This window comes from Ancylothrix sp. D3o (assembly GCF_025370775.1).
Classification (GTDB): domain Bacteria; phylum Cyanobacteriota; class Cyanobacteriia; order Cyanobacteriales; family Oscillatoriaceae; genus Ancylothrix.
The window spans coordinates 1-41,955 of record NZ_JAMXEX010000023.1 but is presented as its reverse complement, the minus strand read 5'-3'; the positions used below and the strand labels follow the sequence as shown (position 1 = coordinate 41,955).

General features: G+C 43.2%; 25 protein-coding genes and 1 pseudogene. 11 read left to right on the top strand and 15 right to left on the bottom strand.

Annotated elements, in window-relative coordinates; translation table 11 throughout:
- From NG798_RS23245 to NG798_RS23225, 5 genes are all read left to right on the top strand, one after another.
- Positions 1–1,116 (top strand): calcium-binding protein (locus NG798_RS23245; protein ID WP_261226099.1); only part of this gene is annotated, 1,116 nt, incomplete at its 5' end.
- Between the two features lie 581 nt (positions 1,117–1,697).
- Complete coding sequence (locus NG798_RS23240) at positions 1,698–3,032, top strand: hypothetical protein (protein WP_261226098.1); 1,335 nt, start codon at positions 1,698–1,700, stop codon at positions 3,030–3,032.
- Positions 3,019–4,212 carry a DUF1822 family protein gene (locus NG798_RS23235; protein ID WP_261226097.1) on the top strand — a complete coding sequence of 398 codons (1,194 nt, stop codon included), beginning with the start codon at positions 3,019–3,021 and terminating at the stop codon, positions 4,210–4,212. The genes NG798_RS23240 and NG798_RS23235 overlap by 14 nt, the downstream gene beginning before the upstream one ends.
- 25 nt (positions 4,213–4,237) lie before the next feature.
- Positions 4,238–6,634: a CHASE2 domain-containing protein gene (locus tag NG798_RS23230; protein ID WP_261226096.1), complete on the top strand. Its 2,397-nt coding sequence runs from the start codon at positions 4,238–4,240 to the stop codon at positions 6,632–6,634.
- The gene (locus tag NG798_RS23225; protein ID WP_261226095.1) at positions 6,631–7,332 is read left to right on the top strand and encodes a DUF928 domain-containing protein; all 702 of its coding nucleotides are present in this window, start codon (positions 6,631–6,633) and stop codon (positions 7,330–7,332) included. Before NG798_RS23230 ends, NG798_RS23225 begins: the two co-directional genes overlap by 4 nt.
- A 30-nt stretch (positions 7,333–7,362) precedes the next feature.
- On the opposite strand, the gene NG798_RS23220 is transcribed toward NG798_RS23225, so the two are convergent.
- From NG798_RS23220 to NG798_RS23195, 6 genes are all read right to left on the bottom strand, one after another.
- On the bottom strand, positions 7,363–9,837 hold the full coding sequence (locus NG798_RS23220) for a CHAT domain-containing protein (protein ID WP_261226094.1): 2,475 nt from the start codon (positions 9,835–9,837) through the stop codon (positions 7,363–7,365).
- Between the two features lie 65 nt (positions 9,838–9,902).
- Entirely contained in the window at positions 9,903–11,657 is a 1,755-nt protein-coding gene (locus tag NG798_RS23215; RefSeq protein ID WP_261226093.1) for a ShlB/FhaC/HecB family hemolysin secretion/activation protein, read from the bottom strand.
- Entirely contained in the window at positions 11,647–14,181 is a 2,535-nt protein-coding gene (locus tag NG798_RS23210; RefSeq protein ID WP_261226092.1) for a filamentous hemagglutinin N-terminal domain-containing protein, read from the bottom strand. Before NG798_RS23210 ends, NG798_RS23215 begins: the two co-directional genes overlap by 11 nt.
- A gap of 36 nt (positions 14,182–14,217) precedes the next feature.
- Positions 14,218–15,039, bottom strand: a complete 822-nt coding sequence (locus NG798_RS23205; protein ID WP_261226091.1) for a peptidylprolyl isomerase — start codon at positions 15,037–15,039, stop codon at positions 14,218–14,220.
- A gap of 345 nt (positions 15,040–15,384) precedes the next feature.
- Entirely contained in the window at positions 15,385–23,700 is an 8,316-nt protein-coding gene (locus NG798_RS23200; RefSeq protein ID WP_261226090.1) for a Calx-beta domain-containing protein, read from the bottom strand.
- Between the two features lie 750 nt (positions 23,701–24,450).
- Complete coding sequence (locus NG798_RS23195) at positions 24,451–24,582, bottom strand: hypothetical protein (protein WP_261226089.1); 132 nt, start codon at positions 24,580–24,582, stop codon at positions 24,451–24,453.
- An 80-nt stretch (positions 24,583–24,662) separates the two neighbouring features.
- On the opposite strand from NG798_RS23195, the gene NG798_RS23190 reads away from it, so the two are divergent.
- A complete protein-coding gene (locus NG798_RS23190) occupies positions 24,663–24,848 on the top strand; it encodes a hypothetical protein (RefSeq protein ID WP_261226088.1) in 186 nt (61 codons plus the stop codon).
- 371 nt (positions 24,849–25,219) lie between these two features.
- Positions 25,220–25,528: a P-II family nitrogen regulator gene (locus tag NG798_RS23185; protein ID WP_261226087.1), complete on the top strand. Its 309-nt coding sequence runs from the start codon at positions 25,220–25,222 to the stop codon at positions 25,526–25,528.
- A 178-nt stretch (positions 25,529–25,706) separates the two neighbouring features.
- Here NG798_RS23185 and NG798_RS23180 read toward each other — a convergent pair whose 3' ends face one another.
- The gene (locus NG798_RS23180; protein ID WP_261226086.1) at positions 25,707–25,982 is read right to left on the bottom strand and encodes a hypothetical protein; all 276 of its coding nucleotides are present in this window, start codon (positions 25,980–25,982) and stop codon (positions 25,707–25,709) included.
- A 728-nt stretch (positions 25,983–26,710) separates the two neighbouring features.
- Positions 26,711–33,316 carry a non-ribosomal peptide synthetase gene (locus tag NG798_RS23175; RefSeq protein ID WP_261226101.1) on the bottom strand — a complete coding sequence of 2,202 codons (6,606 nt, stop codon included), beginning with the start codon at positions 33,314–33,316 and terminating at the stop codon, positions 26,711–26,713.
- A 303-nt stretch (positions 33,317–33,619) separates the two neighbouring features.
- Between NG798_RS23175 and NG798_RS23170 the strand changes: the two genes are divergently transcribed.
- A complete protein-coding gene (locus NG798_RS23170; RefSeq protein ID WP_261226085.1) occupies positions 33,620–33,829 on the top strand; it encodes a hypothetical protein in 210 nt (69 codons plus the stop codon).
- Positions 33,830–34,169: 340 nt separating this feature from the next.
- On the opposite strand, the pseudogene NG798_RS23165 reads toward NG798_RS23170, so the two are convergent.
- Both NG798_RS23165 and NG798_RS23155 read right to left on the bottom strand, forming a co-directional pair.
- Positions 34,170–34,775, bottom strand: a pseudogene (locus NG798_RS23165) (transposase); the annotation flags it as partial.
- A 145-nt stretch (positions 34,776–34,920) separates the two neighbouring features.
- Positions 34,921–35,247, bottom strand: a complete 327-nt coding sequence (locus tag NG798_RS23155; RefSeq protein WP_261226084.1) for a hypothetical protein — start codon at positions 35,245–35,247, stop codon at positions 34,921–34,923.
- A gap of 324 nt (positions 35,248–35,571) precedes the next feature.
- On the opposite strand from NG798_RS23155, the gene NG798_RS23150 reads away from it, so the two are divergent.
- Positions 35,572–36,861 (top strand): DEAD/DEAH box helicase, encoded by a 1,290-nt coding sequence (locus NG798_RS23150; RefSeq protein WP_261226083.1) that lies wholly within the window; start codon positions 35,572–35,574, stop codon positions 36,859–36,861.
- A gap of 238 nt (positions 36,862–37,099) precedes the next feature.
- Here NG798_RS23150 and NG798_RS23145 read toward each other — a convergent pair whose 3' ends face one another.
- The 5 genes from NG798_RS23145 to NG798_RS23125 form a co-directional block, all read right to left on the bottom strand.
- Positions 37,100–38,149: a sensor histidine kinase KdpD gene (locus NG798_RS23145; protein WP_261226082.1), complete on the bottom strand. Its 1,050-nt coding sequence runs from the start codon at positions 38,147–38,149 to the stop codon at positions 37,100–37,102.
- Between the two features lie 271 nt (positions 38,150–38,420).
- Entirely contained in the window at positions 38,421–39,086 is a 666-nt protein-coding gene (locus NG798_RS23140) for an SDR family oxidoreductase (protein ID WP_261226081.1), read from the bottom strand.
- A gap of 55 nt (positions 39,087–39,141) precedes the next feature.
- The gene (locus NG798_RS23135; protein ID WP_261226080.1) at positions 39,142–39,675 is read right to left on the bottom strand and encodes a YkgJ family cysteine cluster protein; all 534 of its coding nucleotides are present in this window, start codon (positions 39,673–39,675) and stop codon (positions 39,142–39,144) included.
- Positions 39,676–39,698: 23 nt separating this feature from the next.
- A complete protein-coding gene (locus NG798_RS23130; protein ID WP_261226079.1) occupies positions 39,699–39,941 on the bottom strand; it encodes a hypothetical protein in 243 nt (80 codons plus the stop codon).
- A gap of 239 nt (positions 39,942–40,180) precedes the next feature.
- Positions 40,181–40,792, bottom strand: a complete 612-nt coding sequence (locus NG798_RS23125; RefSeq protein WP_261226078.1) for a hypothetical protein — start codon at positions 40,790–40,792, stop codon at positions 40,181–40,183.
- A gap of 99 nt (positions 40,793–40,891) precedes the next feature.
- Here NG798_RS23125 and NG798_RS23120 point away from each other — a divergent pair, with 99 nt between their 5' ends.
- Both NG798_RS23120 and NG798_RS23115 read left to right on the top strand, forming a co-directional pair.
- On the top strand, positions 40,892–41,482 hold the full coding sequence (locus tag NG798_RS23120; RefSeq protein ID WP_261226077.1) for a TetR/AcrR family transcriptional regulator: 591 nt from the start codon (positions 40,892–40,894) through the stop codon (positions 41,480–41,482).
- Between the two features lie 11 nt (positions 41,483–41,493).
- On the top strand, positions 41,494–41,883 hold the full coding sequence (locus NG798_RS23115; protein ID WP_261226076.1) for a LysE family translocator: 390 nt from the start codon (positions 41,494–41,496) through the stop codon (positions 41,881–41,883).
- The last annotated feature ends 72 nt before the right edge of the window (positions 41,884–41,955 follow it).

The following is a 41,955-nucleotide window of genomic DNA, read 5'->3' as shown; positions in this document are numbered from 1 at the left end:
GATGGAGGCGATGGCAACGATACTCTCGATGGGGGTTTTGGTTTTGATGTTTTAATTGGTGGCAATGGCACAGATATGGCTACCTATAGCTTTTTTTCTGGGCCTATTATTGGGAATTTACAAACTGGTGTTGTCAGTTTTCCCGGAAATTCAACAATAACCGAGACATTATTTTCAATTGAAAATTTAACCGGAGGCAGCGGGAACGATCAGTTGATTGGGAATGCTGTCAATAATGTTCTGGATGGCGGGTTGGGAAATGACATTTTAATCAGCAGCAATGGCAACGATACTCTCAATGGTAACACCGGCACAGATCAAGCTAATTATAGTAGCTTAGGACGAGCTATAACACTGACGCCTTTTGGGGGAATAGATAAAAGTGGAGCGGGTTTTGATCAGCTAATTTCTGTAGAACAAATTGTTGGGGCTATAGGTCAAGCCAACACGATTAATGCTTCTTCGGCTACAGGTTCTGCTTCTATAAATGTCAACCTTGGCATCAATAACCTGACGGTTAATAACGTTCCTCAATTGACCAGTCCCTTCACCGTTCAAAACTTTGTCAATGTCACCGGCACGCTGAATGGTGATTCTATCACCGGCAATAGTAGTAACAACTCTTTGAATGGGAATTCTGGTAACGATATTGTCGTGGGAGGCGGTGGTTTTGATATCTTGCTCGGTGGGAGTGGCAATGATAATTTAACGGGCGCCGACAATCTTTCGCGGGGATCTGGGCAATTTGACACTCTGACTGGTGGAACCGGAATTGATCGCTTTATTTTAGGGGATTCCACTGGTTCTTACTACAAATCTGCTGGGGGAAGTGATAGCGCACTGATTACTGATTTTGCGTCTGATGATTTAATTCAATTAGGCTCCGGTGAAACCTACAATATTCAAACCAATCTTTCTGGGTTTCAAATCTTTGTTGCTAATGGTCTTAGCCGCGAGCTTGTGGCCACTATTCAAAACGGGTCTAGTTTAAGGAGTGATATAAGCGCTTTTCAAAGCAACATCTCAGGCGCTATAAGCACACCATCTATCGGCCTACCTTCCGGAAATTTTCAATTAGCCTCCGGTCAGGTTTTAGGCAGTTTTGTAGGTGCGTAAAATTAGTATATAACCGTCGGCGTTGCTGATTAATCTATGAACCGACTTTTCTTGGAAGTTACAAAACTCATCTTACTTGGCTTACAGTATTTCTGAAGTCTTCAATTCATACTTGTATTCAGCAACGCCACAATTTTTTTGATATCACTAGGCGATCCATACTTCGATACAACCTAAAACGATATGTAGAACCGCTTTTTTTAACAAAAATGTCTGCCAACAACCGACATCCCCCATTTTGCAACTATAAAGGAGGGTACGAGTTCTGCAATAGAGCAGGTCTCAGTGAAACTTAAAAGCTCAAACCCAAGCTCCGTAAGAGTTTTCAGCTTTTACAGAAAATTTTTCAAAAATTTTTTAGCAAAAGTGCATAAAGCCGGCCATTCCATCCCAAGAGGTTTATGACACCATGTAGGGAAGGAATTTTATGGCCATCACCGTGACGCAGAGCATCTTATCTGGATATTTGTCAATGCAAGTAGAGATCCAACAACGGGTTTCTGTGAGGAATTCACTTTAATCAAAGCCGGCAACCGCCTAAATAAAAGGTTTCGCATCATCACAAAAAAAAGGAAACAAGGATGACAGGACGTGAAACTATTGTTAGTAAATTTTCTACCTTTCTTTGTTTGGTAAATTCTCAGAGAAGAAAATGGGAATTTGACCGAAAGTTAGAAAGAAGTATGAAGCTTTTGGTTAAAGAATATCCAGAGGCTAAAGAGGATTTTTTAGCGCGTAAATTTCTCAATGTTTTGAGAGATGTATCTGCGAATCCAAAAGAAATGGAAAGCGGGCACTTGTCGGCTTACTTACAGGAACCCTGTTTGTGGGCCTCTCATAAAATCTACGATAAGTTACAATTCATCCGCAATAGATATCCCCTTGAAGAGTTTTTTCAGATCGCTAGTACAGCCGCCAGCAACCCAGCAAAAATTTTGAGAGGTTTTCAATTTGACCGGCCTGAAGCGACTATTAAAAGCTATGCACGGGTGACTTTACAAAGAATTATCACAAATACGCTTTATGAGCATGATATCGCACTGAAGGCTAGTAAATTATCTGATTACCGTTTGTTGCGGTGTCTTACTAAAAAAGAGCTAAAAGAAGCTTTAGGTTTAAAGAGAATTCAAGAAGCGATTTTAAGTAAGCATCTTTTAGCATGGCTGTGTTTTAGGGAAGTTTATCAGCCGGTGATCAGTAACGGTCGTTTGGAACCACCAAATGAGGCACAATTGCAAGAAATGGTTAAGGTTTTTAATTTGCGTTTATCTGCAACGGAATATGCGTGTGAATCGATAAATGTTGGAGAGTTTCAAAAGTATCTTTCTACTTGTATTCAGGCGGCTCGTGATTATCGTAAAGCGAGTATTTTACCGATTGAAGATTGCTCGGAAATAGAGATGGAAGGGGAGCCTTGGAAGTTGGTAGTTCAAGAGGATGAATGGAATTATCTACGACAGATGATTGCTGGGGCTTTAGAAAGTCTATGTGATGAGGGAAAAAGTTTGATTTATGTGTATTATGGGTTGGGTTTGACTCAAACTGAAGTTGCTGTGATAAGTGGGGAAAATCAGTATAAGATTTCTCGGCGTTTAGATAAGTATCGACGGGAACTTTTAAAGGTTTTTTTCAGACAATGGAATGAGAAAAATCCCGATGAGCGAATCAATGACACGATTATAGATTCGCTAGAGAAACCGATGAGTGAGTATCTGAAACAGCAGTGTGAAATCTGGCTGGATAAGCTTTTATACTATTGTTGGAATGGAGGTCAAAATCCTAATTTTAAAAATGATTCAAAACGAAAGATAGAAGCAGAGTTAAAACTCGCTGATGGTTCTCTTGACCGCCTAGAAGCAAAGATTTTTTGGATTTTGGATGAATGGTTGAAAAAAACTACAAATGGAGGCTGCTAATATGACTTTTGGTTTAACGCAATTAACGGCAATTTATCCCGCTCAAACATGGTTAGAGTTTTCGCCGGAACAACGCGAAAATGCGTGGCAACAAGCTCAAAATAATCCTCATTCAAATGGGGGCCGGTGGCGGGCTTTTTTAAATATTCTGTGCTTGAATATTTTCCAAAACTGGCTGAAGGATGACCCGGATTTTGAGGAAGTCGTTTTAATGCTTCCAAGTGCCGAAAATTTAGCGAGTATTTGGGAGGTGGTGAATGGTACGGCAATGAGGGTGGGTGAGACTCGACTGGTGATAATTCCGACTGATGAAAGCAATCTTAAAGAGTTTTTGATTCCGCAAGAATGGGTGGATATTCCATCTTGGGCGGGAGATTATTATTTGCCAGTTCAGGTTAATTTAGATGAGGGTTGGTTGCGGGTTTGGGGTTATACGAGTTATGAGCAGGTGCGTGGAGGAAGTTACGATTTGACAGATAGAACTTATGCTGTGGAAAGGGAGGATTTAATTGAAGATTTGGCTCTGATGTGGGTGGCGATGGATTTATCTGCAACTGCAAAACCGCAGGTTAAAAATCTGCCTGTTTTGTATGCAGCGCAGGCGCAAAGTTTGCTGAAAAATTTGGGTAAAGATACCCTTTATTTTACGCGATTAGCGATAGCTTTTGAGCAGTGGGGGGCGTTGTTAGAAAATGATGAGTACCGTAAGCAATTGTATGAGCGTAGGGTGCGAAATTTACCTGCTCTAAGTGAGTGGTTTGAGACTCAGGGAAAAGAGTTGATGGCTGCTTTGAAGGGGTGCGGTTGGCAGTTATATCAAGAAGTTTTTAACCGGCCTGAATTTGCTTTTCGGGCTGGCAAACGTCAGTTTTTTAAGTGCATTGAGTTGGAGAATGAATTTGATAAGATGTCTATGGATCTTGTGATTGAATTAGAGCGAGATAGTGACGAAACTATCTGGATTTTGCCAAAATTACAAACAACAAACAATGAAGGCTATTTGCCTGAAAATATGGAGTTAATAGTTTTTGATGAAGCAGGAAAGGCTTTAGTTAAAAGGGAGGCCGGTCAAGCTGAAAAGTGTCTTTCCCTTCCCGAATTTGGAGATTTTGCGGGAACAAAATTTGCAATTCAGGTGGTGTGGGGTGAAAGCTGCATCAGCGAATATTTTGTGATTTAATTGCCAGAAAAAAGGAGACAAAATCATGGCCAAATTGGTTAAGTTATCGTTGGAATGCCGGCCTGATATGAGCTATCAGGTGCAGTTGGTAGAAATTAAAGAAGAGGGGAAAAATGAGGCAACTTTAGTGGAGGGTATTACGGGAAGTTTGCCGGCAGTTACGCATCTTTATGAGCAATATAAAATATGGCGAGAACAATATCGGCAATTAGGTTCTGTTTTTCAGAAATTACCAGGGACGCAGAGTGAAAATTGCCCGGAGAAAAATCGAGAAGTAGATGTTTTTTACCGGGAGTTAAGGTTTCGTAAGGAGGTGATAAACGATAAGCCGGTTTCTTTGGAAAGTTGCCAAAAGTTAGCTTTGGAAATTAAAACGGCTATTAATGAATGGTTGGATGCGCCAACTTTTCGCAAGGTTGAAGAGGTAATGAGGACGAATTTAAGCCGAGTTGAGGAAATTCGGATTTTGGTTAAAACGGGGGATGTAAGTTTATGGAAATTGCCCTGGTGTGAGTGGGATTTTTTTGAGGATTATCCGTTTGCGGAGGTGGTTTTTAGTCCGGCGGAGTTTGGGGAATTTGAAAGGCCGGTGATTACAACTCCTCATAAAAATGTTAGGATTTTAGCGTTATGTGGCGACCGCACCGGCATTGATTACCGCAAAGATCAGGAAGATTTAAAGCGGTTATCTTTGGTGGGTGCAGAACCGGCAATTATTGAAGAACCAAGTTTGCAAAAAGTCCGTGAGCTTTTGTGGGATAAACAGTGGGATATTTTATTTTTTGCCGGTCACAGTTCGAGTAATGGTAGTTTAAAGACGGGTGATTTATATATTAATTCTACGGAAAAGTTGACTCCAGAGGAGTTTAAAAATAGTTTAAAGAATGCCAGAGATAAGGGTTTAAAGATTGTTTTGTTGAATTCTTGTGATGGGTTGGGATTGGCCGGCCAGCTTGTGAGTGAGTTAAAAATTCCGCTGGTAATTGCGATGCGGGAACGAGTCCCGAATATTGTTGCACAGAAGTTTTTGGAGTATTTTTTGTTGGAGTATGCGTATAGAAATAAGCCTTTGTATGTGGCGGTACGGAAGGCGCGGGAAAGAATTTCTGAGGAGTTTCAGAAGTTATTTCCCTGTGTTGATTGGTTGCCGGTGGTTTTTCAAAATGGGGGTATTCAAGCGCCGAAATGGAAAGATTTACATCGGAAGGTTTCGGGGAAGCAAGCAGTTTTGGGGGGGTTGGCCGGTGGTTTTTTGATTGTTTTGATGCGGCTTTTGGGGATGTTGCAGCCGGTGGAGTTAGGTGCTTTTGATCATTTTATGCGGGCGAGGCCGGAGGAGACTAAAGATGATAGAATTTTGGTGGTTACGGTGAGTGAAGCTGATATCCAGTATCAAAAAGATCTCTATCCAGATCGCCAAGATTCTCTGTCAGATCAAGCTCTAAGTGAAGTTTTAACGAAAGTTGCCGAATATGAACCTATCGCTGTTGGTTTAGATTTTTATCGGGATAGAAATTTGCCTCCTAATTTAATTAAAAGTATTAATAAACTTCCGAAATTTGTTGCGATTTGTAAATGGGGTCATAATTTAGAAAACCCCTCTATTTATCCTCCTTATAATCTTCAGAAAAATAGCACAGTAGGCTTTGCTAATATTCCTTTAGATGAAAATGGCTTTGTTCGTCGTCAACTTCTAAGAATGGCCGATGATGATATTTGTGACACTCCTATGTCTTTCAATATTCGTATGGCTATGCGCTATTTAGAAAACACAAAAGATAATCCGAGTATCAAACGGGAGTCTCCCAATGAAATAAGAATAGGTCAAACTTCCTTTCGCAAATTAGAAGCAGATACGGGGGGATATCAATTGCCGAATGGTCAAGCAGATGGATTTCAAATTATGCTCAATTATCGGAATGCGGATTTTGAAAAAATTTCTCTCAGGGAAATTTTACAAGGCAGAGGAGATGCAAAACTCCGTAAATTTAAAAATGCCATTATTTTAATTGGTTCGGAAATAGATAATGAAGATCAGCATTACACACCTTATAATAAAAAAATGGCGGGGGTTATTCTTCACGCACACATGACAAGTCAGATTATTAGTGCTGTTTTAGATAACCGTCCTCTCCTTAGTTCTTGGTCTGAATGGATAGAGCGTTTTTGGATTATAATTTGGGGTTTAGTGGGAGGTTTAATTGTTTGGAAAACTAGCTCTCCTACACAGTTAATAATAGCCACTGGCAGCGCTCTCACAAGCCTGTATGGAATTTGTTTTATTTTTTTCCTTCAGGCTGTATGGGTGCCGTTGGTTCCATCTGCACTCGCTTTGATATTCACCGGCACTGCTTTACTGATTTATGGCAATCCTGAAACTCAAAAACAAATCAACAATAAACTAGGAAAATTACTCAAATGAAACCATTTTTTCATCCTATCAAATTAACCTGCGCTCTGATTTTTGCTTTGGTTAGCTTTTCCAGTTCTCCTGTTCTTTCCGAAAAAGATAAGGATGATCCAGGCGGTGATGATGGCCGACCTACGCAGCAAGGAGGAGCAGGAAAACGTGGCACTTGTGTCATCGCTCAAAATAAACACAATGTGACGGTGACTGCATTAGTACCGACTCCAAAGATTTATGGCGGAACCGGGAAACAACATACAACCTTGTGGCTTTATGTTGACTATGATTCAAATCAACCTCATTCCAATCTGGAAGCTGAACTGACGATTGTAAATAATAGTAAAAATGACAGTATTTTTTTAGAACCTACTATCATAAAATTACCTGATACATCTGGTTTTACTTCTATTCCTCTACCCTCAGCTAAAACTTCTCTTCTTTTTGAAAAAAACATTTGGTATAACTGGACTCTTGACATTATTTGTGATTCCCAAGAACCAGCCAAAAATATAAAACTTCAGGGGTGGGTTAAATCAGTCGATAGCAGTTCCCGTCCTAATTACCAAGATGAAAAATATTGGTATGATACAATCGATGAACTGATAAAAAGCCGGTGTAATAATAGTAATCCAGCAAATAAACCAGAGTGGGACTCGTTATTAACTGCTAACAAGTTAGAATCTTTGATTGAAAAACCAATGACTTGCAAATAAAATATGACAATTTAGGAGTAACAAGCGTTTTCAACGCCAATTGCCTATCAAAACAAACGGCGCCCAGAATCGAGGAAAGCGGTAATTTATATTTTCAGGTTTGTGGATGAGTGATATTTGCGCTTGACGCAATGCTTCTGCTTTTGTCATTTTAGAGACAATTGAATTGTTAGAAGAGAGGGGATATTTATTATTGTAAAATTCTCGCATTAAAATTGAAGTTGAAAGATCATCTACCGACCACAGTGAGGCAATGGTAGTGCGAGCGCCTGCGCGAATTGCAACGCCTGCTAATCCCAAAGCTGCTTGCCTATCTCCTTTTGCAGTTTCACAGGCACTCATTACCAGTAATTCTATGCTTTCTGCCTGAATTTTATCCCTACTTTCCAACATTTTCCTTAAATCCTCGATATCAATAATCGCAACTCCATCCAAAAGAAATGTCAAGTTTCGTTTTGAACTGAAATGACCGTGAGTGGCTAAATGGATGATAGGGAAAAAGCCAAAATTAAGCTGATCTTGTATGCTGCTTTCGGTAAAATTTTTATCTATAAATTTTACCGAATCCAATAAAACTTTATTAATTTCATCGAGTTCTTCCGTGACGTAGCTCAGGTTACCGAACTCTATTCCCCGCTCCGGTCTTCCTTTTGTGAGACCGGCAGTTAAGGCTTTAGGAATACCTGTTTCGGAAGGATTCAAATCAAGTAACTGTAAACTAGAAATTAAAGCCACTGGATTTTCCTCAATCAAATATTTTTCCGTTTCTTTATTATATAAAGCTGCCATAGGAATATTCAGCAAAGGCAGATCCAGTACAAACAAAAGAGTTTTGTTTTCCAACTCTTGCTGAAATGGAGAAATAACCCACTGATCTACTTGACTAGACAAACCCTTAAATTGAGCAGTGTTGTTTCCTTGCAAAGCTATTCTTAATTCATCTATCGTTTCTTCCACTTCTTTTTTAGCTTTTACCGTTGCTACATGACGCAAATTGTCATCAGGCAAAACCCGAATCACTTCGAGCCGGTCTTCTAAAATAATGGGGTAAATAATAGCTGCTGTGGGATCAGCCTTAAAAACTTCCGCCAACTTTTCATCAACTTTTTGTTTCGCTTCCTCAATACTTCGCGCCGGCTGTATTTTCTGAACTTGCGATAAATCACACAGCAAAAAATTCTCTAACTCTGCTAATTGCAATAACTCAATTACCCCTAAAGCTTCCTTAATATTTTCTGGTGAATTTCCACCGGCTACAGGATCTAACAACAACCCCACCAACTCCCGGTAAACCGGATCAACTTCCTCCGTAAAATTCGCCTGGAAATTCGAGGTAACGCCTTCAAAACCGGCATCAATACCAACCAAATTTTGCCGCACTTTTTGAAGAGTATCTACCGCCGCTTCGTAAGCTTTAATAGCACTCTTAATATCTTTCTTATTGTAAATTCTTCCCAATTGCCACTGCCATTGATAAGCAATATCTTCGGCACCAATTGCTTGAGCTATTCGCACCGCTTCTTTTGTATTTTCCGTAGCTTTCTCTATATTATTTCGTTCTTTATAAAACCATCCTAAATTACCCGTTGTTTGAGATAACAAACGCTCATTTTTTAGAGCTTTTGACTCCGAAATTGCCCTATTTAAAAGAGCTTCTGCCTTAGTATCCCACGTCGGCTTTTCAAGAAGTGTTAAACTTCGAGCTAAATTAATTCTCGCCATAATTCCTGCCGGAGTTGGTGAGATTTTTTCAATTTCTCTTTCCAATTCTGGCCAATATTTACCAACGTAATTTTCAGCATCTTTAAGAGTTCCAGCTTCTACCAAAAAGCTTATAAAGTTTAGATGTAATGTCAGCCGTTGATTTGGAGAATTTTCTAAATCTAATACCTGCTCATAATAATTTTTTGCTTGCTGATCAAAGTCTTGATAATTTCCTGTAATAAGTTTATTATCTTTTTCGCAAGTTTGTATAAAGGCTTTACTTTGTTCGCTCGTCACTGCACCTTGTTCGGATTTTATTCTTTTAGCGAAAAATCGCGCCGTATTTCCTAAACTGAGTTGAATTTGAGTTTTAAGGTTTTGAGAAACCGATGAAGATTGATTTGTTTCAACTAATTTTAATCCATCTTTTAACATACACCAAGCGTTATCTAAATCGCCAATTTGTTGAAGGGTATTCCCCCAACTTAATTTTGCAGTCGCTTTGAGCAGCGGATCAGAAGCTGTTTTAATTTTTTCATCAATATTTTTTAAAATTTGCAATGCTTCTCGATATCTTCCCAAAGATTGCAAGGCAAATGTTTGATTAATTTGGCTGCCCAAAACTCCGTTAATGTTACCAGCTTTTTCGTATAAGCTTACGGCTTCTTGCCAAGCATTTAAAGCTGCTTGCGCTTCCCCTTGTTCTAACAATAAACTGCCTTCTCTGTTAAGCTGTTGTGCTTTATTTAGTTGCAGAGAATAACCGACATCAACTTGTTCACGGGCAAAAACTGCCGGCATTTGGTGGAAATTTAACACTAAAACAAATGTAAATATTCCCAACAACAATAGCAAGAGCGACTGTTTTAAAAAGGATTGTACTCGACTGAAAAATATAAGCCGTTTTCTTGCCATGTTTTGTCACCAGAATCGATATTAACTAAAGGAATTCCCCAATCAAATCTTGCCCGCAATGTTTCGCCCATAAGAAACTGCAAACCCACACCCACACCGGCGAAAGTATTAGTGTTAGGAGATTCGTTTCCTGAACTGTTCCAACCGGCACCCACATCAATAAAAGGCACAATTTGCAAAACTGCTCTTTGGCGGGGAAAGCGGACAACCGGCAGCCAAAATTCTGCGGAACCCAAAATGCCATTATCGGTTAAAAGCGCGTCTTGTCGGTAGCCTCGGACACTGGTTTGTCCCCCTAAACCAAATTGTTCTAAAGGAAGAAGCGCGCGGGTAGCTAATTGTGCGTTGGAGCGTAGTAAAATGGCCGGTGCATAGAGCGGTTCAGACCTGTTTTCACCTAAAAGCCGCAACCATTGGGCTTGTCCTCGCCATGCAAAAAACCGGCTATCGGGGGGTTCGTTATTGACAGTTGCTCGCCAGCCTAAACCTAAACTAAATTCGGAACGGGCTGCAAAGACTTGTTGAGCGTTCCTTTGCGTCCATTCTTGAAAGAATCTCAAGGCAGAAATGCGGGTACGTCCGCTTTCATCTGCGCCCGGCGAAAGCGGTGCATCGTAGCCTAAAATTGAGGTTTGACTTTTTTGCCATTGAGCGGTTAATCCTAATGCTAATTCTTGAATTGTCTCGTTTTTTATTTGTTGAATAACCGGCTGACGAAAGGTGAGTTCATAGCTGCGGTAATTGGCGTTGATATCGAGTTCATCAAAGGGTTCTTCGATGACAGTGTTGTCAGAAGTGCGGTAAGTAAAACTAACGGTTCCGTTGCGAGAATTGACTGGAATTTGGTAGGAAAGGTCAAGTTGATTACTTCCGTCTGTGTTGAAATAACTGGCACTGAAGTTATCACCAATACCGGCAATGTTGTTGTAAGACAGTGTTGCACCTCGCCGCAAACTGCCGGCGCTAGGGGAGCGGTTATTGTCGAGTTTTAATGATAAGTTAAAATGGTTAGCTTCGGTGATGTTAACTTGTAAAATATTTCTTCCTGCATCGCTGCCTGGTAGAAGTTCGGCTTGGATGTTGTCGATGAGGGGATTAAGGCGCAAGAGTTGCAAGCCTTCAGTGAGTTTCTTGTCGTTAAGGGGTGCAGTGGTGGCGAGTTCGAGGCGGGATTTTACATAGTTGGGGTTGAGCTTGCTGTTGCCAGATACTCTAATTTCTTCGATTTTTCCTTCTACAATTTCTATTTGTATAGTTGCGTTTTCTGAGTCTATTTCTTGTGGCGGTATATAAGCGCCGGTGGTTATGTAACCGGCTTTGATGTAAGCCTCGGTAATAATATCTCGCACTTTAAATAAATCAGCAAATGTGACTGGCCGGTTTAGGTAGTCTTTTGTGAGTTCGGCTAGTTCTTCATCGCTGAGGGCGGTGTTGTCTTGGAAGTCAAAGGCTTTGACGGTGATGGTTTGGGGGCTGTCGGGGGCGGTTTCGGGGGCCGGTGGTGTTGGGATGGGGATTTCTAGGGCCGGTGGCGGTGCGGGAATGGGGGCAGGTAGCGGTAGGGGGGTTTCTCTGGGAGGGATTGGGGTTTGGCTGTGGGCCGGTTTTGTGAGATATACAAAGGGAACCCATAGTAAGAATAGTGAGGGCAAGAATAGGGAGTTTTTGATTGCCGGCAAAATGCCGTAAAAAGTTTTATTTTCCATAACAATTTCCCGGTATTTGCCAAGAGCTAGAGGGGGTTACGTTGCGAGAATTGGCGGTGAGTCTAATGCGGGTTTTGTTGGCGTTTGCCCATTCAAATCCTTGGGCTTCTCTAATTTGATTTGAGTTGGTTTGGGTGGGTATTAATTGGGTGTTTTGCAGGGGTTGTGAGTTGGGATCTTGCCATGCGGAAACTCCCAGATAGGGGGTGCTTGGGTTGGGGGGTAGTCCTCCCGTGCCGGTGTTTATAAATGAGCTTGTATTTTGCCCTGGTTGTGCTTCGCATCCGCGTGCAATTTGGGGTATGGGTGCTGGGTTTTGTGGGGTTTTAATTGCGCCGGTGGTTGGGTCTACTTCGGGTGAGTTAAAAATGATTTGGCCGTTAAGATTTGGATTAGTAACCGAAAAGGCGGCAATATCATTGCTATTAATCTCGCTGAGATTAAAGCTGCCATTTGTTCTGTTTAATGCTTGGTTTCTAGTAATGGGTTGTAATCCAAATAATCCTTGATAGCTGATTTCTATTTTTCCCCCTTCGCCTGGTTGATTAAAGTTTCCTGGTTCACCGGCAATGGCAGAAATATCGCTGTTGTTTAGTCCCACCAGGGTATTAGTATTGATTGTAATATTTGCCCCTTTACCGGATACAGCTTCTCCTCGAATTGCACCATTAATTAGGCGAATGTCATTTGCGTTTATGGTTAAGATACCGGCGTTTCCAATTTGATAATTAGTCGGTAACTCTTGCCATTCTTGCTTTAAATATTCTAATTCTCTGGTTGTTGGTTGTCTACCACTAACTGTCAAGGTAGCTCCATTTTTAATTAAGAACTGTTGAGTGTTAATAGTTAAATTGCCGGCGTTTCCCGAAGTAATAGTTAGCGCTAATATAGAACTCCCACTAGGCGATTCACCTTTTCCTGTTAGCTCTATTTCCCTAGCGTTGACTTCTATATTTCCGGCATTTCCGTATTGAATCTCATAAGGGTTGTCTTCTTCTGACAAGTAGGTATTTATTGCTGAAGATGCGTTAACTTGAGCGCCGTTGCTGACAGTTAATCGGCCTGCATTAATTATTATATTTCCGCTATTTTGAGTACCGTAAGTTTTCGCAAATATGCCGGTTCCAGTATCTTTTATTTCGATTTCTGAGGCGTTTATTGTCAATTGGCCGCCCAGTGCTTGAGGATTTATTACATCGGCGGTGCTATAAGCTGTCGTACTAATCTCTGCCAAATCTTCAACCACTAATCGACCTGTTTCAATGGTTATATTTCCTGCGATGCCGGTGCTTACATCTGAATTGGCGAAAATGCCGGTTACAAAAACATATTCTTCTATTTCTTGTCTTGTTTCTATGGAATTTCTGGCTTTTATCGTAATATCTCCTCCTTTCCCTTCGCCATAGGTGGATGAGGAAATTTGACCTTGTTGTGTGATCATCAAATCTCCTGTAACAATGTCAATATTACCTGCTGGATTAGAGCTAGTTGTTTCTGTAAACACACCAGAAGGAACTGCATTATCTGCTGAAATTCCACTAATGCTAATCGTGTTTTTGACATCAATGTTTATTTTTCCAAAGTCTTGATCTGTTTCAGTTAAAGCAAAAAGTCCTGAACCATCACTTAATAAAAGATTACCGGCCCGCACATCAATTTTACCACTTCCACCCGTCACATCCGCCGACGCAGCATTTGCTAAACTAATATCACCAAAACTTTGAATATTTGAATAATCAAACTGCCAATTTTGAGGAGTTAAATTCAATCCAACAAACCCTTCTCCACTCACACTTCCCAGGTGAATTTGTCCCCCCGGTGCCGTTAAGTTTCCCCCATTCAAATCAACATTTCCGCCAATTAGCGCTAAATTTTGCTGACTTGGAACTTTCAGCCCTTCGGTTCTTTGATCCGTCAAAAACGCGCCTATGTCATCTGTAGTGATATTATGTCCCGTTCCTGCAACATTTATCGCAGCCACATTTTGCCCAAATTGTAAACCCACCGGCACTCTCATTGTCAGCAAAGGAGTTTCTGGATTTACGGCGCTATATTTTAAACCATTTTCAAACACAATACTATCAGCAGTAGATGCTAAAAATGAACCTTGAATATCTAAACGTGCATTTCCACCAAAAATAATCCCTCTCGGATTAATTAAAAATAAATTCGCAGTTCCATCAACTCCCAAAGTTCCGTCAATTAAAGATTGTGCTTCTGTTACCCGCGTCAAAATATTTTGAATTCCCGCAGGATTGGCAAAATAAACTCGCTCTCCGTTGCCAATATTAAATTCTCGCAAACTATGGAAAAGATTATTTTCAACTCTTGCACCCCCTTGAATTATAATTGCCGGTTGCTCTTGTACAATTCCACTGGGATTAACAATTGAAGATTGACCCCCCAAGCTATTATCAGGAGTAATCTGTGCGAAGACATTGCGTGTAGTCCCCGTTGTTAACACGCTAATTAATACAGAGCAAAGCGCTACTTTTTTGAAAAAATTTTTGCTTAAATAGGTCATATTTTTTAGCCTACATACTATAACGAAAGTTAGCTATTAATCCTTAACTTTATCTTGCAAAGCAACTTCGAGTTTTACTTGAAGTTTTGCCAGCTTTTCTTGTAGCCACTCTTCAAAAATTTGGTTTCCCAATTCTTGCTTAAGTGCGCCTTCCAAAACCGCCGGCAATTTTTCTCCGACTAGAAATAAGCAATAGCGTCCCTCAATTTCCACCGGCCCAATTAAATCCCCCACATTTGCCTGATAAACGGCAGATTTTAGCGGTTCTCCTAAAGCACCCATTCTCACCGGCCCCATCATCCCGCCGGCCAATCTATCCTCTGTAATTGAATATTCTCTGGCTAATAATTCAAAATTACTGCTATCTTCTAAAATTTTTTGTTGAATTTTATCGGCCTCTTTTTGTTCTTTCAAAATAATCCGAGACAATACCACTCGATCAAGTTCTCCTTTTCTGTTGGCAAATACCTCTTCCAATTTCTCAGCAATTATTTGGGCTTTTAATTTTTCAACTTTTATGCCAAAAGCCACTTGCTCTTCAAACTCTTTATAAGTCAGTCCATTTGCATTCATCCATGAACTAAACTGATTTCTATCTTTAAAATTAGCCTGTTCTTGAAACTCTGCAATCGCTTTCGTAATTTGAGAATAGGGAACTTCTGAGTTTTGTTGAGACTCAATTTCTTTTTCAAGAATATATTGCCGCAAAATATCCTTCATAAACCTTTGAAACCCGCCGGCATATCGCAGATATCTTAGGGTTTCTGTGAGAGTAATTTTGTTGCCATCAATTGTAAAAAAAGGTGTGTTGTCCATTTGTAGGGGCCGGTAGATGCCATAAATAGTGAGCCGGCCCATCACAAAGCGAGAATTTTTTTGGCTGGGCTTGCTCTCGGATAAATATAGTATAGTTGTCCAGCTATGTCAAGTATGTGTTTTTAGAAAAATTATTAATAACGGGAGAGCGGGCCGGTGTTTTTTTTTTGCCGCCTGCAAGGTTGTTTGGTTGAATCTTGCTAAATGAAAAAACCCCCGCTAGGGCAGGGTTAGAATGGTACAGCATAAAGTTTTCTAACCCCGAAGGGTTTTATTATTCGTGTAGATACTCTTTAACGGGTGGCTTCTGGGGGTGGTGAATGATCGGTAGCGAATACAACCGGCCAATCTAAAACCGATGTCGCCAATCTAAAACTACCGGCAACTCTACGATAATTTAATCACAAAGGCATCTTCTCCCCCTTGATTTGTTCCCTCTAAATTCCCGCTAGTTTCTCCCGCAATAATTAACCCATTTCCATCTAAAACGATATCATTTGCGACATCATCTGCCGTTGTTCCAAGTTGTTGTTTCCACTGTAAAGCACCGGCCACATTATATTTAGCATAGAAAATATCTTGTCCTCCAAATTGTGTGTCTCCTAATTTTCCAGTCGTGGTGCCGGTTAAATAGACCCCCGTATTATCCGCCACAATACTGTTAGCAGAATCTTCGCCGGTGGTTCCCAAAAGTCGTTTCCAATTAACATCTCCATCGGTGCTTAATTGTGCTACCCAGGCATCACCGCTACCATAATAAATGCCGCCCAATCCATAGCTGTTGCCAATTATAGCTTCGTATCTGGCGGTCGCATCTCCTACCCAATTACGAGGCCCTCCGGTATAGTTTTCTCCTAACCATCCGTAGGTTTTTCCAGCTACATAAATGTGACCGTTATTATCAGTAGCAATTCCATAACTGATATCTTCGGCAATGCTTCCAATTTGTTCTGTCCATTGCAAAGAACCGCTAGAATTATATTTCGCTACCCAGGCATCGCCATCTCCTTCACGAGTACCGCCTAAGCCTCCTTTTGTGGTGCCGGTGATATACACATTGCCTTGATTGTCAATAGCAATACCGGTGGCTTTTTCATCATCAGGAGTGCCAATTTGTTTTACCCATTCTTGAGTGCCGGTGCTGTCAAATTTGGCAATCCAAGCATCTAATTTTCCGGCGTTGATTCCGTCTAAATTGTCTGTTGTGCTGCCGGTTATATAAACGCTACCATCAGGAGTAACAGCTAACTTTGTCATTTCTGAATTAACACCAAAAGACTGCTGCCATTCCACACCCCCGCCACTGTTGTATTTCGAGAGATAAGTCAACGAATCTCCTTTTGATAGGTTGTACCAGTTGCCGAAATTATCAAAGGCGATGTCTATATTATCATCGCCTCCAGTTCCTATTAACTCGCCATTTGTGGCAAAAGAAAGATTGCCATTATTAATAGCAATGGCATTTACAGTGTCATCAGCGCTGGTTCCTAGCTGTTGTTGCCATTCAATTTCGGGTCTTTCATTATCGTAAATTAGTAATCTTCTGTCACCGTTATCTCCAACAAGGTAGGCGGGATCTCTGATGAGATTTATAACTACCGATTCGGTAACTTCAGCGAGATTATCATCAATGGGATTGATGGTAATTGTGGCTGTTGTTTGATTGGGGGCAAAGGTGATGCTGTTGGGTACAAATTCGTAATCGATGCCATTGTTTGTCGAGTTACTCCAATCTCCTCCCATGTTGTATTTCAAAGTAACTGTTTGAGAAAGATCGCCGGTGCGCGTAATCGTATATTGTCCGGAGTCGCTGCCTTCTGTGGCTGTAGAATCGGTGGCATTAACGTTAAAAATCGACTTGTTTTCATTGTCGTGAACATTAATTGTCCTCGTTCCGCGTTCTGCCCATATATTGTAGTTTGAATTGGGGGTTAAGGAGACATCAATTGTCTCAACGGTTTCTTGTTCTGTGTCATCAATAGGGTTTAATTGGATATAGACATCATGTTGACCGGCTGGAATAGTAATGCTGCCGGTTTGGGTGCTTTCATTGAAACCAACAGTAGTGTAATCTGTACCTGGGGTAGCGGTTCCAGCAACGGAATAATTGACTGTTAAGGGTTCTAATAAACTGCCGATGCGCCGGACTAGGAAACGTCCTGTTTGAACTCCCTCTGTTGCATCATACACACCAAATTGCTCAACATAAAGCTGAATGAGAGGTGTTTCATTGTCGGAAATTTTTACCTCGGCATTAGCGTTATTTCCTACTTGGTAATTGTCTGTGCCGGTGACGAAAAGTTTGACTCGTTCGGGCCATTCAACAACGTCGTCATCAATCACATTTATAGGAATTTTCACGGAGGATGCACCGGCAGGGATGGTGATAGTGCCGCTGAGGGTTTCATAGTCGCTGCCATTGGTGGCAACTGGGTATGCCCAAAAACCGTTATTGTCAAGGCTGTAGCTGACTGTTAGGGGGTTGGTGGTATCGCCGGTGCGGGTGATGGTAAACTCGCCGCTATCCCCGCCTTCTGTGCTGTTGGGATCACTTGCGGTGATGCTGACAACCGGCTTAAACACATCAATGGCAATGGGAGTGGAAACCGGCAACCATTCGGGGTTTGCGCCTACCCCATCGCTGACGCTGACGCTGAACGCCTGCATCTGGGCACCGGCAGTCGTGGGTGTCCACACCAGCGACTCTCCGGGGGATAGAGTCGTCACACCGGCCACTACCGGCTGTCCGTTTTTAGTTGGTATGTCTGCTCCAACGGATTCTATGCGAAAAGTTAGCGTATCGCCATCGGTGTCTATGGCGTTGGTGGCGCTGAGTAAGGTTTCGTAGGTGATGATGTATGGCGCGCTTTCCGTTGCATTTGTCAGCGATGCGCTAGGGTTGAGGGTGGGTGTGTTATTGACCGGGAAAATCCCACTATCATCATCAGCAATCGTTACTTGGGCAACCGGCTTATTACCAATTTGATAATTTCCAGCGGCTAAATTAACAACTATTTGCTCGTTTCCTTCAACGTCATTATCGTTAAGCGCGAGAATTGGAATTGTCACCAAAGACGAGCCGACGGGGATAGTAACTGTGCCGGTTAATTCCTCATAATCACTGCCATTTGTTGCTGTTCCCGCCACCGTATAATTAACTGTCAAAGCTTCGTCTAATTTGCCAACGCGAGAGATAATAAGCTGGCCGGCATTGCCATTTTCTCCTGCTTGCGAATCTGTCACCATGAAATTAACAATCGGTTTTCTTAACGTCGTGGGGTCAATTTCAATAATGCCGGGTTGAGATAACCAATTATCAGTTAAATCATTCCACGAGCCAACTATCTCACGATTTAATTCCCCAAAGTTTTCAGTTTGATTTCCCCAAACCGAGTTAGATGGACTTCCTGGTAACCAGTTTGTGTAAGTGACTGGCTCTCCGCTTACCCATTGATAATTTCCAGGTTGTTTTCCATAAATTTCGCTATCCGTCATTCCCATCCAGAAAGGTTGACTATTAAAAGTTTGGTTTATCCAATTTTGCTCGGCTGCATCATTAATCGTCACCAAATTTCCACCTAATATCTGAGCCTGATTTTGTGCGCCTAACCAAGTGTCAGGCTGGCTCAAAATATAGAGGTGTCCGTTAGCAGGATTTTCATAAACAAACGGCCCATACCAATCAGTTGTCGTGCTGTTTGTAATCGTTGCTGTCGCACCGGCACTCGTGCCTAAATTATAGAAACTGGTATCAATTAAATTCAGCGTAACCGTTTCATCATCTTCGACATTGTAATCAAAAATCGGATTAACAGGAATTGTGGCTGAACTCATCCCCGCAGGAATGATAACGGTGCCGGTTAACTGTCGATAATCTGTGCCATTGGTAGCAATGCCGGCAAGGGAATAATGGACGGTTATAGGATTACTAAAATCTGGGCCGGTGCGCGTCACTACAAATTGCGCTGCATTGCCATCTTCTGTTGCATTGGCATCAGTTGCAGTGATGGTTATTGTCGGGTCATCGTTATCTTTAATTGTCAGATCGGCGATATTATTTGTGCCAACTTTATAAGCAGAATTAGCGCCTAAAATAACCTCAATAATCTCGTCGTCTTCATCCAAATTATCATCGATGGGAATGATATTAAGTGGCATGGAAGTAACACCGGCATCAAAGGTTACACTGCCAGTTAACCCCAAATAATCACTGCCAAATTTTGCCTTACCGGCTACTGCATAATTAACCGTTAAAGTGCCGGTGGTGTCGCCGGTGCGGGTGATGGTAAAGGTGCCGGTGTTTCCATCTTCGCCGGCATCTACGTCGGTGGTAGAAATATTGACGATATTTTTTGAATTGTCACCAGGAATAACTTGTTCAGTTCCATACAAATTCAACTTCCAATTATTCAGAACACCGGCTTCCCCACTCAACCGATCCGAAACCTCCAACTTCCAATCTCCCAGCGAAGATTCACCCCAATTACGATTAGAAGTAAACACCCATTTATACCCATCTTCCGGGTCATAATGCGGCTCTGCTAAAATCGATTCCGTCCCACTTGGTGAAATTAATTTAACTTCCAAATCACCTCGCCAAGAGTGATCAATATCCAGCATTACTTCCGCCCATTCTACCTTGATATCCCGCTCAATACGAATCTCAGAAACAACACCGGCACTATTATTATCAGGAATAGAAATTCCAACGTGCTGCACCGGCGACTCAACTTCAATTTCTGGCGATACCCCATTCCAACTAATCGCCGTTTTCACCGCTGCTTCTGCATTAATCCCACCAAACCCATACTTATAATTAACCTCATACCCCGCAGCATTCACAACCCAATTTTCATCAGTTGCATCATTTTTCTCCGCAGTTTCTACCAAAATATGCTGCACATCACGCTGTGTTAAATTGGGATTTGCTTGCAACATTAACGCAACAACACCCGATACCAAAGGCGCCGCAGAAGATGTGCCGCCAAAACTATCAGTATAAGCAGCATTACCATCATTACTGGCTGCGGTTGTCGTAATACCAACCCCATCCCCAGAAGAATAAGCAGAAACTAATAAAGAGGAGCCTGGTTCGCCATACCACGATTGTTCGCCATTGTGATCAATCGCGGCTACAGCAATCGTATTACGGGAATTGGCAAAACTATTGTAATTTACATTTCCGCCATCCCAACCATCATTTCCACCCGCAAAAACAGTAATATTTCCTAACCCGTTTCTCCCATTATTAACGTTATTTTCAAAAGCCCAATTAACCAGCGGCGAACCAACAAAAGGATCTCCTGGTTTCCAACTATTGTTATAGACATCAATTGCTTGGTTTTGATAAATTAAAGCATCCGCAATTTGCTTATCTGTAACAAGGTGATCTCCCAACAATTGCACATTTGCAATTCCCGCCTCATACGCAGCACCCATAATGCCGGTTTCGTTGGCACTTGCCGCCGCTACCCCCGCAACAGATGTACCATGCCGATTGGGAATTTGATTTGTAGCACTTCCGCTGTTATCATCATTCCATCTTTCCCACAATTTTTCTAAGTTTTCTCGGCCTAAAATTGTACCAATTTCGACAAATGTTTCTCCACTTCTAACCGATGCTTCGTCTGCATTTCCCCCCGTCCATACGCGGTCAAAAACTATGCTGGGATCTTCGATAGGTTGGCGATTGGGTGCCGGGTTCCACCAAACAGAAATCTGTGCTAAATCATGTTTTAAAATAGAATCAGCAACCGCTGCCGAATCTTTGCCAGAAATTAAAACAACTGAGTCAGCATCGCCATTTTTGGGCTTGCCATAAACCCATATTTCGGCAGGGTTATTTGTGAGGATTTCTGAGACGATGTTGGCGGTGTCGGTGCCGGTGATAAATGATTGAGGTTCTGTGTTTTCTTCGGTTTTTGGTTGCAAGCGCAAAGCTACATCATTGCTATTATCCAGAGGATTTTTAGGGAGAATATTCCATTGCTTGAAAACTTCTTGCAACGCGCTTTCAATAATTAAGGCGGCTTCTTTATCAGTGTCAATTTTTGTTAAGTCATACTCTTCATCATTAGGGGTGTTTTTCTTTCTCTGCGCTAAGGATTCTAAACTATTAATATCGCCAGAAACAGCAACAACTGCCATGTCTGGAGAATTATCGGGTTCTTGCGAATCTTGATCATTGGGGGAATTTTTACGCTTGGCTGCCAATGTTTCCAGGCCATTATAGCCCAACATAGCCGCGATAAATTCTGTGTCGCTGTCACCGGGATTTATTGGATCATTTACATCGTTTGGACTGTTTTTGCCTTTTCTGTAGGTGACAGCTAATTCATCAATTCCGTAAAGTATTTCTGCTTGCCCTTGAATTTCTGAAGGGTTCAAAATAGGACTCGAACTTCCATCGTTAGGGTTATTTTTTCGCTTGACGGCTAATTCTTCAATGCCGTAAGTTATCCCCAATGTACTTTGATTAGAATCGCCTGAAACCAAGAGATAATTTTGGTCTGTCGGTTGAGGACGCCAAATTTCTTGTACACTTTCAATAATAATTTCGCCGGTTGAGGTTACAGAAGTCTCATCTATAAAGCGACGCGGTTCAATTTCTATTTGACTTGCATTTAAAGATTGAGGTGCATTTTGAACTTCAATATTAAAATTGTGGCTCAATTGTTCCACATATCGCTGCAATATATCTGGATGACTTTGCTGCACGCCATCATCAACAATTCCTAAATTTATATTTGCACCGCTGACGGTTTGTGTAAGATTTCCAGGCAAAGAAATATTCCACGCCGGAAATCCATTTACATCAGCACTAATGGTTCCTCCCGTTTGTCCGGTATTATTTAAGTGCCATTGTTCTGATACTAAAGTGTCGTTTGTATTGAAACTTGAAGGCGGTACATAAGTTTTTAAATTAAACCAAGTTAGCGGATAAAAATACTCGACTTCTAACTGGCTTTGTAATTCACTAATAATCTCTGTAGGCTCAATATTTGCCGGAAACTCAAAAATATAAGTATTCGGAATGAGGCCGGTTTCTCCTAAATTTGTTGCGCCCATTAACGCCGCTAAATCAGGCGCAGATTCACCTTCTTGCACACTCACAAGCCATTGCTTTGTTTCTGCCAATTCTTCAGCAGTATAAGAGCCTAAATTTGTGGCATTATCAATGGCAAATAAGACGGAATCTGTTAAGTTATTCGTTTCCGAACTCGAAAGAAATGTAAACTCATTAATCGCGTGATTACTCACAGCACCGGCCTCATCACGAGCAATGAGTTTGACTTGATATTTCCCCGGTTCTAAATTCGGTAATTCATAAGAAAAATTTGCCCACTCATTATCTTCTTTAAACTCCCTTAATTCCGTTACCTCTATTGTTTTCCACTTTCCATTTTCCATCTGTTTACTGATGGAAATCTTGAGAGTTTCAATATCATCTACGCCGTTTAAATCAAAAACTTTGCCGGTGAGTTGAAAAACATCACCTCTCTTGTAAAAATGCTGCGTACTAAATTGTAAATCTTTGGGAGATGCGTTGCATGAAAGTGCCGATTCTCCATCTTTCTTTTCTGACAAATCTCCATTTTCTATCGGGTTAAATTTATTGTCACCCTCAGTGCAATTGATATCATTTTCTTTGCCAAGAATCTCACTGGTTGGGATAACTGGAGACTCATCTACACTTTGAAATTCAGCTTTTGTTGTCTCTCCTAAATTATCGCCCCCCAGCACTTTTTCATCGTTGGTGATTTCCGTTTTTTGAGTGATTTCTTCAACTGTTTCTGAGCCAGTTTTGGATAATTCCCCCGGCATTATTTCCAGCAAATTTGCTTCTGCTATTGACACTCCCTCTGAAATGGTTGCTTCTAAATAAGGTGTGTTGAGATACTCTATAATTTGCCGACCAAATAGCGGACGCTTGCCACTTTCAATCTCAGAATTTGCTAACACTTCCCCTACCGTACCATTTGGTACCAACATTACCCCAAATTGAGAGCCGGCTGGCATACAATAAGTTCTAATTTTCTTGCCTTTCCCCGACTTAGAGTTTGTTTTTTCTCCAGCAGACGCACTCAAATTATGTTCTTCCGTTGCCTCGGAAATTACTACATAACCGAGGTGAGAATTGCTGGCAGCACGACGAGCAGCTTCTGCGATAAATTCTACAGAACCGGCCTTAAATTTATCCATACCTTCCAAGCTAAAAATAGCCAATTCCCCTTTGGAAAGCGCCTCATAATAACCAGATTCAATTTCAGCTTTTCCGCTTTGGCTAACATTAAAATAATCCGTTTCCCCAAAAGTATTTAATTTGCTATAATTATCAGGTATAGTGGGCGTTTTTAAAGGTTGGGTTTCTGGTAAAACTTCCCCGGAATCAACTTCAGCATTGTTTAAATCTTGTGATGATGTGGCCGGTGTGTTTGGCAGTAAATCTATTTTTTCCGTGCCTAAAATAAACTCTGCTACAGCGTTATCAACATCCTTATCTTTACCATTCAAAGTGTCTACTGAATCGCTATTTATGGCCGAGTCAAAGTTGAGAGAAACCGACTCACTTCCTGCCGATTTATTATTGATATCTGCCGTACCAAGTGAGTTATCTAAATCGCTGGAACTTAAGGCGGGAATAGAAGCTAAATTTAAACTGTCGTTGGGGGAGATGCTCTCAGGAACCATATTATTAGACACCCTTTGTAATGGTTTAACAAGCAGAATTAACGGTTGTTATTTGTTGATTTCTAAAAGAACAGCCCTGCTTTAAGGCGCTGGCGGCTCTCTTTTTGAATTGCTGTTTGGAACATATACTTTTAGCTTACATATACTTTTTTTTAATATTTTTCTATTTTTGCAACTATATCTCAAACTCGCTCACAAATTGAGTTATTCAACCAACTTTCTTGCTAACTTCATAAAAAATTTAAAAAAGTACCGTCTAAATAAAGTTTCTATAAAGTAATACTTGACCGGGCGGACTCTGCCTGAATCTCTGCGATAAATTCCCCTTCCCATACAGTTATAGGGCGCAACTACCAAGCCTAAAAGATTTGTTGCCCACAAAAAAAAATAATAAAACAGCAGTTTTTTATCAAATGTCTGCACATACAAAAAAAAGAGAATTCGTAAAAATTATACAATTTTACTTAAATTAAGAGATTAATAAAAAACTATACTTCTTACATAACAAGAAGTTTAGGGTAAAACTTTGCTTCCTTTAAAAAGGTAAAAGCTGTCTAGTAGGGTGAGCCGCTTTTATTGATGGAGCCCGCATTACCCCAGATATCAGTATCTTTGGATGTGAGGTTAAAAAAATACTCACAATATCTAGGAAGCGCCTAGGCCGGCATTACCCACATCACGGGAGGTGAGCTACAGTATTCTTCAAAACCGTTTGTAAAGCCGAAGGTTCCTCGCCTCATGGTTTTATGACACCAGTGCGATCTACCGCATACCCACCACAGATGTGTCAAGGCCGGCATTTGATAGCAGACTTAAGGGTGAAATGGCCAACACAATACACCGGCCTAATGGCCCAATGTCATCCGCCTCGGCCTCCAAGCCAGATGTAGGCATCCAACTATCGAGCCTCTGCACACGGAGAGAATGGTTTAGTCAAACAAATCAAGCAAATCAAGAGTCCGCTAAAAACTTATTTGCAATCACCGGCCCCGATGGATGTGATAGACCCAGTTTCTTTAGAGGGGCCAGGGAATTTTCTGATGGCGGTGGATATCAGAGCGCCGGTGGATATGGTGATACAGGTGAATGTTTGCTCGGACGGTGGGGGTTCGGAGGCCGATGGATATTCGAGGGCCGGTAGGATATTCGAGAGTCGGTAGATTTTGAGATGCTGATGGATTTTTGGGGGCCGGTAGATGGAAAAAACGAACTATTATTCTTTAATTAACCGTTAAATTGACTTATATTATGACGTTCAAATTCAAACTATTTCAGCGAAAGCAACGTGATTATTTTATAAAATTATCGGAATTCCTGTTAACATTTAAACCTGCGAAACTCCAATGCACTTCGCATTTATTAGGCGCGCAACCATTCTCTTCTTTGTCCAAAGCGCAATACCTAACTTAAGGTAGTTTCAAAACCTGATGGCGTAGAAGTATCATTAACTGAAGCAAGCGTTGACAATATTTTGGCAACAAAGCCCTCTCAATTACCTAGACAACCCCAAATCTACTCTGTGGAGTCCTCCATGCCCCCTGAAACCAGCCCAGTCCAACCCGCAGTCCTACTCACCATTATTGCTGAAACAGTGCTAAAAGATGCGATTATCAATTTGTTTAAAAGCAATAATGTAAGCGGCTACACAATTAATCAAGTGCAGGGCGAAGGTAGTCACGGCAAACGCTTAGGAGATATAGCAGGCTACAACACAAATATTGAAATCAAAACCATTGTGTCACTAGAAGTATCTGATTCTATCTTTTGGTCTATAAAGGACTATCAGGGTCAGCACGCTTTAATGGCCTTCCGACAAAATGTAGAAGCCCTGATTAATTAACCCCGGTTGTGGACTTCAATCGCTAACCCTTATTTCGCACCGCACCCCTTGCCAACCATTTTGTCAGTAGATACCCGACTTCTCTAAATCCTCTCCCATACAAAGGCCAGTGAATTTTACGGCGTCGGTGGCTCTGCCAGCATTGAGACACCAGTAGATGTCATGGGGGCGGTGGATTTTATGAGGCCGGTGAAATTGCCACTGTAGGTGGATCTGTTAGGGGTCGGCGAAACTCGCGAAAAGCCGGTGTCACGCGAGCGAAATGTTTAATCTTATAGCCATTTGAAATCCGCACAGACAAAATGTAGATTACCGGCATCCCAGGGGGACACCGACCAGATAGCGTATTCCACATACCGAAATAAACATGGACTAAATGACCGCACAGGCATCCCAGGCGGACAGCCGTCGGATCTGATGGGGTGACAACTGTCCTCAACGCTTGGTAAAGCAAGACTTCCAGCCTCTAAGATCAAGAAAGATTCATGGGCCAAAAATGCCTCATAAAATTAATCATTTGATGAATCAACCTTACAGTGAGCCATCGTTGATTAAAATGTCTGCCAACAAAAGAGTGAATAATTCCTGATTTTTTTAAAAACTCAAGTTGGTCAAACGCTTACTTCGGAAAGCTTTTAAAGATACTTGTCACCCCATCTGGGTTTGAGGGCAGATAAATCGGTTAAAACCTGTTGGGTTCAGTAGTTTTGTAGCACATTCCCTCAAACCGGCCAACCCTAACACAAAAGCAATGATAATGGTGGATTGGGGTAATTATTCCACGAAATTGCAACTGCACTATCAATTATTCTCATGTCCCCTTATAGAAACGTTGCTTTCTAATAGATATAGAAGCCAAACGACCCATCAAAAGGGAAAAATAGGTGTGATAGGAATGCTAAAAATGATAGGAGCAACAAATTTTAAATCAGAAGTTGTAATGGAAGTATTAACAATTCCAAGGCTCCGGGGGGAGGATTTAGCTCAACAATTAATGAAAAGGAGTGTCTAATAAATTGCTTTTTTTCAGAGGGGACAGCGAAGCTCTGAGCTTGATTCTGTAATTGGCATATCATATCTGCCCGGTTTTGTTAAGGTCTAATACTGTACCGACACCCTAGCTACTATTGTATGATTTTAGAGAAGTGCTAATTATGTAAGTCCCAATATTGTCTGAATGTGCTACCCCGTTGAATCTTCGTTATCGCAGACAAACGGGTCTGAGCACAGGGATGGAATGTGAGCTAAATCATCCGCCTGCACACGATCTATACAAGCTTTCAATTTTTCAGCTAGCACTTGTACATAGGGTTCTTGCAACATACTAAGATGTCCACCAGGAACCTCATAGATATCCAATCCTCCAACAGCCAACACACCCCAGCCGAATTTACTATCAATCTCTACCAACTTAGGATCGTACCAGGAGTCGCTTACAGTAGTTTGCATACTAGATACAAAGAGCGTTATTCGACCTGAGTAGGCTTGCGGTACATATTGGGTTTGGGCTTCTCCGTATGCCTCCTGAAAAGTTTTGTATCCAGTGTTGTCCGACCCACGAAGACCGTTAGGCTGGAAAAATTTGTAGTAAATCCTCTGAAGTTTTTTGCTCAAATCATTGACTTTCTTCAGACCATAGGCAGGGCCGAATTCCAAAAGGTTACTCAAGAAGCCCAAAGCCCGCTTGTGGATAGGCTTGGGTGTGTATGCACCTAAACCCAGAGTATCCAACAAAGCTAGCAGAGCTACCTTCTCACCCTCTGCGTGAAGCTGTTGAGCTACTTCGAGTGCTACCATTCCTCCAAAGCATAAACCGCCTAGAAAATAAGGGCCATGAGGCTGGACTATTCGCATTTCTTTGATGTAATGAGCCGCGAGCTCAACAGGGTTGAAGGAAGCGTCTGTTGCATTCATCATCTCTATTGATAACCCATAAACGGGTTGCTCCAAACCCAGATGAGATGCCAAAGCGTGGTATAAGCCGATGCCTTGAAAAAGAAAAAGAGGTGGCTTGGAACCGTGAGGCTGAATCGGTGCCAGAGCAGACCCAAGTTTTGAGTATCCTTCCTGGCGGAGAATGCTGGCCAATTGCTCAACTGTGGGTGCCTGGAAGAGAGCAGCCAGAGGCAAGCTTTTGCCGAATGCCTTATTGATTTGTGTCAATAGACGCACGCTTAGTAAAGAGTGCCCTCCCACATCAAAGAAATTGTCCTTCACACTAATGGGCTTTTTGCCTAAAACGTTTTCCCAAATTTTTGTTAGTTGGATTTCTAAATCATCGCTAGGAGGCACAAGGTACGCTGGATCTTGCCTGATCCCGTCGGGTGCGGGCAGGGCGCGCTGGTCTATTTTCCCGTTGGGTGTGAGGGGTAGGGTGTCTAGGAAAACGAACGCTGATGGCACCATATAGTCAGGGAGCTTTTGCTTAAGGAAGCATCGTAGTTCGTCGGTAGTGGGTTTCTGCTGCTGGTTTGAAACAATATAGGCAACTAAACGTTTGTCGCTTCCATAGTCAACCCTTGCTGTTACGACACACTGCTGCACAGTAGGATATTGGGATAGAGTTGACTCAACCTCCCCTACTTCGATTCGGAAACCACGAATTTTTACCTGATTATCTATGCGGGACATAAACTCAATGTTGCCGTCGGGTAGATAACGAGCTAGATCCCCAGTTTTATAAAGGCGCGTCCCCGGTTCATTGCTAAAGGGGTTGGGGATAAATTTATCTTTGGTTAACTCAGGGCGGTTGAGGTAGCCTCGGGCGATGCCTGCGCCGCCGATGTGAATCTCGCCCGATACACCAATGGGAACAGGATTCAAATATTTATCCAGCAGATATATCTGCATATTGGCAATAGGGCGACCAATCGGAACCTGTGTTCTGAGTTCCGAAGACTGACAATGATATACACTGCTCCATACCGTTCCTTCTGTTGGGCCGTATTCGTTGAACAAAGATGTATGAGCCTGAAGCTTAGTATGGTGTTCCACCAACTCTCTCGAACACGGTTCGCCTGCCACAATAACAGTACGAAGACAAGTAAGCTGTTGTGGTTCCGCTTGCTCCAAAATCAGGTTATAGAGAGAGGGAAGACTCAATAAATGCGATATACGATGTTGAGCAATTAACTTTGTAAGCTGTAATAGCTCTTGTTGGAACTTTGCTGGGGGTAGCACAAGTATGCCTCCCTGGCACAATGTCCAAAAGATGCCTGCAATCGAACTGTCAAAGCCAAACGACGAAAGTAAGAAGAAACTGGTGACGGGTTCGCTGTAATAAAAAAGACGAGCACTGGTGGAGTGGACTAGGTTTTGATGGGTTACTAGCACTCCTTTGGGTTTCCCTGTAGAACCCGATGTGTAGATTGTGTAAGCTAGATTATCTGCTGTCACCCTACTGATGGGTTTTTCCTCGCTCTCTTGGGCGATTATTTCCCAGTCGGTATCCAAGCAGAAACGCTGTGCTTTGTACTCGGAAAAACCCTCGACTAGCGAATGTTGGGTTAATAGCACCGACACCTGGGCATCTTCCAGCATGAAGGCTAGACGATCCTGGGGATACGATGGGTCTAACGGCAAATAAGCCCCACCAGCCTTAAGAATGCCTAGGAGTCCTACGATCATCTCAAGTGATCGCTCTACACAAATTCCGACAAGCATTTCTGGTTCCACACCCAATTTTTGCAGGTGGTGTGCTAGTTGATTGGCACGATAATTAAGCTGCTGGTAGGTTAATTGCTCGTTTTCAAAGACTACTGCAACGGCGTTAGGAGTTCGCTCTACTTGGGCTTCAAATAACTGATGGATACAGGCTTGATGGGGGTAATCTGTCTGGGTATTATTCCACTCCACTAACAGTTGCTGCTGTTGGGCTACCGTCAAGAGGGGCAATTCCCAGAGGCGCTTGTTGGGGTCAGTAACAATCCCTTCTAGTAAAGTCTGAAAGTGCTCGATCATCCGCGAGATAGTGCTGGCTTCAAACAAATCCGTGTTGTATTCAAAGCGGCCAATAATCCCTTCTGGTCTTTCGTCTAGTTCGAGGGTCAAATCGAGCTTCGCCGTATCGGTTTGGATATCTAACTGGCTCATAGTCCAGCCACAATTCAAAGATGGCATTGGAGGTTCCAAAACAAATGCCACTTGAAACAGGGGGTTATGGCTTAAATTGCGATCAGGTTTGAGTGCCTGTATTAGCTTCTCAAAAGGCACGTCTTCATGGGCATAAGCTCCTAGTGTTATTTCCCGCACTCGTCCTAGTAGCTGTCGAAAACTAGGGGAACCCGACATATCAGTACGCAACACTAGGGTGTTGAGGAAAAACCCGATTAGCCCTTCAATCTCCGGTCTGTTGCGACCTGCGCTGACCGTGCCCACCACCATATCTTCCTGCTCCGTGTAGCGGTAGAGCAAGGTTTTGAACGCTGCCAGCAGCGTCATAAATAGGGTAACTCCCTCTTGTTGCGAAAGAGTTTTGAGTGCCAAGGTTAGGTCTTTGGATAATGTCAGACATTGCCTTGCACCTCGGAAGGTCTGAACGGCGGGTCGCGGACGGTCATAAGGTAGCTGTAGTACAGGCAGGTCGCCCCGTAGCTGCTGTTTCCAGTAGTCTAATTGACTTTCCAGAATCTCGACCGCCAGCCATTGTCGTTGCCACAGGGTAAAGTCAACGTATTGTATGGGCAGTTCTGCTAGTAGGCTGGGTTTGCCGGTAGAAAAAGCTTCGTAGAGTGCAGCGAGTTCTGGAAGAAACACGCTGTAGATCGAAACCCCATCAATGACGATGTGGTGAACAGTCAGGAATAATCTGTAGTCCTGATCTGCCAGTTGCATCAACGTAGCTCGCAGCAGTGGCCCAGAAGTTAGGTCAAACAGATCCTTAGACTCCCTAGTTGCCAACTGCAAAGCTTCGGCTTCCCGTTGGTCTTGTGGTAGTTGTCGGAGATCCACTACTGCTAGGTTGAAACTAGAGGGTGGATCTATCACCTGAACAGGCTGGCCATCTATTGTGATGAAGCGAGAGCGCAGGCTTTCGTGACGTTTGATGATTTCGTTGAGGGCTTTTGAGAGTGCATCTACGTCTATAGCACCCCCCAAGCGAATGGTGAAGGGTTCATTATAAACAGGACTATTGGGTTCTAATTGTGCCAGGAACCACAGCCTCTGCTGGTTCCACGAGAGAGGCAAGTTTTGGTTCCTAGAAACGGGTCGGATAGGAGGAGCTTGCAAGAAAGGCTTTTCCTGATCACCAGCCTCAATGCGCTTGGCTAAATCGGCTACAGTTGGAGATGCAAACAGGGTACTTATAGGTAACTCCACCTTTAAGGAGTCACGCAACTGACTTACAATCCTGATAGCGAGTAAGGAATGTCCGCCCAATTCCAAGAACTTGTCGTGGATGCCGACTCGCTCGACGCCCAACACTTCAGCCCAGATTTCTGCCAGCACCTTTTCAACAGGCGTACGAGGAGCCACAAAATCTTCTTCCAGTTCGGCTCTGGTGGCGTCGGGCACTGGCAGAGCGCGGCGATCCACCTTACCATTCGGTGTCAGCGGCAGTGCTTCCAGCAGCACAAATGCCGAGGGTATCATGTGATCGGGCAGTTTCTGCTTTAGGTCGCGACGCAGTTCACTGATTGAGAGGACTTGCTCCTGGCCCTTAACCACATAGGCTACTAGGCGCTTGTCATTAAGGCCGTACTCTTGGTCTATAACTACGGCATCCTGAACAGCCCGGTTTTGCATCAGCACTGCCTCAATCTCGCCGAGTTCGATTCGGAAGCCACGAATTTTTACCTGATTATCAATACGACCGAGAAACTCGATGTTGCCGTCCGGTAGATAGCGAGCTAAGTCTCCAGTTTTGTACAGACGTGCTGCGGGGTCGTTACTAAAGGGGTTGGGGATGAACTTCTGATCTGTCAACTCTGGCCGGTTGAGATAGCCCCGCGCTAAGCCATCGCCACCGATGTACAGTTCACCCGTGACTCCGATGGGGACGGGTTGGAGAGATTGATCTAATATATAAAGCTGAGTATTGGCAATAGGACGACCAATTGGAATCGAACCTGATAGGGTGGTCTGAGCCGGAACCTCATAGATACAGCATCCGACAACCGTTTCTGTTGGGCCGTATTCGTTGATTAGTCTAGTTTCAGGTGCGTGAGTCTGCCAGAATGAAATGCTTTTTTTCGAGAGAGCCTCGCCACCGATAATTAAGGCTCTTGTCTGACCCGCCGCCTGCTTACTGGGTAATAACTCACTGAGTAGTGCCAGATGGGCTGGAGTGATTTTGACGAGGCTAAAATTACTTTGAGAACACAAGACGGCACTAAGAGCCTCTATCTCCTGCTTCTCTGGGAGGAAGACTACCCTCTGTCCTACCAATAGGGGAGAGAATAAGCTGGTAATGGTCGCGTCGAAGCCAATCGAAGAATGAACCGGAGAACCAACCCCATCGGCTACTGCATAAGCTTTTATACACCAACTTAGATAATTGACCAATCCTTGGTGGACAATCATCGTTCCCTTTGGTTTGCCGGTTGACCCAGAGGTGTAAATTATATAAGCCAAGTTGGCGGGATTAACCCCGCTGTTGAGATTGTCCTCACTCTCCTGAGAAATTACCCCCCAGCCTGTATCTAAGCAGATCGCCTCCGCACCCTGCTCAGGCAATCCCGTTCGCAACTTCTCTTGGGTCAATAGCACCGAAACCTGGGAGTCTGACAGCATGAACGCCTTACGTTCAAAGGGATACGCAGGATCTAGAGGCACATAGGCTCCACCTGCTTTGAGAATACCGAGAAGCCCCACCATCATCTCAAGTGATCTCTCGACAAAAATCCCCACTAAAACCTCTGGTCCCACGCCGAGTTTTTGCAGGTAGTGCGCTAGCTGATTCGCTCTTGCATTCAGTTCCCGATAGGTTAACTGTTTGTCTTCATAAACTACCGCCACCGCATCTGGTGTCCGCTCCACCTGAGCCTCAAATAACTGATGGATACACTTATCCTTGGGGTAATCTGCCTGAGTATTATTCCACTCCACCAGAATTTTGTGACGCTCCGGCTCAGATAACAGAGGCAAATCGGCAACGCGCCTTTCGGGGTCAGTTACAATACCTTGCAAAAAAGTAGCAAACTGATCCAACATCCTGGCAATGCTGTCACCATCTAATGCCTCGGCGTTATAGAGCCAACAGCATTCTTTCCCCTCTGATGGAATGACCAGAGTCAACTCATCCCCTAACCCAGCTTGGTTGTCGTCTAGTTTTTCTACCCGTTCTACGACCACCGGAAACATCGGCTCACGACTCAGTTCAGGCAATGAACGAAGAGCCGGATACCTCGCTACGACATCACGCGCATAAGTCTTGTGAAGTTTGGTCAACTCCACTTGCGGCCTAAAACTTTTAAAAACTTCCTCAAAACTTTGCTCGTCGTCTATATCTACGCGACAAGGAACAATTGATGCAAACAAGCCTTCGAGCCCTACTAACTCCCGTTGCATCTCGACATCTCTAAATCCGATATCGAAACATCCAGTTCCTCCAATACGGGCTAGATAAGTAGCAAAAGCAGCAAACAGGAAGTCGCCTTGATTCCATTCGGGCTGGCGAGCCTCCAGAAATGTTGTGACCTCATGCGCTATGGACATCTTTACACTTGTGTACCGCTTATGTTCCAAGTGTGATACCATCGGATCTGCATAGGGAATCGTAAGTGGCTGTAACGTCGCCAATTTCTTTACCCAAAAATCCTCGTGCTGACCAATTAATCCATCCAACATTTCAATATGCCTTGCGCTATCTAGCTTCATGTCCTTAAACTGATACGCGACTTGCAGTCCCCATCTCTCGACAATATCATGGATCGATAACACTTGACCATCTAGGGTCAGTATGTGGCGCAGCACCACCTCGTACTTGCTGTATAAACTTTCAGGAGGCTGGGTTCAATCGCTGTTACCATTCTCTCTAGTATCTTAAAATTCCCCCTTACCCCAAAAACTAAAAAACCGACGCTTTGCGGAGCGCCGGTGGATGTTCAAAGGCCAGAGAATTTTTAGGGGCCGGTGGATTTTTAGGGGCCGGTGAATTTTGTAAGGACGGTGGATGTTGAGGGGCCGGTGGATGGGGAGACTCAGCCGAATGCTCAGAACCTGGCGGATCTGGTTTGGGCGGATGGATATGCGAATGCCGGTGGATGGGGTGGCACAGGCAAATTTCGCTCGTATGTGGATGTGATGATACGAGTGAATTTTATGAGTTCGATTGATATAGCATTTTCAGATGAGACATGAAAAAGATCATAGTTTTTGAGATCAGGAAAAGTAAACAACTTGAAATCAACTAAACACTTAAACAATCGCTTCATAATGGTAAAGTTTTTACAGAAGCGGTAACACCGTCTAAGTAAGCTTTTCAATGAAGCTTCTGCTTCAATTGGATTGTTTTCAGGAGCATAAGGAGCAAATAAATAACAAGTTACTTTCCATGCTTGGGGGGGTAAATCCTGATTAACTATCTTCAGGAATTGCCGGATTAATTCGCTTCTATGATAGGCGGTTCCCTCCCCGAAAATAATGTGTCGTTCAGGAATTAAGTTTAATTAGTTCTTGAATAAAGTCCACTGTCGAATCACTATTTCCTGCTTGATAAGCACGCACAATTAATTCTTGGTTTATCAGGTCTAAAGCGACCTAATAGGTTTGCCGCTTCAATGCAATTGATAATCGGAATTTTTAATCTTTCTTGGCTGTCTCCCCACCCATGACTAATCAGAGATCCTTCTAACAAGTGAACTTCGTCTACTGCATACACAGCAATGTCTTCCAATTTAATGCTCGGCATTAATCTTTTTAACATAAAGTGGATTTCTTGATTTCTTTTCTTGACGACTTCAGGGTCTTTACGAGGGTTCTTTTTTTGGGCTTTGCAGCAACTAATCTTAGCTTCTGCAAGTAAGCTATAATAGCTGATTGGGGACTGAAAAACCACGTCATATTGCTCAATTAAATAACACTCTAGTTCTGACAAGTCCCAATGTTCTTGTTTTTGGAGCCAAGCGATTACTGCTTGCTTTTCCTCTCTACTTAAATAACCTTGGCTCCCTTGATAAGATAATTTGATGCCTTCTATCCCGGCTGACTTAAATCTTTTTTGCCACTTAGTAATGAAGCTCTTTGATACATTTAAAGTTGTGCCAATCATTGAATATCTCCAACCTTGTAAAGCAAGTTTTACAGCGAACGCTCTCTTTAATTATCCTGAATCTGGATTGCTTTTTATCAACTGATCCAAATCTTTAATTACCCTTTTTATTTCTAGGTATTCCATAATAATCTTTTCCATAAACATCGCTTTAATTTTATCATTATCTAACAACTTCTGTTTACATCTCATTTGAAACGCTATATAGGAATTCACCATTTTTGAATCGGTACTGTGGCCGATCTACAGTACCGCCAACTTGGGAAGACATAAGTTCAATTTTATCCCCAGTAATTCGGTTAATTCCTCGATAAACATATAATCCTGGCTCCCACTGACTAAGCTCAACCTTCCAATCATCGTTATAAAAAGTACCTTTTAAGATGGGGCAATTGTTAATCTCATCGTCATACCGGATGCGACTATTGAAAAATACCGTTATTTTGCAGGTTTCCGCTTGCACTAACTGCACTGGCTGGGATAGAGCAATCATTAAGGGTATAAGCATAGATTGAGAAAAAAATTGTTTAGGAATATGCAGACTCAATCAACAATATAATTATTTAGTTGTTTCTGTCTGTGATTTTGCTCCTAATAAGAGCAGATGTCTTTACTCTAAAGGTGAGGATTGAGGATAGCCCTTTCCGTGCACTCTAAATAAAGAATCAGGATTTCTGTTATAATAAATAATTGCGAGTACATTCCGGTCTGTTACTGGCGCATTGAAAAAAAGCTGGTTCAAACTATCCAACTGAACCATAAAATTCCTGCTCTTAGACTGGCCCCAGGTATTTAATTTGGGAGAGGGGCATTACTAGGAGCAATCGTATCTATGATATTTCGTAACCTCGGTCTCTCGACCGACCTGCTTCGTGCCGTTGCCGACTCTGGCTACACCGAACCAACTCCCATTCAGCAGCAAGCAATTCCCGCCATCCTCAAAAGGCAAGACATTTTCGCCAGCGCCCAAACTGGAACGGGCAAGACGGCTGGCTTTACCCTGCCTCTACTGCAACTTTTGGGTACTACCAACCCCAATAACGGGCATCGCAAGCCTCGCGCCCTCATACTCACCCCCACCCGCGAATTGGCAGATCAGGTCAACGATAGCGTCAAAACCTACGGTAAATACCTGTCCTTGCGGTCAGCAGCAGTCTATGGCGGCGTCGGAATTGGGCAGCAAATTCAAATCATGCGTCGGGGAATTGATATTCTAGTCGCCACGCCCGGTCGGTTGCTCGACCACGTTGCGAAGAAGACCATAGACCTTTCCCAGATAGAGATACTGGTACTGGATGAATGCGATCGGATGTTAGACATGGGCTTCATCAACGATATCCGCAAGATTTTGGCGAAACTGCCCGCACAGAGGCAAACGCTGATGTTTTCTGCCACATTCTCTAAAGCAATCCAGCAGCTTGCCAACACTCTGCTAAAATCTCCAACCCAGATCGAAGTAGCTCCCCGCAATACCGCCGCAGAGCAGGTGGAACAGGTGGTTCATCCTGTTGATCGTGATCGCAAGCGAGAACTCCTTTCTTATCTGATTAGGTTCCACAATTGGGAACAGGTACTCGTCTTCACCCGCACGAAACACGGAGCCAGCCGTCTAGCCGAGCAGCTTGCTAAAGATGGGATCAAAAGCACTGCAATTCATGGCAACAAAACTCAGGCAGCCCGCACCCGTGCGCTGCAAGACTTTAAGCAAGGGAAAGTGCGGGTATTAGTGGCGACCGACGTAGCATCACGGGGACTAGATATAGACCAGCTTCCCCATGTGGTGAACTTTGAACTGCCCAACGTACCAGAAGACTATGTGCATCGCATTGGTCGCACAGGTCGCGCTGGAAACCTTGGACGAGCGGTTTCTCTAGTCTCTAAGGATGAATATCCTTATTTAAAGGACATCGAACGGTTGCTCAATCAAAGCCTGAGCAAAGAAGTGATTCCGGGATACGAGCCAACCGCTCCATCTCAGTCTGGGCCAGAGGAACCGAAGTCTAAGCGATCCAAGCAACGTCGCAGTAATTGGGCAAAATCCCAGGCACCATCGGCACCCAGCCGCCCCCAAAAGTCCCCAAAAGCAGGGGCTCGCTCTCGAAAACGACTCCGCACTGTTTAAGCCTCGTGTGATTACCGCTTACAGTAGGCCAGATCCTCGACTTCACAAGAGAAGCCGGGGATTTATTGCGCTGGCTCACAACTCAAATAGAATTGCTATATATAGCAGTCGCCTTGGCTGTTAGGACATTTTTCTGTTCCCTCTTCCCTTTAAATCCAAATACGATGTCCATTACGATATGTCCGTTGCTATATTTACAGGCAATCGCGCTTTAGCCCTTTACGAGCAACTGGGCCAACTAACTGGGAAATCTAGGCAACTTAACAATAAAGCTTGTCCCCTTGCCCTCCTCACTTTCAACTTCAATCGTCCCTTGATGCGCTTCAATAATACTCTTTACCAAAAATAATCCTAATCCCCATCCCGTTTGCTCCTCAGCAGAGGTGGTTCGCCGAAATTGTTGAAATAGGATTGATTGAGCGTCTGGGGCAATCGGATCGCCTTCATTATAAATGGTAAGGCAGATCTGCGTTTCAAATTGCTGGAGCGTGAGTGTAATTGGCGTGCTAGGATCGCCATATTTCACAGCATTAATTACTAAGTTTTCAATCACCCGCCGTATTTCTTTACGGCTGCAATAGCTCTTGATATTAGAATCAGAGACTACAACAAACCGCTTTCCATAAGTGAAGTTCAAATCCTCCACTACTTCGTGGACTAACTTGTCTAAATAACATTCTTCAAATTCAATTTTTAAGCCCTGTCCTGCCCGCAGCCGACTCGCATCAAGCAGATTTTGAATCATCGAATCCAACCGATCAATCGAATTGATCATCCTTGCTGCTACATCAATGTGGGTGTCTCCTCGTTCAAGCCGACGCATTATCAGTTGAGTTCCCATTTTCACAACATTAATTGGGCCTCTGAGATCGTGAGTTAGCGTCACGATAAATAACTCTTGAATATCTCGCAGCGTTTTTGAGAATTGAGTGGCAGCGTCATTAACGGCTTGCTCAATCGAGTCGATAATAATGTCTCGTTCCCTAACTCCTAAAGGCGCTTCTTCTTCTAAAACCTGAAAGATTACTTGACGTAGGATGTGGTACTCGAAAATGAGTTGAGTCAGGGAGTAGTCAGCATAGCCCGCCCGTTCATGCCCATGCAGTTTGCCAATTCGCGTGCTTTCTATCTCGTCGGATGCGATTCGGGCTGGTGTCCTTTCAATCTTGGTTGAAAGTTCATCTACCAGTTGGTTTAAGTATTTAGGTAGCGAATTTTGCAATACAAGAGAGTCCTGGTGTATTGATGCACTGACTTCATCACGCGCCCGTTGCTCCCACATTTGCATAATTCTTTCAGTATTTTGCTTAAGACGGTCACAAGCAGCGTTAGACATAAATTGCAGGAGAACCAAAACCAGGAAAGAGTCAGCTTTAAACTACCTGAGATTGTAACACTATCTTGATTCAATTGCATCAAGAGTTAACCACTATTGAAGCTTATTGCATCAGCATGGCAGAAAGAATAACCAGATTACACCCTTACCAGTAGGCAATAACAACCTCGATATCCGTATCTCTCATATAAAGTAAATGAACCTTCAAATAGGTGTCACGCACTTACCAGGGTAAAACCTCACCATTAGCGTGCCAAAAAGTACCCGTATTTTCCAGCGTCAACTCTTCAATCCTCGCCAACAAATTCTTTACAGATTCCTCTGGCGTAATTCCTCCCGCCGTAAAATTTGTCATGCGAGTTTGCACTAAACCTGGATGGAGAATTGCCACTGCAATCCCACGCGGTTTGAGGTCGATAGATAAAGATTTCCCTGCCATTGATAAGGCTACCTTCGACATCCGATAACCGTAAGAACTGCCAGAAGTATTATCTCCAATTGAACCCATCCGACTTGTCATCAACACAACTTTAGAACCTGCATGGAGATTTGGCAGTAGCGCATTGGTAACTCGTAAGGCTCCTAAAGCATTGACCTCAAATTGTTCTCGAATACTGTCAAAATCTAAGTCTTCCAAAGTAACTCGCTTGAGAATTCCGGCATTGTTAATCAAAACATCAAGCGCAATCTCACTCAAACGACTTCGCAAGGAAGCAACCGAAGCATCCGAGGTAATATCAAATCCTTCCTCGATCTGCACCCCTAGCTGCTTCAATTCCTTGGAAGCATTGCGACAGACAGCAATAACGCGATCTCCTTTTGCCTGCAATTGGCGACAGTATTCATAACCTATTCCGCGATTAGCACCCGTGACTAGATAAGTTGCCATGTCAAATCCTCTGTTTAAAATTAACTTTGATTTTTGATTCAAGCGTAAATGTTATTTACAAAGAATTACTACGTTGATAATGGGCATCAAAGGGAATTAGTTTTCCACAAACTCGTTCAATCTCATTATGAATAGATTCCGCATTTCCCCATACAATATCGGTAGCAGCATCAGTACGAGAAAAAACCTCCTTTTCAATAATTTGGCAGTAATCACTGCCATTACGAGCAACAAAAAAGCCATAGGTGCGACAAGCAATCGGACGTGCATCATAAATCCGACAAGCACCTTCATTTTCATCAAGATAGGGACAAACAACGTGCGAACCTACAATATTTTTCGCTATTTGCACCAGAAGTTGCTCGATTTTCTGGACGACTTCGGCGCGTACGGTTGCCGATAATGCTGCAACTGCTTCATCAATTCGTGCCCATTCCTGTAAACTAAGTTCAGGAGGTTGTGCCAACTGACGACAACATTGATCGCATCCGCGACGACACGGCCACCAGTCACGAGAAGCGCGAATATCTTGCACCCGCACTTCTATGCGCTGTTCGAGATCGAGTAATTTTTGTTGTGCTTGGTTCATTAAAGCTATATTTTTCTTTTCTACTAATATAAATAGGATCGCACAACGGCATCCACCGGCCCCGCCATCCACCGGTTTTTAAGTATTCGCCTGTCCCGCCCCCTACACCGGCCCCCAAAAATCCACCGGCCATCCAGCAGAGCAATTGGTGTCTGGAGGTTCGCCACTGTATGCACCGGCCCCTGAGCCTCCATCAGAATCTCTCCATCTATCGGCCCTGCACCATGCACTGGTTCTACAATATCAACCGACCCTGCAATATTCACTCGCTCATTCCCTGACCTTGGAGCATATATCGGCTTCTCTATATCTACATCCACATACTCCAATATTCATCGGCGCTTAAACATAGGGCTGGGTTACCGCGTTTAGCGGCCCTCAAATATATGCCGACTTAGCCATTGGCCCTCAAATACTTGGCTGCTCACTTACTAATCTTATTGCATCCATCGGCATCTGAATATCCAGAAGTCACTTTACAGAAGCCGGCCCTTAGCTGCATTAATCAATCCTGATGAAAATCCTGAAATGTGTCGGTGTAGTAGGGCGTTTCTGGAAGCAAATGGCTAACCATAATTTTGAGAAAAAAGAACGGCAGAAACCACTCCAAACCAGGCGTAGGGGAAACGAGGTAACAATTGCCAAGCAGCGATAATCCGTAAAGTCCCAGTGCGACTGGACACTGGAGATAGAGGGGCGAGCCCAGAATCAGAACTGATGCTCCCAATAGGTAGCCAGATGTGCCAAACCAGAACCCCCAATCTCCTCCTCGAAACAGCAAGGCTACCAGCAAAACATGAATCAGATGAATAGATACGAATGTCAGATGCTGCCGCAAACCCTGACCAGGCCGGTGATACCAGCGTTTAGCAGTGGATGTGGCATTGGTGAGGACACCCCCCACTAAATCAAACGCCAGAAGTGCCATGAATCCTAACTGCAACTGTGTCCACTGGACTCTGAGGGTTAACGCATAGGCTGGAGTCGCCACCATCGCCACCAAGGCCGGTACAAATTGCAATAGTAACTCAGCTTTTGTCGCACCCGGCCCGACAAACCGATCCACTAAACCACCGAACCCTCCGCGAGGTGAAAGATTTTTACCGTCAGAGTTCATGGAAATACCTCATAACAGTTGTTGTGTTATAAAATAACAACTGTTATGATAAGTTGTCAATCAGGTTGCTCGCTGTTTCCTTAGATATCTTTGATAGTTATGTCCCAACGAGATCGCCGTCTTGAAGTCTGTGAAGCCGCTTGGCGAGTTATTGTTCGAGAGGGGTTAGATCGCACCAGTATGCGAGCGCTCGCTCAAGAACTTGGTTGCACTACGGGAGTTGTCACCCACTATTTTCGAGATAAGCAAGACTTGATACTCTTTGCCCTTCATCAAGTCACTCAGTCTTTACTCAAGGTAATGCACGCTCAAAGGGAGCAGGTACTCGGAGTCGAGCGGCTCTTAAACATCATGTCAGCATTTCTGCCGCTTGATGTAGAACGACAAGCGATTCTCAAGGTCTGGTTAGCCTTTTTGGGATATGCCGTTGGGCGAGATTCCCTGATGGCTGAACACCAACACAGTGCGGCTCAACTCCGTGAGGTAATTCTGCAAGAGTTGCAAGCTCTTCACTCAGCTGAACTGATTCGAGATGATGCAGACCTTGAGTTAGAAGCCAATGCTCTTTTAGCCCTTGTCAATGGAGTTAGCCTGGACTTCCTCATTCAAGCCAAACACCTCAGCGCGGAGCAACAACAACAGGTGATCCGGCGTTACGTTGACGAGATGCTATTGACTCATATCAAATAGGGGTTATGCTCATGCAAAGTAGTATGACATTGAGCAGCATAGTTGCATTATTTTGTGCGATGGCTGTTCTGGCTGCTATTCCGAGTTTCAGTGTATTAACTGTCTCTACAAGAGCAGCTACATTTGGATTTATTCATGGTGTTTTCACTACTTTAGGAATAGTAGCGGGTGACATTGTTTTTATAAAAATAACCATTGGCGGGTTATCACTTCTCGCTGAAATGATGGATAGCCTATTTGCTTTAATAAGATACCTGGGTGGAGCTTATCTTATATTGTTGGGAATAGGACTATGCAGGTCAAAAGTCAAAGAGGTAGAGCCGGAGAAGATAGTTAAATCTTCTTTGCTGTCTTGCTTTTTGACTGGGCTGTTTATTACATTGGGCGATCAAAAAGCCTGACGGGGTGACAGGTTGCCTGAAAAACAGACAGGGAGGCAATTCTAGACAAATCGCCTCAAAAAAGATAGGGTA

What these genes read in the sequence shown, in the direction of transcription:
- NG798_RS23240 (WP_261226098.1), top strand. Translation starts at nt 1,698, where the DNA reads ATGACAGGACGTGAAACTATTGTTAGTAAATTTTCTACCTTTCTTTGT.
- NG798_RS23235 (WP_261226097.1), top strand. Translation starts at nt 3,019, where the DNA reads ATGGAGGCTGCTAATATGACTTTTGGTTTAACGCAATTAACGGCAATT.
- NG798_RS23230 (WP_261226096.1), top strand. Translation starts at nt 4,238, where the DNA reads ATGGCCAAATTGGTTAAGTTATCGTTGGAATGCCGGCCTGATATGAGC.
- NG798_RS23225 (WP_261226095.1), top strand. Translation starts at nt 6,631, where the DNA reads ATGAAACCATTTTTTCATCCTATCAAATTAACCTGCGCTCTGATTTTT.
- NG798_RS23220 (WP_261226094.1), bottom strand. Translation starts at nt 9,837, where the DNA reads ATGCCGGCAGTTTTTGCCCGTGAACAAGTTGATGTCGGTTATTCTCTG.
- NG798_RS23215 (WP_261226093.1), bottom strand. Translation starts at nt 11,657, where the DNA reads ATGGAAAATAAAACTTTTTACGGCATTTTGCCGGCAATCAAAAACTCC.
- NG798_RS23210 (WP_261226092.1), bottom strand. Translation starts at nt 14,181, where the DNA reads ATGACCTATTTAAGCAAAAATTTTTTCAAAAAAGTAGCGCTTTGCTCT.
- NG798_RS23205 (WP_261226091.1), bottom strand. Translation starts at nt 15,039, where the DNA reads ATGGGCCGGCTCACTATTTATGGCATCTACCGGCCCCTACAAATGGAC.
- NG798_RS23195 (WP_261226089.1), bottom strand. Translation starts at nt 24,582, where the DNA reads ATGCCTACATCTGGCTTGGAGGCCGAGGCGGATGACATTGGGCCATTA.
- NG798_RS23185 (WP_261226087.1), top strand. Translation starts at nt 25,220, where the DNA reads ATGCCCCCTGAAACCAGCCCAGTCCAACCCGCAGTCCTACTCACCATT.
- NG798_RS23175 (WP_261226101.1), bottom strand. Translation starts at nt 33,316, where the DNA reads ATGTTGGATGGATTAATTGGTCAGCACGAGGATTTTTGGGTAAAGAAA.
- NG798_RS23155 (WP_261226084.1), bottom strand. Translation starts at nt 35,247, where the DNA reads ATGCTTATACCCTTAATGATTGCTCTATCCCAGCCAGTGCAGTTAGTG.
- NG798_RS23150 (WP_261226083.1), top strand. Translation starts at nt 35,572, where the DNA reads ATGATATTTCGTAACCTCGGTCTCTCGACCGACCTGCTTCGTGCCGTT.
- NG798_RS23145 (WP_261226082.1), bottom strand. Translation starts at nt 38,149, where the DNA reads ATGCAAATGTGGGAGCAACGGGCGCGTGATGAAGTCAGTGCATCAATA.
- NG798_RS23140 (WP_261226081.1), bottom strand. Translation starts at nt 39,086, where the DNA reads ATGGCAACTTATCTAGTCACGGGTGCTAATCGCGGAATAGGTTATGAA.
- NG798_RS23135 (WP_261226080.1), bottom strand. Translation starts at nt 39,675, where the DNA reads ATGAACCAAGCACAACAAAAATTACTCGATCTCGAACAGCGCATAGAA.
- NG798_RS23125 (WP_261226078.1), bottom strand. Translation starts at nt 40,792, where the DNA reads ATGAACTCTGACGGTAAAAATCTTTCACCTCGCGGAGGGTTCGGTGGT.
- NG798_RS23120 (WP_261226077.1), top strand. Translation starts at nt 40,892, where the DNA reads ATGTCCCAACGAGATCGCCGTCTTGAAGTCTGTGAAGCCGCTTGGCGA.
- NG798_RS23115 (WP_261226076.1), top strand. Translation starts at nt 41,494, where the DNA reads ATGCAAAGTAGTATGACATTGAGCAGCATAGTTGCATTATTTTGTGCG.